The organism is Acinetobacter sp. YH12249 (assembly GCF_013417475.1).
GTDB lineage: Bacteria > Pseudomonadota > Gammaproteobacteria > Pseudomonadales > Moraxellaceae > Acinetobacter.
Genome location: NZ_VPDX01000022.1, coordinates 1 through 54869 on the forward strand (window position 1 = coordinate 1; position 54869 = coordinate 54869).

Consider the following 54869-nt stretch of genomic DNA (forward strand, 5'->3'; position numbering starts at 1 on the left):
CTGGCGACCATAGCAAGAGTGAACCACCTGATCCCTTCCCGAACTCAGAAGTGAAACCTCTTAGCGCTGATGGTAGTGTGGGGTCTCCCATGTGAGAGTAAGTCATCGCCAGCTCATTATTCCAAAAAGCCCTCTGCTCATGCAGGGGGCTTTTTTTATGCGTGAAATAAAGATGAAATAGAAAAAGGCTTAAATAAATTTAAGCCTTTTTTGAATCTATCTATTTATTGATCTGCAGCGATAATGGACTGTGTGGCATTCTTCAGCATATACAGGGCCTGACCCAATAAAATGTCTTTTTCAGCTAAAGTGACCAGAATAAGAGGGTGTTTCGGTGCTGCAACTGCTGTCAAAATGGCTTTTCCATTTTCTGCATCCAAAGTAATACTCTGACAGCCAGTAAGATGGATCTCTTTAGTAAATGCAGAAACTATCGCTAAAATCGAACTGTTCACAGCAGCAAGCTTGCTATTGTTATAGTTGTCTTTCTTATGAATTGTGGCCAATTCAGACCCATCTGTTGAGCAGACCATTACATAATATACGCCACGAATATTGCTAATGATCTCCTGAATTTGCTGTTTGGCATGCTGAACGAGGGCTTCGGGGGCTTGACGTCTTTCTTGTATAGTAAGCATGCTTTAATCCTTAGCTCATGAGGTTATGGTTGACTTCGATTGAAGTAATGAGGGCTTCTAAGAGAAGCAAGATGTCGTCTTTTTGACGAGCATCTACAAAAAAGAGGGGGGTATAGAGATCCTGCTGGATCAGCCAGTCCTTATAAATCTGGGTAAAATGAGGGCTTTCAAGATCACTGTGCGTAATCTCAATGGCAATATTATGGGTATATTCCTGGAATACTTCGATATAGCTTTCCAGTTCTTGGATCGGATCACTCACTGTATGATCAATAAGGATAATGGCACCTAGTGCGCCTTGACAGATGACAGGTCAGATAAAGTCAAAGCGACTTTGTCCAGGCGTCCCATACAGGCCAATTTTGGTTCCATCTTCTAATGTAATTTCACCATAATCAATTCCTACCGTGGTTTCCATTTTTGAATGACTGCGGTCGTCAGTATTCAGTGCCTCAGTGAGTAGCACTGATATATCAGATAAGGAACGTATTGCGGCTGTTTTACCTGCGCCCATGGAGCCCGCAAAAACGATTTTATATTGTTGTAAAATCATAAGTATTTACTTTATTAAAATCCAAATTTAAATCGAAGCTTTCCAAAAAAGCTTTTAATGAAATTTTGCTGTTCTGTTCTTTCAACTGGCTCAGTGGTGCGATAGCGACTTTCCCAAGCATTAATTTTTTCAATATTTCCCGAAGCCATACTGGCTGCGATAAATTGTCGAAGCGTAAGTAAGGAAATCGCATGTTGCTCAGCAATTTTTGAAATTTTAGCGCCTTGAATAAAGCAGGCAGATATCTGAAAAATACGTTTTTTATGCAGCGAATGAGCCGGCTTTGGCCAGTAGTGAATTTTATAGTGATCATCTTCAGGTGCGATCTGAGCAAAACTAGGCGAGTTCCAGAAAAAATTCCATAACCAGTCTTGGAGAATCTGCGTTTCTCTACGTGTAACTTTTAAGAGGTCGCTAGTAGATGCAAAGTCATATTGAAAAGAAAAGTCTGTGCTTGTTTCAGCCCGGTCTTTGTTTAACCAGGCCAGATTTTTCGCTGAGTCAATGATGGCAATGGTGCCATGCTGATCATAGAGATGTAATTTACCTTTTTCAGGATACAACATCTCTTTAAAAAAGTTAATCGTGTAAGGATGGTCAGAAGATTGCTGGATCTGAATGGGGGCTGAAAATATAGGCTCTTCTATTTCTGAGGTAGTTACTGAATTAAGGACGTTTTGCTCAAACCAGTGCTTGAGAATTTGTGTGTTTTGCAGGGGTAAAGCGAGCGTATTATTTATAATCTGGTTCGAATATTGAGCATTTTTAGAGATACATAAATAAGGGCATTTTTGGTTTTTGAGAACACGTTGGATACCCTCTGTTTCAAGAAAGTATTCATACACCAACAGGCAATCGAGATGAGGATCGGAAGCAGTGTTCCATTGCAGGATAAAATGATCAGGAGTGATGTGCTGTAAAGTCTTTTTTAGTTCATCTGCATCGTGAATACTTAAACCTGCTATTCCAATATGAATATAATGCCTATGCATTTTAAGTCTCGATTAAAGTTTATATTTTATTGGGTGAAGCGCATAAGGATCCCCTTTATTGCATGAAATAAAGGGGAAAACTGTGTATTAGCTAAAGTCTAAGCCTTGTTCAAAAGATTTAAGCTCATGACGAGCCATAGCCAGGTTTGCTTTAGAACGATCCAGTACAAGATACAGGAATACATTATTATTCTTTTCGAGTGGGCGAATGAGATGATATTGCTTACCCAGCGTAATCAGAATATCTTCAATCGAGTCATTCAGGTTTAATGAATTCGCTACACGGCGTTTTGCGCGAACCACTTCTGTATTGCCGGCTGCTGCAAGTTCAAGATCGATATTGCCACCACCTTGAGTTGCTAAAGCCAAGCCGCTTTCACCATCAGCTAATGCTGCAGCAACGAAACCATCAATGTCTGTAAGTGTATCTTAGGTTACCTTAGCCATAATTATTTCCCTGTTATAAAAATAGTTGATGCGATAGTTGTATTTGATGAAGTTCGAATATTATCTTTTTCATTCAAATTCATTATAAAAATGGGGGAGTAAATTACAATTGAAATAAAAACCATATAAAATTTAATGTTTTACTTTATATCTTAATTTTTAACTTGTACTTTTTAATTATGTGATGCGTTTATCTTTTTATTTAAGGATATGTGAAATGATTTTGTGATTATTTTTTAATCTATAATCTCACCTTAATCTAAAAGATGTAATAAAATATTTTGAATGGATTATGGAACTAATTAGGTAAAAATTTCAGTTGAAAAAATAGATTCACTTCATTCCCTGATAAATTTAAAGAATAAAAAAAGCCAATATCTCATTGGCTTTTAGTAAAACTAAATTTTTGAGGTTGAAGTAGTTATGCAAATACGCGTAATACTGCTTCAATCAATACCCAAAGAATCGCAAGCGCAACCACTGGCTCAACGATTTTTGCCCAGGTTGGTGTTTCTACAACAGCAACTTCTTCAACATCATGATGCTGGCTATTTTGATGAACCATTTGGCTAAACTCCTTCATTGATGCTTCTAATGATAGCTCTTCTTCATGAATTGGTTTAGAGCCTTTGAGTTCTGTTAGGTTATTTGTTGTCCAAACCCAATCATCTGCCTGCCCAGACAAATGTTCAATTTGTCCTTTCAACAGCTCTTGGATACTGGTCTGATTATGATTGCCAGTATCATGTAACTGCTTTAATTCAGTCAGCTGAAAATGGAAAATTTCAGACGTGAGCTGCTCCAGCTCGGGTTTCGGTAAAGTTGACTTGTTTTCCACTCGGGTAGTCAGGTGACGGGCGATTTCCAGAATATAAAGTTTATCTGGATGCTTGATTTCATTATATATTTTTTGCGGATTGTTACGCCATTCGCTAATCAGTTTGCCTAAAGTGAGAGCATTGATTTCTGAAATATATTTACGTCTTTCTTCTTTTGTATAGCCTTGTAGAAGCTCAGGCTTTTGAGTTTCTATCTGTTCAACAAAATATTGTACTAAATCAAAAGCCATTCACTTACTCCATTATTTTTAATCTAATAACCTTAGGGTTGGTTTTTTCTTTGCGGGTTCAGGCTGTTCTTCAGTGCTTGATTTTAAAGCATCTTCATCACTTTGTGTATGCTCATATTCATTTGGATCAAAGAATAATCCTTGACCATTTTCACGTGCATAGATCCCGAGGACTGCTGCCATCGGTACATAGATATCACGTGATACACCACCAAAACGTGCTGAGAAGGTGATGGCTTCATTATCCATATTCAGCGCATGAACTGCATGAGGCACAATATTCAGGACAATCTGGCCATCTTTAATAAACTGCTCGGGTACCATGGTGTTTGGACGTGTAGCATCGACCAGCAGATAAGGCGTCATATTGTTATCGCAAATCCACTCATAGATTGCACGTGCCATATAGGGACGAGTAGGACTTAAGTTGAATTCTTGTTCAGACATGATGTTTCTCTACAGATTTGATTTGTTCTTGGTAGCGGTTTTTTTCCTGCAAGGTCATGGATTTTGCAAATGCAGGACGGCTAAAAACTCGCTGGCAATATAAATAAAATGGACGACATTGTTGTCGAGGTAATTCTACTCCCATGCTTTTAAGTCGAATGAAAATGGGAGCCAGCATGCAATCCAAGATGCTGAAATGTTCCGACATAAAATAAGGGAAATGCTGGAACAGGGGCGTTAATGAAATCAGGATATCATGCAACTGTTTTTGAGCCTTCACTTTGGCTGCAGTATCCAGAGTATCCGGATGACATAGCATAATATCGGCCAGTTTGAGCCAGTCATTTTCAAAACGCCAGATATATTGTCGCTGTTCCGCACGAGGCATGGGAGCATCTGCATAGAGCTTGTTCTGGCGGTAACGATCGTCTATATATTCGGAAATGATGCTGGTATTGAATAATTTTAAATCATTTTCAATCAGCATGGGCAGCTGGTTATAAGGATTGAGGCTGGCCAGATCTTCATCATCACTATCGACCAGGATCAGGTTATATTTAATCTGCTTTTCGGCAAGTACGTAGCGAATCCAATGGGAACGAAAGTCATCGGCATGGCTATATAAGGTGAGTCCTTGAAGTGGCGCGCTTTCGACTGACATAAATCCTGATTAAGTTCTAATGAATAGACTAGGATACTAAAAATCAACCTAAAAAGCACGAAGCATAAAAAGCCAATTGGACTAAGGCAGGGTAGAGTAGAGAAAAAAATGAAAGGAGCAGAACAACATGATCATGAATTTTGGCTTAATCATTCTGTTTATTATCATCGGTGTTGCGAATTATTATCTGACCAAATCCTTCTGGTGTCATGAAGGGGTATGGGGTAAGGATGTGCATGAACAATGACAATAAAAATAATATTAAGTGGTCATTTTAAAACCATAAAAAAACCCTGGAATAAACCAGGGTTTTTTGTCCGATTCGGTAAACGAATTAACGTTTAGAGAATTGAGGACGTTTACGAGCTTTACGTAAACCAAGTTTCTTACGTTCAACTTCACGAGCATCACGAGTAACGAAACCAGCTTGACGAAGAGCAGGTTTAAGAGTTTCGTCAGAAGCGATCAGTGCACGAGTAATACCGTGACGGATAGCGCCTGCTTGACCACCGATACCACCACCAGCAACAGTGATGTAAAGGTCATATTTCTCAGTCGCTTCAAGAAGCTCTAGAGGTTGACGAACAACCATACGAGCAGTCTCACGACCGAAGTATTGTTCTAAAGAACGGTTGTTGATTACGAGTTTACCAGTACCAGCAGATAGGAAAACACGTGCAGTTGCGGTCTTACGGCGACCTGTACCATAGTTAGTAGCCATGTGCTGTATCCCTTAGATGTCCAAAACTTGTGGCTGTTGAGCAGTATGTGGATGCTCAGTACCAGCGTACACTTTCATTTTTTTGATCATTGCATAACCAAGAGGACCTTTTGGCAACATGCCTTTTACAGCGCGTTGGAAAATTTCTTCTGGTTTGTGAGCAACTAATTTTTCAAAATTAGTTTCACGAATACCACCAGGGAAACCAGTATGGCGATAGTATTTCTTGTCAAGTGATTTGTTACCAGTCACTTGAACTTGCTCAGCATTGATAACAACGATGTAATCACCAGTGTCAACGTGAGGAGTATAAGAAGTTTTATGCTTACCGCGTAAACGACGAGCGATTTCAGTCGCGAGACGACCTAAAGTTTTGCCAGAAGCATCAACAACGTACCAGTCGTGTTGAACTTCAGCTGGCTTAGCGCTGAGAGTTTTCATTAAACCACTACCTATTATAGTTGGTTTGGACTATGGAAGCTGTCCAAACAAAAGGAGACCGAATTCTACCCGAAAGCCGGGAGAACCACAATGAAAATATAAAATTTCAAGCGCTGTATTTTACAACGTCTTTCAATAAATGACCAGTAGGATTTTTAGCCTATAAACACATATGCTTAATCATTAAATAATAAAATGGACCTAAGACTAGGGGCGCATCTTTGTATGAATGAACACGGTTGTTTTTTAATATGTATTTCTTTAACAAATGGCCTGTCTTCGAGTCTACCTAGGTTTGCCTTCTAAACTGGAGGTAATCCTCCCTGAAAATGCCAAAAGCTAAACATGTCGAGTATTGAGATGATTGCCCGAAACTCTTTATAGGGTTCATTGATGTCAGTCCGGTTTTATCTCTCTTTAATATAATGAGAAAGGTACAGTATTATTTGAATAAACATCATCTAAACCTTTATCTAGAACTTTCCCTGTGAAATTTGTACTAAAATAAGGACAATTGATAATACAGAAGAAAGTCATGCTGCCTTTATATATTACCAGTGGTGAACCTGCCGGAATTGGTCCAGATATCTGCCTGAGTTTGGCGGATCGTATTGATGAACGTCCATTGGTGGTACTTGCCGATCTGGAAATGCTCCGTCAACGGGCGCAGCAGTTAAAACTTCTGGTTGAACTGATTGAATATACAGGGCAAACGACTTCTTCAGAAAAAGGTCAGCTTTATGTCGAGCACGTGCCTTTAAAAGAGCCGGTAGTACTAGGACAGCTGAATAGCCATAATGCCGCTTATGTACTGGAGCAGCTACGTCGTTCAGCTGAATATGCTATGACGAATAAAAGCGTGGGTGTAGCGACTGCACCAGTGCAAAAGTCGGTAATTAATGATGCAGGCATCCATTTTAGCGGTCATACCGAGTATTACCAGGAATTCGCAGGTGTACCGCGTGTGGTGATGATGTTAGCAACCAAAACCTTGCGCGTGGCTTTAGCAACCACACATCTTCCACTTCGTGCAGTTGCTGATGCGATTACTCCGGAACGCCTGCATCAGGTGATTAATATCCTGATTCACGACCTGAAATCCAAATTCAAAATTGAACATCCGCATATTCTGGTCTGTGGTTTAAACCCACATGCAGGTGAGGGCGGTTATCTGGGGATGGAAGAGATTGAAGTCATCAATCCAGTACTGGAGACTTACCGTACTCAAGGTATCAATATGAGCCTGAGCTTGCCTGCAGATACTTTATTTACTCCTGAAAACCTGACAGATGCCGATGCTGTTCTGGCGATGTATCACGATCAGGGTTTACCTGTGTTAAAATCTCAGGGCTTTGGTGAAGCCATCAATATTACTTTGGGCTTACCGTTTATCCGAACTTCTGTCGATCACGGCACAGCACTCTCCCTCGCAGGTACAGGCTTTGCGAAAAGCTCAAGCTTACATGTGGCTGTGGATTTGGCGCTGGATTTAGCGCGTCAATGATCTCGTCTTTATTACACGTTGGAAATGTCTATGTATCAGATTAATGCCTTAAACCCAAAAGATGAAGGGCATCACACGCGTAAGCGTTTTGGTCAAAACTTCTTACATGACCAACGTGTCATTGCTAAAATTGTGCGTTCGGTAAATCCGCGTGCAGGCGAAAATATTGTTGAAATTGGTCCGGGTCTGGCTGCTTTGACATCACCTTTAATTGGTGAATGTGATGCCTTAACCGTACTTGAGCTGGACCGTGACTTGGCCGCTGGTTTGCCGGGTCGTGTGCCGCATCCTGAACGTTTAACCATTATTGAAACAGATGCGCTGAAATACGATTTCACCAATTTGTTTGAAGAAGGTCGTCCGTTACGTGTAGTCGGAAACCTGCCTTATAACATTTCGACACCGCTGTTGTTCCATCTCCTGGAATTTGGTGACAAAGTCAAAGACATGCATTTCATGCTGCAAAAAGAAGTGGTGGATCGTATTACAGCTTCACCGAACACCAAAGAATATGGCCGTTTATCGGTCATGATTCAGTATTACTGTAAACCGACTTTTCTGTTTGAAGTGCCACCAGGCTCTTTCAATCCGCCACCAAAAGTGACTTCTGCCGTGTTCCGTTTGGAGCCGTACGATGTAAAACCGATCGTGGCAAAAAATGAAAAAGCTTTGGCTCGTCTGGTATCGCATGTATTTACCCAGCGCCGTAAGACTTTGCGTAATAGCTTGAAAGGGATGCTGGTTGAAGATGGTTTTGAAAAGGCAGGTGTAGATCCAATGGCACGTCCAGAGACACTGACACTTGCGCAATTTGTGGCTTTATCTGATCAAATGGTAGCTTAAAAATAATGACCCGCACTGTTCGATACAATTATGTGATTGGTGATGTACAAGGCTGTTTCGAAGCCTTGAAGGCACTACTGAAAGAAATCCGTTTTGATCCTGATCAGGACTTTATCTGGTTTGCTGGTGATCTGGTGGCTCGAGGGGAAAACTCGCTGGGTGCATTACGCTTCATTAAAAAGCTGGCGGATAATGGCGTGGCGGCAACAGTACTGGGTAATCATGACCTGACTTTGCTGGCTTATGCACGCGGCATCAAGCCGATTAAAGACAAGGACAATGTCCGTGATGTGATTGATGCGATCGACAGTGATGAGCTAATTGACTGGATCCGTAAACAGCCGATGTGTCTGTTTCCGAATGAACAGACGGTACTGACCCATGCCGGTATTCCCAATATCTGGGATGCAGAAAAGACTGCACAGCTGGCAAAAGAAGTAGAAGCGATCATTGCCCATGATGATTTTGAGGTGGTGGATGCTTTTTTAAAGGAAATGTTTGGGAAAGAGCCTACACTCTGGTCAGATGAATTAGAAGGTCATGAGCGTACACGCTGTATCGTGAATTACCTGACCCGGATGCGTTTAACTGATGCAGAAGGGCGTCTGGAATATAGTTTTAAAGATTCACTGGATGATCCGATGCCAGAAGGTTTTAAGCCCTGGTTTGAATTTGAATCGAAAACTGCAGCAACCCATCAAATTGTATTTGGACACTGGGCCGCTTTACAGGGTAAAACCATTTCTGGGCGAATTCAGAATGTCGATGGTGGCTGTGTCTGGGGTAATCAGTTGATGGCTTATCGACTGGAAGACCAGCAAATGTTTGCCGTCGATAATCCGGTATTTTAAAATATTTAAAGCTCAAAAAAGCCACGTTGAACGTGGCTTTTTTATTGTGCTGATGATTAGTCTGCGCGAATCCAGGTCTGGTTGCGGCCCAGAACTGAAACACCCACACTGGCACGTAGCGTTAAACGCTTGCCGGTATTGTTTAGACGAACCTTGGCATCATAAATTTTACCTGCCAATGGATCAATGACACGACCTTTTTCATAATTTTTGGTGCCTTCAACGTGTTTCAGGCCTTTTAGAATAGTCATGCCTAAAATCGGTTGATCGGTATAAGGGGCTGGGCATTTATTACATTTTTCGCGTGGTGTATAACCTGGACGTGGCGTGATTTTCACAATCTTGCCTGAGTAAGTATTATTCGCTTCTTTTTCGATGACAATGATGGCTTTTGCTGCTCCAGTTTTATCATCAATTTGTTGCCAGGTTCCGCTAATATCTTGAGCCCACAGGTTCATCATGAATCCTGTAGTCAATGTGGCAAGGAGTATCTTCTTTAACATATCCATCATTCCAAAGAACTTTTCATTATTGCCCGCACATGTTAGGAAGATTGCACAAATAGTCAATAAATAATTAAAAATCATGGAATTAAATTTATAAAAAAAGCTGCCTGTTTGGCAGCTTTGAGAAAAAGTGTGAACTTATTCCTGGCGAATCCAGGTCTGGCTACGGCCTAAAGCAGAAACACCCACATAACCACGTAGGGTTAAACGTTTGCCGTTGCTGCTTAGACGAACCTTGGCATCGTAAATTTTACCTGCCAATGGATCAATCACACGACCTTTTTCATAATTCACGCTATCACCGACCTGTTTTAAACCTGTCAGTACGTCCATCCCCAAGATCGGCTGATTGGTATAAGGAGCAGGACATTTATTACAGGTTTTTTGTGGGGTATAACCTGGACGAGGCGTTACTTTGACAATTTTGCCGGCATAAGTACCATTGCTGTCCTGACGGATTTCAATCAGTGCTTTGGGTGAACCAGTCTTATCATCGATTTGTTGCCATGTCCCGGTCAAGTCTTGTGCATAAATGGTCCCAGTCATGAATGTAGCAATGAGCATTAATCCTAATTTAGATTTATTCATTTATATTTATCCTTTTTTCATAGATGAAACAAACTATCCCAAACACAAGCGTGTGGTTTTTTAATTTTGGTTGATTTTAGAGTAATGAGCGTTGCAGATCGCTCGGTCAATCTGCTTTAAGCCTGTTGATTCCCCATGACAGAAACCTGTCGATGTTAATTGCTTTGTTACTGAATTTTCAGTAAAAGCAGAGAAATTCAGTAAGATCTTTAACATGGTAATGTCTTGCATTCTATCTCCTTATATTGCGCATCAAAATCCGTTTGATGCTAAGCCTGTTAAAGCAAATGAATCTAATATTTATATGCATGTTTTATATTGTATAAAAAAAGCATCTGTCTAATATTGATACAACTTAATGCATGAAAATGCAAGCTTCTGTGCACTAAGTCATGAATTAATCTTGTTTAATCCAAGTCTGGCTGCGTCCCAAGGCTGAAACACCTACATAACCACGTAGGATTAGACGTTTGCCATTGGCACTTAATTTAGCTTTGGTGTTGTAAATATTGCCGGATAAAGGGTCAATCAGTTTACCTTGAGAGAAATTATTGTTACCTGCATCCTTTAAGCCGGTGAGTACATCCAGACCAAGAATCGGTTTATTGGTATAAGGTGCAGGGCAGGAAACACAGGTTTCGCGCGGTGTGTAGCCAGGACGAGGCGTAATCTTGGTAATTTTGGCGGTATAAACACCATTTGAAGTTTCACGAATTTCCAGAATTGCTTTAGCTGATCCTGTTTTATCGTCAATACTTCTCCAGGTACCTGAAATATCGGAAGCGAAAGCCAGATGACTGAAAAAGGTCAGGGCTAAAACGGATAATAATTGAACCTTTTTCATAGGTCTGTTCCTGAGTGAAAAATTCTTTATTTCCCTATAGTAAGAATAGTTTCATTCAGAAACAAACGTTAAATATTGATTGATGAGTCACATTTTTTGCAGATAAAGTATAAAAGTTGGCAACCAGATCGCAGTAAAAACGGCATTCACTGCCATGCCAAACGTAGCATAACGTCCGGCAACATTGCCACGCTGCCAGGCTTGAGCTGTACCAATCGCATGTGCTGCTAGACCTAGAGCCAGACCTGAAGCACGCTCATCATTGATATGTCGTAAAATAAATGGTGAAAATGCTGCACCAATTACGCCAGACAAAATGACGATCAGAATGGCCAGACTAACAGGTGCCTCCAGTAAGGTCGCAATATTAATTGCAATTGGTGTCGTGACTGCACGGGTGGCAAAGGCCATGATGTCGCCAGAAGACATATGTAGTAAATAGGCGAGACCCATCGGTAAGGCGACCGCACTGATACTGGCAAAAACCAGAATTCCGACAATAGCTTTCAGTGGCAGGTCATCATAACGCATGGCGGCTAGCGGAATCGCCAGTGCAACTGTGACATAACCAAGCAAATGGTTAAACAGTGGATTGACCTCATCCATATAATGCTCATAAGGAATACCCAGCACCAATAAAATCACCAGCACCAGGAACATGCTAAACACAATCACAGGAATTTGCGGAATAACACGATTGCAGGGTTTGGCAAGCAGATAAGCAATTAAGGTAATCGCAAAGCCATAAAGAACAGAAAACATGTGCGACTCCTATAACCAGCGTTTTGCCATTTTGGCGTAGATCCAAAGAGGGAGCAGAGTACTCAGGCATAACACCAGCATAAAGGCCGGAATTTTTTGTCCCATATGCATCAACATAATTAGCGCGCCTGCACTAATCGGTAAAAAAGCGAAGGCACTTTCTTTCATCAGCTTGTTATTAGTATCCACCAGACGCGCTGGAATTTTGCCAAAATAGCGCCAGGCAAATAAGGTGACTAGCAGGCTGATGAGTCCGACCAGGTTGCCCAATTCAGGATGATCTAGCTGGGTCATTAGCCAGACTGAAGCTTCACGAAATACAATAATTAAGAGGAGAGTGCTGATCCATGCTGGCCAGTCAATATGTTTTATCCAGTTCATTGGTGATGTCATTTAAAAGTTTACTTATCAAGTTTTACTCGATCTTACGCTGGATTTCAAACTCTTCAAGTGGACGCTGGAATTGAAGTGCTTGAGATCGCAGAATTTCTTCTATCGGTAAATGAGCCTGTTTGATCAACTGTTCCAGCTTCGGAGGTGCAATCCGTACATCGATATGTAACTGACCTTCATCATCATAATGTTCAGACTGAATCACGTTCAGCGCATAAAGTTGATTGCGCAGTTTGCCATAGGCAGGTTTCAATACCAGTTCAAAGTGCTGAATCTGACCCATTAATGCTTCATGCACGGCTTTGCGTAACAGATCCAGACCTTCACCACTATGTGCTGAAACATAGACCCGTTCAGGCTGACCGGGCTGGCGATAAATGATTTTGGCATCTTCACCGCTACAGTCGATTTTATTATAAACCCGTAACACCGGGACGTCGGCACCAATTTCCTTGAGCACCTTTTCAACGGCTTCAATTTGTTCAAGCATTTCCGGACTGCTGGAATCAATCACATGCAAAAGCAGGGTGGCTTCAACGGTTTCTTCCAGAGTTGCTTTAAAAGATTCGACCAGTGAATGCGAAAGATTACGCACAAAGCCTACCGTATCTGCCAGTACCAGATTACCGACGCCGTCCCATTGCAGGCGTCTTAAAGTTGGATCCAGAGTCGCAAATAGTTGGTCTGCTGCATAAACATCGCTATCGGCCAGAATATTGAATAAGGTAGATTTTCCCGCATTGGTATAACCTACTAAAGACACGGTTGGAACAGCCGCTTTTTGCCGAGCAACACGGCCCTGAATACGGGTTTGACGGACTTTTTCTATTTTGGTTTTAAGCTGTCCCATGCGGATACGCAATAAACGGCGATCTGTTTCTAGCAGGGTTTCACCCGGACCACGCAGACCGATCCCGCCTTTCTGGCTATCCAGATTGGTACGGCTACGAACCAGTCGTGAAGACAGATGCTGTAATTGTGCCAGTTCAACTTGCAGTTTCCCTTCATAGGTACGGGCACGCTGTGCAAAAATATCGAGGATGAGTTCGGTACGATCAACCACCCGGCAATGCACCACATTTTCAAGGTTACGTGCTTGGGCAGGTGTCAGCGCATGATCGAAGATGACCAGATTGGCATCCAATTCTTTGACCCGTTCAGCAATTTCTTCTGCTTTTCCTGAACCCACAAAAAATTTGGCATCCGGTTTTAAGCGTTGAACAAAGAGATGTTCCAGAATTTCGGCATTTGCAGATTGAGCTAACAGATGAAACTCTTCAGCATCAAGGTCATCCAGCATTTGTACGCTCACACTGACCAGTATGACGCGTTCTTTTCCCTGATGTTGCTCAAAATATTCCACTCAGGCCAATCTCCAGTTGAAAACTTCATTTTAGTTGAAAATGAACTTTACAGATACTGAAATAGCGGGCTTTGTTTTAGAGTGCCGTGACAAACAGTTGTGCAAGTGTTACGAGCAGCGCCGTATATAACAGGGTACCACCCAAGATATAGCTCAATACTTTTAAGGGCCGAATCATCTCAGCTGATTTCACTGTTTCATCTTGCATGATGAGCATCCTTTTTAATCTAATATTTCGATTGATTTATTTTATTTAATTCATTTAATGAATTTAAATTGAAAATATAGATGTACTTGGTCGTTTTTTATTATCAATGCAAGTTGGACATGAACAGTATAAAATGGGTTTAATTCGTGGATATTCCCTGTATCTTGTTTAGGATTTAGTGATCTTTTTATGAACTCGACTGTACAAAATCAATCACCTGAGATACAAGGTTTTGCAAAATTCTTTCTTTATACAAGAAAAACGACTTCTGCATTAGCAGCCATCAGCCAGGGGTTTTATCTGGTTTACCGTCATGGTTTGTATAAAGATCCGAATAATCCGAACAATACCCGATATGTGCAGTATTTCTGTCGCCAGTTGTGCAAGGTATTTAATATTGAGGTTCAGGTCCATGGCGTGATTCCACGTGAGCCGGCATTATGGGTGAGCAATCATGTGTCCTGGCTGGATATCGCCGTTTTGGGTTCAGGCGCGCGAGTGTTTTTTCTGGCCAAAGCTGAAATTGAAAATTGGCCAATTCTAGGCAAGCTGGCTAAAGGTGGTGGCACCTTATTTATCAAGCGTGGTTCAGGAGATTCGGTCAGAATCCGTGAACAGATTACCGGCTTCCTGAAACAGAATATTCCAGTTCTATTTTTTCCTGAGGCGACCACATCTGATGGACGCTCAATTAAAAAAATTTATGGACGTATTCTGGGTGCAGCGATTGAAGCGCAACGTCCGGTACAAATCTGTCTGATCTGTTATGTGAATCAGCAGGGTGAACTGGATATGGTGGCGCCTTTTATTGGGAACATCAGTTTTGCCAAACATGTACAGAATGTTCTGGAAATGCCTAAAGTGACAGCTCATCTGATGGCCTTACCAGCAATTTCGACTGAAGGGCATACAGTAGAAAGCCTGACTGCATTAGTACATGAAAATATGCTGGAGGGTTTGCAAAGGTTGCAAGCCAAAGTATTAAAAAAGCCTCATTAAGAGGCTTTTTTATTAGAAATACTCAGAGATATTCATTACATAAAACCTTCGATCGGGAGGATTGACAGGAATTTTATTGAGGCTTTTTGATACCACTTCATTCCTGGCTCTTTTTTAAAGGTCTTTGTTTCACCTTTGGCATTGTGGATTTTCCAGTTAATGTTCTGGTTGGCATCTAGAACCAACTTATAGGCATACTTGCTTAAATTCTTGTCCATGGTTTCGTGTACTGCACGGGCCAGATTAGGACTATTTAGCAATACGCCAATTTCAGTATTCAAATAAGCTGAACGCGGATCGAAATTAAAAGAACCGATAAATACCTGTTTCTGGTCAATGGCCATCAGTTTGGCATGCAGGCTGGAACGGCTCAGGCCTTTTAAGCTGACCTTCGCTTTTTGTGCCAGCTCTTCAGTATTGGCATTCAGGTTGTCGGCATCTGGCGCGGCCAAAAACTCATAGAGCTTTACATCATTTTCCAGCAATTCCTGACGATATTTAGCATAAAAGGCATGGACCAGCGGCACGTCATTGGCCTTATAGGAATTGGTCAGTACTCGGACTTTGACATCTTCTGAAGCCAGTTTCTTGAGACGTTCTGCACCCTGTTTTTCCGGTACAAAATAGGCCGACACAATATCCACACTCTCTTCCGGTTTTTCCAGATGCTGTAGTAACTGGAAGTTCAAGTGATCTTCAGTTTTAGCCTTTGACTTGATTTTACTTGGTGGGTCTTTAACGACTTCAGCTTCTACCCAATCAAGCTGAATATTGTGTTCCAGCCATTTATCGAAAGCCTGAGAACGATTGGCCAGATTCAGGTAATTCTGGATTGCAGTATCATGGCTATATTCTTCCAGCTGCTGTTTCAGGCTCGGGTAGCGTAGCGTATGATGACGAGGATTAACGATCTGCCGCACCGGGTAGGCATAATCATCATTCCAGTATTCATCAAAAGAATGAATGATTTCATCAGAAGCGGCACCGACCAACATCACATCTACATCAGAGAACTGATAACTGTCACTGACGTTATAATACTGGTTACTCATATTACGGCCACCAATCAGGGCAATCTGGTTATCGGCAATAAAGCTTTTGTTGTGCATGCGGCGGTTGATCCGTTTTAGATCCAGCAGCATATCCATGGCACGGTATTTACGGAAACGGTAGGGGTTATACAGTTTGACCTCAATATTCTGGTGCTGGTCCAGCGCCAGATAAATACCTTCCATTTTCTTGGCATTGTTGTCGTCCATCAATAAACGGACTTTTACGCCACGGTCTGCTGCCTGAATGAGGGCATGCAGAGCCAGTGCACCAATACGGTCGTTATCCCAGATGTAATATTGCAGGTCCAGACTGCGTTCTGCTTTATTAATCAGCTGGATACGTGCAGCGAGTGCTTCGAGCGGATCTGGCAACACGTGATAACCGGTCAGGCCAATATTCTGCCGACGTAAGGGCTCAACAATCTGGGCCAGACTGGTTTGCGAGGTATCCGTTTCAAATGCCATCCGGCTAGGCTGTTCAGTTTGCGGAGGCAGCGTACTGCAAGCAGGAATGCCGAGTACCAGGCTGCAGCTCAGTAAAATGCCAGCTTTATAGCGGTAAGCTTTTGATAAGCCAGAGGGTTTTGAATGAGCGGAAGCGTGGGGAGCATTTACCATAAACATCAAAGACTGAAAAATTTGGATTGAGTATAATTGCCAGCTATGAAAAGATAAATATAAAGCCACTAATCAGCTCCTCGACTCGACAAGGCAAATCTATGTGGGATACCAGTTCCGTACTTTTTTATTTTTATCTAGGCATGGCCATTCTTGCCGTTTGGGCAGTGTATCAGGCCTGGTCGAGTCAGTCTCGTACAGAAACCATTCATCCCTTTAAAGCGTTTTGTCACCTGCTGGCTTTTTATCTGGCCTATTTACTGATTCCGTTGGTGTTCTTCAGTATTTATGCAGGATGGATGGGCTACTATTCGATTCATGAGTCTATTTTTATTTTCGTGATTAGTGCCGTACTCAGTTATGCACGTTTTATCGAGCCGCATTTGATTCGGGTCGAAACCACGCCTTATCAAATCAATCCTCAGCAGAAACTTAAAAAACCGGTACGGATTGCCCTGATTGCAGATTTACATATTGGTCTGTTTTCTGGACATGAACGCCAGTTAAGACAGATTGTACATAAGCTGAACCATCTGAAACCGGACTTGGTGGTGGTTGCAGGGGACTGGACCTATGAACCGGAAAATAAACTGGCACAGGAGCTGGCTGTCTTAAAGGAAATTCATGCGCCGGTATATTCGGTGACAGGGAATCATGATGAACAGTATCCTGGCCCTCCGATTCAGGAATTGCTTCGTTATGCGCTGGAAGTGAATCAGGTCATGGATATTGAAGGGCAGATTGTCGAGTTTGATGAATTTCGTCTGTTAGGGGTAGGGGATCTTTGGGCTGGAAAAACCGATATGCGCGCAATGCCGGATCTGCCTCAAGACAAGCCTTGGGTGATTCTGTCGCATAATCCAGATACCGTGGATATGGTGCCGAAATTGCCAACACGACCATTGATGCTTTCTGGACATACACATGGTGGGCAGGTCGAGTTACCCTGGCTGACGGATTATGTGATGAAAAAGGTTTCCATTCTGGGCCATAAAAAAGGCTTGTACCGGCATGAGCATGCAGATGTATTTGTGACCGTGGGAACGGGCATGGTAGGGGTACCATTTCGTTTTCGCGTACCACCAACCATTGATATTATCGAATTGGTCTAAAAAAAACTGATTCATTCGCTGCTGTTAAAGCAGTAGCCAGAGCACAATAATAATCAGTAAAATAACGGCTGCGGTGATCCAGATTTTCTTTTCAATCTCACGGCCGGGCACATGTTTGCCGACTTGCTGTGCAGCCACCTCAGTATCTTTAGCGATACTAAGGTTGGGATGATCTGGAACTTCCAAAGATGTAGTTACCACCGGAATATTTTCATCAGCATCATCAGTAAAGCGTGGGCCGATATTGCCTTTATTGTCTCGATTAAGCGCCAGATCATGCTCTCTGACAATTTCATCAATGACCTGTATCGCCTGTGATTCATCTAAAGCTGTATGCGTCCGGATATAGCGAATGGCGTCCAGTTTTTTATCATCCTCTAGCAGAATCACAATATCTACCAGCTGTTCTTGAGTAAGTTGCTCAATAAGATCCTGCATTACTCTGCCTCATTCTTTGGCTTTATTTATTTGATTGTTCCCGAAATATCCGCAAAGAAGTAGCAAGTTTTTGTTGTGAAATCATAAAAAAAGCCAGCATATAATGCTGGCTTTGATTGAGATGACTTAATCTGTCAAGATCTTTAGATCTGATTGTTTACATCATCATTTTTAGTTTCACGGATCAGCAAGAATGCAAGCAATGACAGGATAGAGGCTGCTGTGAGGTAATAACCTACTGCAGACAAGCCATAAGTTGTTGCCAGTTTTGTTGCAATCAATGGCGCGAAAGATGCACCAAAAATACCTGCCAGGTTAAAGGTCAGGGCAGAACCGGTATAACGTACTGAAGTCGGGAAGATTTCAGACAATACGGTACCAATCGGACCATAAGTCAGACCCATGATGGCCAAACCGATACATAAGAAGAAGAACACAACCAGTGTACTGCCTGATTCAAGCATATCGGCAAAGAAGATACCGAAAATAGCAGAGACTACACATACCGCGATTGAAGTTGTCTTACGACCAAATTTTTCCGCAAGTACCGCTGAAAGTGGAATGAACGCAGCAAAGCACAGAGTTGCAACTAATTGCAACTGAAGGAATTCTTCACGTGTATAGCCGAGCTGTTTGGTACCCCATTGCAATGCGAATACAGTCGTCAGGTAGAACACCACGAATGTACAAATCGCAGCGATGGTACCCAATACCAGCATTTTAGAATGCTTTTTGAATACTTCGAAGAAGGGTACATTCACTTCTTTCTGCTTTTTCAACACATTTTGGAATGCAGGAGTTTCATGCAGTTTCAAGCGAATCCATAAACCCATAATCACCAGTAGCGCACTAGAGATAAATGGAATACGCCAGCCCCATTGCATGAACTCTGCTTCAGACATGAATGCGCCAAGGGTCAAGAATGAGCCTGTTGCCAGAATGAAGCCAATTGGTGCACCAAGTTGCGGGAACATACCATACCAGGCACGTTTGCCTTCTGGCGCATTTTCAGTTGCTAAAAGAACCGCACCTGACCATTCACCACCCAAACCAAGGCCTTGGCCTAAACGGCAAAGAGCCAGCAATAGTGGCGCAGCAATACCGATTTGTGCATAAGTTGGCAATAAACCAATGGCAACGGTAGAAAGACCCATGGTCAACAAGGCCGCGACCAGTGTCGCTTTACGTCCGATCCGGTCTCCCAGATGACCAAAAAGTGCAGCGCCGATTGGACGGGCAATAAAGGCAATCGCAAAGGTTGCCAGCGACTGAATAGTCGCAGTCATAGGATCTGTACTTGTAGGGAAGAACAGATAAGGGAAAATAATAACGGCAGCTGTGGCATAAATATAGAAATCGAAGAACTCGATTGTAGTGCCCACTAAACTTGCTGTTAAAACACGAAATTTTGAATTGGTTGCTGTAGTTTCTGTTACAGCGATAGAATCTGAAGACGCCATGAATAACCTTACACTTACTAAAAATAAAAAACTTAGTTTTAAAAGCGTAATCTTTTTAAAAAAGGCGTAATTTTTTAAAAAAACAACTGCAATCTTCTCGTTTCAACTCGCTCAGGGTCACTGAAATGAAGAAATGAGATGATTAAATCACGTAAAGATAGATAGACAGAAAATGTGATCCTGCGCCTATCAATACAAAAATGTGCCAGATAGCGTGGGTATATCTTACTCTTTTCAAAGCGTAAAACAATGCACCTACAGTGTATGCTAAGCCACCAATGATCAGAAAGGTTAAAGATTGAGCACTTAAGTACTGCTGCATATCGTCCATAACCAGTAGTGCCAACCATCCCATGACCAGATAAGCGACCAAAGAAAGTTTCTGGAAACGGTTGATGAAAATGAACTTGAATAGTGTTCCCAGTACAGCAATCACCCATAAGGCAATCAGTAAATACTGGGCTTTGGCTGTTGGAATCGCAATCGATAGAAACGGGGTATAGGTACCTGCAATCAGGTAGTAAATTGCCGTATGATCAACTTTTTTGTAAAAATAGCGTCGGTCAGCAGCAGTAGACATATGGTAGAGCATCGAAGCGGAAAACAGCAGAATCATGCTGAAAGCATAGACCCAAAGGCCAATCCATTGTCCGGTACTCAAATAAGAGCCTTTAATAATCAATAAAATACCGGCAATTAAAGCCAGTGCAGCACCGAGGCCATGACTAATATAATTAATCCGTTCCTCATTGTGATCATAATCTGGAACTAGGGGAGCATTCTGCATGATTGTCATTCTTGTTTAAATATACACTTGTATAATAATTCAATTTTGCTTTTAAGTTAAGAACAATTAAACTTGAGCAGCAATTCATATCAGGTTTTTCTTATGTCGACATCGACTTCTCTCTCGGTTCAGGAACAACAGTTCTTGGAGGCTTTTCAGCAAGCCTTTGAAACTGATCATTTTGATCGTCTGATCTTAAGTCAGTATAAAGGTGAACTTGAACAATTGGAGAAAATGACCTTTAGAGTCATTTCGCTCAATGAACAGAAGGTTTTAAGCTGTGTCTATCGATACAAGACTCAGGATGTCACCAAAAACTATCCTTTGAATGAAGCCTTGACTCAAGTAACGGAATTATTGGCCTGTTGCAAGCAAGCTAACCTGTTTACCGATCAGGAAGAATTGCAGCTGAAGAAAAACAAGAAAAAGGCCATGCTGACACGAAGTAAAGCTAAACCTGCCTCTACAAAGTCAAAAGCCGAGCAGGGCCATGACCGGGTTAAACAGCGTTATGTCGATCAGGACAGTGTATTCCTACAGCATTTAGGAATCACCGATCAGCAAGGCCAGATCATTCCGAGCATGGCGCGTAAGTGGAAACAGATTAATAAATTTGTCGAGATTTTCTCAGGCGCACTGGCTCAAATCCAGCCGCAGGAACAAGGATTACGTATCGTCGATTTCGGTTCAGGTAAGGGATATTTAACCTGTGCGCTATATGATTATATGCAAAAACATGGTCAGACGCCGTATGTCACCGGCGTAGAGCTGAATCCGAAAATGGTCGAGTTCTGTCAGAATGTCGCGCAGCAATCTGGTTTTAGCCAGCTGGATTTCTTCCAGGGCGATGTGCGTACCTATGAACCGGAACGTCTCGATGTGATGATCGCTCTGCATGCCTGTGATGTGGCGACCGATTTTGCAATCCATAGCGGTATTCGCTTGAATGCACAGATCATCATGTGTGCTCCATGCTGTCATAAAGAGTTAAGACCGCAATTACAGAGTCCGAAAGTGCTGTCACCAATGTTGCAGTTTGGCATCCATGCTGGGCAGCAAGCCGAAATGCTGACGGATACCATTCGTGCCTTATTGCTTAAGGCGTATGGGTATGAAACCAAGGTCTTTGAATTTGTGGCCCTAGAACACACCAGTAAAAATAAAATGATTCTGGCGACCAAACGGAAGGATTATGGATAGCCCGATCAGGCTGTTCTCGCCCAGATTCAGGCATTAAAAGAGATGTATGGAATTCAAAAACATTCACTGGAATTGTTATTGAATAACCAGTGGGATCAGCAGGGAATTGGTTCTAAATGCTAAACAATAAAAATCTTAAAATCATGTCAGGTAGCTGGGATGAGTTAGCCCAAGATGCCAGAGTGATACGTGAAGCCGTTTTTATTCAGGAACAGCAAATTGCTCCCGAAGATGAATGGGATGCTGAGGATGCAATCTCTACGCATTTTGTGGCTTATTTACAGGATCAACCCGTTGCAACTGCACGCTTATTAAAAAATCACAGTATTGGTCGTGTAGCTGTGTTGCAGTCGGCACGTGGTACGGGTATCGGCCAAAATATCATGCAGGCTGTGATTGATCAGGCCAAGACAGAGCAACGTGAATTCCTAAAGCTTTCTTCACAGGTACATGCGATTGGCTTTTATCAGAACTTGGGTTTTGACGTGCAGGGTGAAGAATATCTGGATTGTGGCATTCCACATATAGATATGTATCTCAGCTTAAAAGACTAAAAAATAAAAAAGCGAGGAAAACCTCGCTTTTTTAAATTTGATCTTGGAACTGCTTAGTGGCCATGAGTGGTATTTTCGTCATGGCTAGCATTGTCCATCTGTGCATGTTCTTCAGCAGACATATTGTGCTCTTCCACGCTCGTCTCATGAGTCTGATGAGATGAAGAGGTCGCCTGACGAGCTTCACGGTCAGCCTGTGCTTTGGCTAAAGCTTCTGGAGACATCGCAGGTGCATTCTTAAAAGCATGCTGCTGGGTATTTTCTTTCTTTTGCTGGCTTGGCATGTAGTCTGGTTCATTGCTGACCGCAAGCCAGAAAAACAACATGAATAATCCACCTAAAATACAGAAGATAATCAGTGCTTTCCAACCCCAAGGTGATTTTTCAGGTGAACTGTGATCAGTCATATGCATGTACCCATCGTGGATGTCTAACTCATGTAACTTTATAACATAAATTGCCTGGAAAGCAGATCAAAATGTGTCATTTAGAGAGAATATCAGGCTTAGAAATTCTATGGTGTTGAAATAAAAAAGAGGAGCTAAGCTCCTCTTTTTTAGCCCCAGTTTTTAAAAGCGCTGACCTTCAGCAACTTTCTGTTTGAGTAACTGTGGTGCTTTGAAACGTTCGCCATATTTACGTTCCAGGATTTCAGCACGATTCAAGGCCTTGGTTAAACCATACTGGTTCAAGAACTGCACTGCACCTCCCGTCCAGACGGCAAAACCAATTCCAAAGATTGAACCAATATTGGCATCGACCACTGACTCCAGCACACCTTCTTCCAGACAGCGTACGGTATCCAGCGCTTGAACAAACAGGAAGCGGTCTATCATTTCTTGTTCAGAAATATCCACTTCTTTATACCAATGCTCCAAGCCAGACCACAGCTGCTTTTTGCCACCTTCAGGATAATCATAAAAACCTGCACCAGCAGCTTTGCCTTTACGGTTAAACTCATGAATCATGGTTTGAATCACGGCATCTGCATCGGTGCTTGGGCGTTCTTTGCCTTGTGCTGCCAGAGCCTTACGGGTTTCTGCAGCTACATGCTCAGAAAGTGTCAGAGAGACTTCATCTTGAATAGCAAGTGGTCCGACCGGCATACCTGCTTTCAGCGCAGCCATTTCAATACGGGCTGGATGCACCCCTTCGGCGAGCAAACGTAAACCTTCCTGTACAAAGGTTCCAAAGACACGGCTGGTAAAGAAGCCACGGCTGTCATTCACTACAATCGGTAGCTTGCCAATCTGCTGCACAAAGTCAAATGCCTTGGCCAGTGTTTCTGCTGAAGTATTTTTCCCCTTAATGATCTCGACCAGCTGCATTTTGTCGACTGGGCTAAAGAAATGCAGACCGATAAAATTTGCCTGATTTCGAGAGGCTTGAGCCAAGTTACTGATGGGTAGAGTCGAAGTATTGGAGGCCATTACACCGTTGGCTGATAAATATTGCTCTGCTTCCTGAGTAACTTTGGCTTTGAGTTCCTGATTTTCAAATACTGCTTCAATAATCAGGTCACAACCTGCTAAATCTGCCATGCTCGCAGTAGCATGGATCAGAGCTAAAATCTGGTCACGTTTTTCGGCTGTTAAGCGGCCTTGAGCCACTTTTTTATCCAGTAATTTCTGGCTATACGCTTTGCCTTTTTCCGCAGCTTCGACCGAAATATCTTTCAGTACCACCTGAATGCCTTTGCTGGCAGTGACATAGGCAATACCTGCACCCATCATGCCTGCGCCCAAAATACCTACTTTAGTAGCTTTCCATGGCGCAAAGTCTTTAGGACGGCTGGCACCCGACTTGATGGCATTCATGCCATGCCAGAATGTACCGATCATGTTCTTGGAAATCTGGCCAGTGGCGAGATAGGTGAAATAACGCGACTCAATTCTCAATGCAGTATCAACATCAACCTGAGCGCCTTCAACCGCAGCGGATAAAATGGCTTCAGGAGCTGGATAGCAGCCCTTGGTTTTATCACGCAGCATCGCAGGAGCAATGGCAAGCATCTGTGCGACGGCAGGCGAAGAAGGAGAGCCTCCCGGAATTTTGTAACCTTTTACATCAAAAGGCTGTTGGGAGTGCGGATGTTGTTTAATCCAGGCTACAGATTTTTCAAGTAATTCATCTAGCGATTCAGCGGTGTCATGTACCAGCCCCAAAGACTTGGCTTTTTCTACACCGAACTGTTTGCCTTCCGTCAGCAAAGGTAAGGCATTTTGCAGGCCTAGCAGACGAACCATACGGACAATACCACCACCGCCTGGCAGCAAGCCTAAAGTGACTTCAGGCAAACCAAACTTGGTTTTGGCATCATTCAGCGCAATACGATGATGGGCACATAAAGCGATTTCCCAGCCACCACCGAGTGCGGTGCCATTTAAAGCTGCCACTACTGGAATGCCACGCGTTTCTATATAACGCAGTTTGGCTTTCATGTCTTCAATCATATTGAAGAATTCCGTGGCATGTTCAGGCGTCGCCTGAATTAACTCATCCAGATCACCGCCAGCAAAGAACGTTTTTTTAGCTGATCGGAAAATAATTCCGGCAATCTGTTCATCAGCCTGTAACTGGGCAACGACTTCTTCCAGAGCCGTACGAAAGTCTGCATTCATGGTATTGGCGGACTGGTTCGGAGAATCAAAGGTCAGAATGACAATGTGATCTTCAGTTTTTTGATATTGAATTGCGCTCATGCTGATCTCCTTATACCAACTCAATAATGGTTGCGATGCCCATACCACCACCCACACACAGGGTAGCCAGTCCACGTTTCTTACCTTGACGTTCCAGTTCATCCAGTAAAGTGCCTAGAATCATGGCGCCGGTCGCACCGAGTGGATGTCCCATGGCAATGGCACCACCATTGACATTGACTTTGGCAGGATCAACTTTCATTTCATTAATAAAGCGCATTACCACAGCAGCGAAAGCTTCATTGACTTCAAACAGATCAATATCATCAATAGTGAGTCCGGCTTTGGCTAAAGCCTTACGTGCAGCCGGGGCAGGGCCGGTCAGCATAATGGTTGGATCGGCACCAACTAGCGCTGTTGCCAGTACTTTGGCGCGTGGCTTGAGATTTTGCTGTTGCACTGCCTGTTCGGAGGCAAGTAATACGACTGCTGCACCATCTACGATGCCTGAAGAATTACCTGCATGGTGGACATGGTTTACAGAGCCTACTTCCGGATATTTCTGTAGGGCGATAGCATCAAAGCCTATCTGGCCCATCGTTGCAAAACTTGGCTTTAATGCACTTAAGCCTTCTGCAGTTGTTGTCGGTTTAATGAATTCATCTTTGTCTAGAATCACGACGCCAGCTTTATCTTTCACTGGAATAATAGATTTATCAAAATAACCATTCGCTTGGGCTGCTGCCGCTTTCTTTTGTGATTGCTCGGCGAATTGATCTACATCTGCACGACTATAACCATCAATGGTCGCGATCAGGTCAGCCCCTATGCCTTGTGGAATAAAATCGCAAGCCATATTGGTTTCAGGATCTAATGCCCACGGGCCGCCATCAGAACCCATCGGAACGCGAGACATGGATTCAACACCACCCGCAACGACCAGATCTTCCCAGCCTGAACGAACTTTTTGTGCTGCCAGATTTACAGCTTCCAGACCCGAAGCACAGAAACGGTTGATCTGAACGCCAGCCACATCATTGTCCCAGCCTGCGGCAATTGCAGCAGTTTTGGCAATGTCTGCACCCTGATCACCGATTGGAGTCACACAGCCCAGCACAATATCATCCACCTGAGATGTATCCAGGTTATGGCGTTCTTTCAGTTCATTTAAGAGCGTAGTCAGTAAACTAATTGGTTTAACTTCATGTAATGATCCGTCTTTTTTTCCCTTTCCGCGTGGCGTGCGAATGGCATCAATAATATAGGCCTCGCTCATACAATATCCTTTTCTTGCTTTACTGAAATTGTTCTAATGCTTCGAGTGTAATGATTAAATCTTGAAGTGCAATGACGAGAACGGACCAGATCATTTGAGCAATTTGGTCAGTCTTGATGGATTAAAAAGCGGGCATAAAAAAGCCCAAGTCTGGAGCTTGGGCTAGGGGCTTGTAGCGCTTAATAAACGATACTTTTCAAGTATACATTTTTAGAGCAAGGTTTTTAATGGTAACCGTGTAACTGACGGTATAGGCCTGGTGTTACCCCTGTCCATTTTTTGAAAGCACGGTGGAAAGTGCTGGTTTCACTAAAGCCCACCTGTTGTGCCACGTCTTCCAACGTTAAATCCGGATTCAATAACAGGTGAATCGCAGCATCGCGACGTAGCGCATCTTTCACGCCCTGATAGCTCTTGCCTTCGGCAGCAAGACGGCGACGCAGGGTTTGTGGGGATAGATAGAGCATCGATGCAACATCGTTTAAGGTCGGCATTTCTTCACCGATCTGGCTCTTCAATACATCCCGGATCCGCGAAGTCAGCGAGTTGGTATTTTTAAATTTAACGAGAAGTTGAGCAGGTGCTGCTTTCAGGAATTCTTCCAGAGTTTCTTCATTCTGGCGAATTGGCAAATCCAGATAATCCGCTGCAAAGGTAATTTCAGTACGCGGCATATCGAACTGCATCACAGGTGCAAAGAACAGCGCATCGTATTCATCTGCATGCGCAGGGCGAGGGTAGCTGAAATGTACACGTTCCAGCGGCAGACGACGTTCAATTAACCACGATGCCAGACCATGCCAGATCATCAACATACTTTCAGTAATAAAGTGTTCCGGATCCATCGAATTTGGGATCAGGGGAACCAGGCGCGCTTCATGCTTGTCACGTTCCAGGGTTACAGACCAGTCATCACCAAAGAGTTTGTAGAATTGAGAAGAAAGCTCGAGTGCATCGCCCAGTGTTTTGGCATGAATAATCAGCTGACACATAATCGCGAAAGTGCCAAGACGACGCGGCTGCTTGTCAAAACCGACATGTTCGTCCTGAGTCACCATCCAGAGCATCTTGATAAAACGGGTATATTGTTCAGGCGAAATACGGGCCTTGGGCTGATGCAGAAGCTCGGCTTCAATCCCAACGTGAGACAATAAAGTATCGACATCCATGCCCAGGCGCTTAACGCCGTATAAGGCTGCATTGACGAAATGGATACTGATCGTATCACGACTCATGTTTAATCCTTCAGTCTCTTTAATGTTCACTAATATTTGACCTAAATGACAAAAAATAAAAAATCAATGGCAATTTACAAGAATCCAATTACCATTTTCTTACATGTTAAATTGCCGAAACTATCAAGGTAAATGGCTGAACATGACATTGTTTTTGGGCATTTATGTTCTTATGATGAGGCAAAAAGCGATATAAATAGAGTAATAACTCCAATGTCATATGCATTAAAAGGTTTGAAAATATTAGATTTTTCTACATTATTACCTGGTCCATTTGCCACATTATATCTTGCAGACATGGGTGCAGAAGTTGTGCATATTGAATCACCCACACGTCCTGATCTGGTACGTTTAATGCCACCTTTTGCACATGGACAGGCCACAACGCATAATTATCTGAACAGAAACAAACATTCTGTCGCACTGGATTTAAAGAATCCCGAACATATTGAACAAATCAAATCCCGAATTGCAGATTATGACATTGTCGTAGAGCAATTTCGCCCAGGTGTGATGCAACGGCTTGGCCTGGATTATTCAACACTCAGTGCGCTCAATCCACGCTTAATTTATTGCTCGATTACTGGTTATGGTCAGACTGGCCCTTATAAAGATCGGGCAGGGCATGATATTAACTATTTGGCTTTATCTGGGATTGCCGGACATAGTGGCCGGATCGAAAGCGGACCACCGGCAATGGGAATCCAGATTGCCGATGTCGCGGGTGGCTCTATGCATGCGCTGGTTGCCATTCTGGCAGCGGTGATTGAGCGGCAGAGCAGTGGTCAAGGACAATATATTGATATTTCCATGACCGATTGCGCGGCGACATTAAATAATATGGCAGCTTCTGCCAGTCTGGCGGGTAATCAGCACCAGCAGATTGAATCCGGTTACTTAAATGGCGGTACCTTTTATGACTATTATCAGACTCAGGATGATCGCTATCTATCAATAGGCAGTCTGGAGCCTCAATTCATGCAAGGTCTGGCACAATTGCTGGATTTGCCGATTATTCTGGAAAAAGGTGCTTCTTTCGCGCCTGAAGATCATGCCTTAGTAAAACAGGCAATTCGCGATAAAATCAGATCCCAACCTCTATCTCACTGGCAAGCCTTATTTTCTCAGGCGGATTTCTGTGTCGAGCCTGTATTAAAGCTTGATGAAGCCCTGCATTCTGAGTTGGCACAGCAACGCGAATGGGTGGTGCAGGTACCAGTTAAAGTAGATCAGCGGGAGCAAACCGAAGCTCAACTGGCTTGCCCGATCAAGTTTTCAAGATCAACTATGCGATATCAATTTATTGGTCAGGCTTTAGGCGAAACCAAAGAGTGGTAATTGAGCGACTTTCTCATTTTGGTTTATGAAAAAAACTGCTAAAGATTTAAAAAATAAATCATTCACGTTAAAAATCAGAAGAAGCTGATCTAAAGCTTTATATCATTGAAAGTTTGCTAGGCTTATCAATAAAATCGCTATGAAATATGTATAAAAAGCATTTTATTGATAGATTCAATGTCGTTATCCTTGCCGACGATATAATAGAAACTACTAGCTGTACGCCATGTATTTATATACTGATTTCGATCAGCAACTGATTAATGAACGTGTTGCACAGTTCCGTGACCAGACGGAACGTTATTTAGCGGGCAAATTGACGGAAGATGAATACCGTCCGCTCCGCCTTCAAAATGGTCTTTATGTACAACGTTATGCGCCTATGTTGCGTATTGCGGTACCTTATGGCCTGATGAATTCTAAACAACTTCGTAAAGTGGCTGATCTGGCGAAAGAGTATGATCGTGGCTATGCACACGTTTCAACCCGTCAGAATATCCAGTTTAACTGGCCTGCACTAGAAAACGTGCCTGATATGCTGGCTGAACTGGCAACCGTGCAAATGCATGCGATCCAGACTTCAGGGAACTGTATCCGTAATACTACCACTGACCAGTATGCAGGTGTGGTGGCAGGTGAAATTGCAGATCCACGTCCGACCTGTGAATTGATCCGTCAATGGTCAACTTTCCACCCGGAATTTGCTTTCCTGCCACGTAAGTTCAAGATTGCGGTATCTGCGCTGGAAGAGATTGACCGTGCAGCAACTTCATTCCACGATATCGGTGTCTATATCGTAAAAAATGAAGCTGGAGAAATCGGTTATAAAATTAAAGTCGGTGGTGGCTTGGGCCGTACGCCAGTAATTGGTAGTTTTATTCGTGACTTCCTACCACGTGAAGACCTGATTGCTTATCTTGAAGCAGTTTTACGTGTCTATAACCTGCACGGCCGTCGCGACAACAAATACAAAGCGCGTATCAAGATTCTGGTAAAAGCATTAACTCCAGAAGTTTTTGCTGAAAAAGTTGAAGCTGAATTTGCGCATACTGTTAAAACGTTAAAGATTGATGCTGAAACGCTGGCGAAAATGGATGAAAACTTTACTCCATTTGATTACCAGGATTATGCAGATGAAGATTTCACAGAGCTGTTTGCCCAGTATCCGAAGTTTAAGCAATGGTTCAACATCAATACCAATGCCCATAAAGTGAAAGGTTATCGTATTGTTACGATTTCACTGAAACGTGCGGGTATTGCACCAGGTGATATGACCACTGAAGAGATGAACCTGATTGCAGATCTTGCAGACAAGTACACCTTCGGTGAACTGCGTACGACTCACGAGCAAAATATTGCGCTGGTAGATGTACCACAAAAAGACCTGTTCGAATTGTGGCAGACGCTGGATCAGCATAACCTGGCACGTGCGCATATCGGTTTCTTGACTGACATTATCTGCTGCCCAGGTGGTGACTTCTGCTCACTAGCGAATGCGAAATCCATTCCAATTTCTGAAGCGATTTCACGCCGTTTTGATGATCTGGATACCATTTACAACTTGGGTAAACTGGACCTGAACATTTCAGGTTGTATGAATGCCTGTGGTCATCACCATGTAGGTAACATCGGAATACTGGGTGTAGATAAAAAAGGCGCTGAATTCTATCAGATCACTTTAGGTGGTAATGCGGATCATGATGCCTCTATTGGTGACATTCTTGGGCCATCATTTGCTGCAGAAGTGGTGCCGGATATCGTAGAAGAAATTCTGAATACTTATCTTGACTTGCGTCAGGACGGTGAAGAGTTTATCGATACTTATCGTCGTGTCGGCATTCAACCATTCAAGGAGCGCGCATATGCTTAATACCGCACTACAAGTGCTCTCTAAGGATGGCACAATTGCAGATAACACTTACCAGCTAATTGGTGAAGATGGTGTATTGCCACAGGGTGATGTAGTTCTGACTGTAGAGCAGTTAGACCAGATTGCCAATATTTCTGGTAAAAAAGCATTGTACTTAACGGTTGATGCTTCACCTGAAACCAATGAATTCCCACTAGACCAACTTGATGCGATTTTTATTGAGTTTGCAGGTTTTAATGATGGCCGTGGTTATTCATTTGCTGCATTGCTTCGCCGTCAAGGTTTCCAAGGTGAGTTGCGTGCTACAGGTGATGTGTTTAAAGACGTGTTGAACTATATGAAGCGTTCTGGTTTCGATACCTTTGTCATTAAAGAAGGTAAAGATATTCAGGAAGCCGCTGCAGGTTTGGGTGATTTCACTAATCCGTACCAAGCTTCAACAGCAGTACCAACACCGAATTATCAAACTGGGGCTTAATTCGCCTTCGACTAAAAAGCCTCCATCTGGAGGCTTTTTAGTATTTAAACCTTAGGGTGCACGTTCTTCAAGTAGGCAGTTAATCATCCATTGCACTCCGAATTGATCCGTAAAGGCACTATAAAGCGCACCCCAAAAGGTTCTTTCTAAAGGCATTTCGATTTGACCATTCACCGATAAAGCTTCATAGAGTCGTTTGGCTTCATCCTGTTCATTGGCACTTAAAATAATCGCAATATAGTGATTAGTACCCTTACTAAATGCTGGTGTGTTTTCAGTACAGAGTTTGTCATTGATATCAGAGCCCATGAGCTCTGTGTATTCATTGATTGGAAGTGAGATATGCAAAATCAGATTTTTTTCTTCATCTGATAAATCAATTCCTTGCTGTCCAGGCGTATCTCCATAACGGGTTAGACTGGAAAATTCGCCACCAAATACCGAACGATAAAAGGTAAAGGCAGCTTCGGTTTCACCCTGGAAATTGAGATAGTGATTAAGTCGCATGCAGGATTCCTTTTCTTATTCTGAATCCCTTTAATTTACGCCCTGAATTGAATCTGATTGATAAAGAAGCTTTATGAAAATGTAATTAAAAGAATTTACTTTATGGATAGATAATAAAAAAATGAAATATTTATAAAATAAAAAGAGGGCTATAAAAGCCCTCTCTACGAATTGATTATAAAAGAATTAGATCAGTTCGATTGCGACCGCAGTTGCTTCACCACCGCCAATACATAGCGCAGCGATACCACGTTTACCGCCTGTACGTTTCAATGCATGAATCAAGGTCAGGATAATACGTGAACCTGTAGAACCAACCGGGTGACCGAGCGCACATGCACCACCATTGATGTTGACTTTTTCAGGATCAAGCTTGAACTCATCCATTGGGCACATGGTGACCATAGCAAACGCTTCATTGATTTCCCAAAGGTCAACTTCCTCAGCTTTCCAGCCAGTTTTATCCAGAACTTTCTGAATCGCACCCACTGGCGCAATCGTGAATTCAGATGGATGCTGGGAGTTTGAAGCATAAGCAATGATTTTAGCCAAAGGCGCTAAACCTTTAGCTGCTGCATTGTCGCTTGAAGTCAGAACAAGGGCAGAGGCACCATCTGAAATTGAGCTGGCATTTGCTGCCGTAATTGTCCCGTCTTTTGCAAAAGCAGGACGAAGAGTTGGAATCTTATCAATATTGGCATTGAAAGGTTGTTCGTCCTTATCAACTACGACATCACCTTTACGGGTGGAAACAGTGACTGGCACGATTTCATCAGCGAAGTAACCTTCATTGACTGCAGTTTGAGCACGTTTCAGTGAACGGATCGCAAACTCATCCATCTGTTCACGGGTATAGCCTTTTGTATTCGCCATATCTTGAGCAAATGAGCCCATCAGGCGACCAGTTTCGGCATCTTCCAGGCCATCCAGGAACATATGGTCCTGGATTTCACCATGACCCATACGGAAACCGCCACGCGCTTTTGGCAATACATATGGCGCATTGGTCATGGATTCCATACCACCAGCAACTACATAAGTTGCAGAACCTGCCTTAATCATATCTGCCGCTTGCATGACTGCTTTCATGCCTGAACCACATAATTTGTTGATGGTTACTGCCCCAGTAGAATCAGGCAGACCTGCTTTGCGCATCGCTTGACGAGCAGGGCCTTGTTTTAAACCTGCTGGGAGTACACAACCCATAATGACTTCTTCAATATCGGTCGGCTGCAAGCCTGAACGTGCAATCGCTTCTTTGATGGTGGCAGCGCCCAGTTCAGGTGCAGTAACGCTAGCCAGGCTACCTTGAAAGCCGCCCATCGCTGTACGTGCGCCATTGACAATTACGATGTCAGTCATTGTTATATCTCCCTATAAGTTTTGATCATTTTTTCTCGAACCTAAGCAGTATATTGAAAAAAGTACAGGATTAAAGTCCTAATCTGGATAAATCATAGACTCTAGGGTTTTATTAACAGGATGCCAGATGTTCGATCCGGATATGTCCCATTTTATTCAAGACAATACGTTGCTGGGACGAAAGGTGAGTAGAACAATAATAAAAGCTGCCATTCGATCCAATTGGTAAAGCCGTCTGGGCTTGATAAGTTACGTTCGGCATACTTAAAGCACCTCGCCAACTCAAGTTACCGTATTTAAGATTAAGTTGTTCAATGTGTAAAACTTGTTCGTCATTGTCGACTTGACGATTACGGTTTTTATCAATAAATACCAGCAAATTTTTATTCCATTGGTTTGCTTGACAGGTTAATGAATCTTGACTGGGACAAATCACAATATTCTGGTGAAACACAGCTGCCTGGCTGCGTGCATAACGATTGGTTGCTGTAAGTTTCATCGGAATATTTTTAGCTTCCTGCTTGGATAGATAATCATGAAAGTAAGGCAAGGCAATTGTGACCACAATTGCGATAAGGGCAATACAGATAATTAACTCAACAATAGTGAACGCTCTTGTTATCTTTTTATACATAGAGTTACCTGATTTATATATTATTTTTATTTGAAACATGCTATTAATTGTGCGTTTTTTATGCTTAATTGAGCGAGTAAGAAATGCCTTACTCAAAATTCAAAAAGGCGCTTAAAAATAAATTGGCAATGACAATAGGCGATTCACAACAAAAAATTGAGTAAAAAATTACTGAATTACAACGGAAATTGTAAGTAATTTTGTCAATAATTTACTTGATTAGATTAATCAAGCACTTGGAAAAATAATAAAGTGTTTGTATGATGCGCAGTGAATAGCTTAAAAATAACACTGGGGTAAAAAAAGCCTATCTCAGAATGGCCTATTAGAAGGCTTGAGCTTGAACAACAATTGTTATCTCTGGAGGATAAATCCATGAAAATGAGTCGTATTGCTTTAGCAATGCTTGTAGCTGCTCCTTTTGCTGCTGCAAACGCAGGCGTAACTGTTACTCCATTAATGTTAGGTTATACTTGGCAAGACACCCAACACAACAATGGCGGTAATGACGGTGAGTTATTAATTCCATCTCAAGGTGAAATGCAAGACGATTTATTCGTTGGTGCTGCGATTGGTGTTGAATTAACTCCATGGTTAGGTTTTGAAGCTGAATATAGCCAGGTTAAAGGCGATGTAGATTATGCAGCTCCTGGTGCAGAATACAAAGGCCAGAACATTGCAGGTAACTTCTATGCAACTTCTGATGTGTTCACTGGCAACTATGACAGCAAAATCAAGCCATATGCATTGTTAGGTGCTGGTCACTACAAATATGAATTTGATGGTGTAGATCGCGGTACTCGTGGTGATGAAGAAGAAGGTACACTAGGTAATGCTGGTATCGGTGCATTCTGGCACATCAACGATGCTTTAGCGCTACGTACTGAAGCTCGTGGTACTTACCACTTCGACGAAAAATTCTGGAACTATACAGCACTTGCTGGTCTTAACGTAGTTCTAGGTGGCCGTTTGAAACCAGCTGCTGACGTTGTAGAAGTTGCTCCAGTTGAGCCAGTAGCTCCAGTAGCTCCAGCTCCACAAGAGTTGACTGAAGACCTGAACATGGAACTTCGCGTGTTCTTTGATACGAATAAATCAAACATCAAAGACCAATACAAACCAGAAATCGCGAAAGTTGCTGAGAAGCTAGTTGAATATCCAAACGCAACTGCTCGTATCGAAGGTCACACAGACAGCACTGGTCCACGTGCATTGAACGAACGTTTATCTCTAGCTCGTGCTAACTCTGTTAAATCTGCACTTGTTAACGAATACAACGTAGATGCATCTCGTTTGTCTACTCAAGGTTTCGCTTGGGATCAACCGATTGCTGACAACAACACTAAAGAAGGTCGTGCTATGAACCGTCGTGTATTCGCGACAATCACTGGTAGCCGTACTGTTCTAGCTGAACAACCAGCTGCTCAATAATTCGTTATTGAACAGTGATTAAAAAAAGCGACTCAAAGAGTCGCTTTTTTTATGGCTGTTTTTTGCATACACTTGCTGCTCGAAACTGATTTTGAGTTAAAGCATGAGCATAGAACTTCCTCAAGACTTACAAAGTCTGGAAGCTAATAGTGGTATTTATGCGATCTGGATGGTTTTTCATCATTATGGAATAGATCTGCATATTCCTGATTTAGTGCAATTGACACAGCATAATGATGAGATGGGAGCTTCAAGTATTGCGCTCGCTTTTGCCCTAAAAACATTGGGACTCAATGTTGAGTTTTTTACAGAAACTGATCCCGATAAACAGCCGCTTGAAATCCAGTTTTATCAAAAAGCACAAGAACTCAAAGTGCCTGTTCATGAATATCCACTTTCTTATGCAGATATTCAAAAATCAGTGGATAACGGCCATTTTGTAATTGTGTTCTACGACACGCTTGAAGGGGTGGGGAACCATTCATTAATTTATGAAATCAATGAAAAAGAAATCAGTTTCTTTGATAGTTTTAATGCTATGTCTAAAGAAGTTTTCGAACAGCAGCGTCGAGTAAAAGGTATTTGTCAGCAAGTCATCGTGATTGATGACCGTAATTTTGTCATGCGTCATAGCTGATTTCAGAATATAAAAAAGCAGCTACTTGAGCTGCTTTTTTAATAAAGGTGAGAACTTAGTGTTTTTCAATATTCATCGGTCGAACATCCATCTCCTGATAGGAAACCAGTTTGGTTTTATATTTCCACTTATAACCTAGCCAGATCACCAGGAATAATAAAATACCGATATAAGTAGAAAGGACAGCCAACCACTCACCATCTAGGACAGCTTGATAATTTTGACCTAGAACAACAATTGAACAAAGGACGAAGGCAAACCAAGGCGCGAACGGGAAGAATTTAGCTCTATAGGCTAGACCTTCAAGTTGATAGCCTTGAGCCAGATAACCTTTACGGAAGCGGTAATGTGAGATCGCAATTCCGAGCCAGACAATGAAGCCACACATACCTGACATATTCAGCAACCAGTTAAAGACTTCCTGCTCGCCAAAGAATGTGGTCAAGAAGCATAGTGCCGCAATCGCCGTGGTCGCATACAGGGCATTCATCGGTACACCGCGTGAATCCAGATGGGCAAACAGCTTAGGCGCACTGCCTTTACGTGCCATATCGAACAGCATACGGGTCGAAGAATACATGCCTGAGTTACCTGCAGACAGAATCGCAGTCAGAATTACCGCATTCATCATACTGGCTGCAAAAGCAAAACCTGCTTTCTCATACAATAAAGTGAATGGAGAAAGGGCAATATCTTCAGTTGCAGCTGCCTGTAAGAGACGCGGATCATTATAGGCAATCAATGTACCGATAATGAAAATACATACGATATAGAACAGCAGGATTCGCCAGAAGATTTGCTTGATCGCGACTGGAATGGTTTTTTGCGGATCTTTAGATTCACCAGCCGCTACACCAACCATCTCGGTACCCTGGAACGAGAATCCGGCAATCATGGCAACACCAATCAAGGCCTGGAAACCGCCTACAAAAGGCGCTTCACCTACGCTCCAGTTTGCAAATGCCGAAACACCCGGTGTGAGCATGATCTTGGCAATCATCCAGATCCCGATGATGATAAAGGCAATAATTGCCAGAACTTTCACCAATGAGAAGAAGAATTCTGACTCACCAAAACCTTTTACTGTGAGAGCGTTAATCCCGAAGATCACCGCGAGGAAGATCGCACTCCAGTAAAAGCCCGGAATATCAGGAAACCAGAATTTCATAATAAACTGTACGGCAACCAGTTCAAAGGCAACGGTAATCGCCCAGTTGTACCAGTAGTTCCAGCCTAAAGCGAAACCGAAACCACCTTCGACATATTTGGTGCCGTAGGTAAAGAATGCGCCCGAGGTCGGATTATGAGTCGCAAGTTCTCCAAGGCTGGTCATCAAGAAATAAATCATTACGCCAATCAGGGCATAGGCGAGAAGTGCGCCACCCGGGCCTGCGCTGGCAATAGTCGCACCTGAGGCCAGGAATAAACCTGTACCGATAGACCCGCCAATCGCGATCATATTGAGATGACGAGCACCAAGCTTACGCTGCAGCTGCACGCTGTTCTGAGTTTCGCTCATCATGATTCCTTAGCATTTTTTTGAGTGCTGGCGAAGAGCACTTTAAAACCTTGTTGATCAGTTTTGACTGTACATTGGCCAAAACTTTGTTCAATTAAAATTGGATAATTTAAGAAACGGTTTGCCACAATCCATAATTCACCGCCAGACTTGAGATGACGACGCGAAGTCTTGCATAAAGTTTCGCTGGCCGCATAATTGGTCTGGATTCCCTGATGGAAAGGGGGATTGCTGACAATGGCATGTAAAAAAAGCGGTGCATCTTCAATACCTGACACAGCTTTAATTTCCAGCTGCTGAGGGTTGAGCTGATTTTTCTCAAATGTCATTTGAGTAGAAGCCAAGGCAAAGGCATCCACGTCCAGAGCAAAAATACGGTTCTCAGGATTCAGTTTGGCTAAATAAGCACTGATCACGCCTGCACCACAGCCAAAGTCGGCAATCTTGCCTGAGGTCACCTGAGATAAATAGGGTAAGAACACCGCTGTTCCTACATCCAGATGATCCTGACTGAATACACCTGGAAGTGCACAAATCTGCAAATCACCTTTTGGTGTGGCCACTGTATAGGTCTGTGCCCAATCTGCCAACGCTTTTGCTTCGACCGTGCAGTCTAGAGTCAATTGCCACAATTGGCAATGTCGTGCGCTGTCGAGCTTGATGAGTTTACCATAAGCCTGTAGCTGCTTTGCCGCACGCTCTACGCCACCTTTCTTTTCACCGACCAGAAAGACACTGCTGCCTTGTTTTAATCGGGCTGCAATATTGTGAATCAGATAATTCAATAATTCTTTTGATTTAGGTACGAAAATAACTGCCTGATCAAATTCCTGATCAGGAAATTCTGCGCCGAAATGAACCTGAGCCTGCTGTGACTGGAAATATTGAAAATCATTATAATTCCATGTCCAAACAAAGGGCTGGATAGATTCACCACATTCAGCAAGAAGCTCATCGGTCGGGGCATTTACCAGCAATACGCGACCAGACAAATAATCATATTGTCTTAATAAAACTTCGCTTTTAGGATCCATAGATCTTTCTCCAATAGAAAAAACACTGTCCGAGTCCAACTCAGACAGTGTTCTTTGGACATGAAATTACTTCTTTACTTCAGGAAGAACAATATTCAATATGAGGGCTGCAATACCGCCTGTCGCAACACCTGAGCTAAAGATGTTACGGAATAATTCAGGAAGATGTTCCAGAATCTGAGGTACCTGTGCAACGCCTAAGCCAAGTGCAAGCGAAATTGCAATGATCAGCAGGGCACGACGGTCTAAGTGAATACCAGACAGGATATTAATCCCAGATGCAGCGACTGCACCGAACATCACCATCACTGCGCCACCAAGCACAGCTTGAGGAACGGCTTGGATCACACCTGCAACAGCAGGCAGTAGACCTAGAATCACGAGGAGTGCTGCGATCCATATCCCAACATAACGGCTAGCTACACCAGTCAATTGAATCACACCATTATTTTGTGCGAAAACTGAACTTGGGAAGGTATTAAATAAGCCTGCAAGCAGAGAGTTAGCACCATTCACTAACACACCACCTTTAATGCGATTCATCCAGGTTTGACCATCCACTGGCTGATTCGATAATTTTGATGTTGCGGTAATATCACCAATGGCTTCTAGTGAAGTCACCAGGTAAATGAATGCCATTGGAATGAATAAGCTCCATGAGAAGCTTAAACCAAAATGCATTGGGGTAGGAATCTGAACCAGAGGTGCATCTTTTAAGCCATCAAAGTTTAAATGACCCATAAAGCCTGCAAGGATGTAACCCACGACTAAGGCAATCAGGATGGCAGAACTTTTTACCCATGTAATACGTACACGGTTGAGTAAAATAATTAAAGCCAAAACCGTACATGACATGATGAGGTTATCTGCATTGGCGAAAGTTTTGTCACCCATGGCTTGATAACCACCACCCATGCTGATCAGACCTTCTTTAATCAAGGTTAAACCAATCAATAGAACTACAATACCCGTTACTAGTGGAGTAATGAGTTTCTTCACCCATGGCAAAATGCGTGACACGCCCATTTCAATAAATGAACCTGCAATCACTACACCAAAGATCGAAGCCATCACCGCTTCTACCGGTGTGCCTGCAGCGACCATCGCTGAACCGATCCCGATGATTGGGCCAATAAAGTTAAAACTTGTACCCTGAACAATCAGCAAGCCTGCGCCAAAGGGACCCACTTTCTTGGATTGTAAGAAAGTTGCGATACCAGAGATCACCAAAGACATGGACAAGATCATGTTGGTGTCTTCTTTAGACACACCCAATGCCAGACAGATCAGTAAACCTGGCGTTACAATTGGGACAATAATGGCCAATAAATGCTGGAATGCGGCTAAAAATGCGATAAACGGTTTAGGACGATCTTCAAGGCCGTAGACAAGGTCAAGTTGATCTTTAGAAGGAGGAGATTGATTAAAATCAGACATGTGTCAATGCAAATTAAGGCTGGGTGGCGCTATTCTAATCGAGTTACACGTCATTACAAAAGTAATTGGAAAAAAAATTGACGCTCTCTACAAACAGTCACTGTCAAAAGTTTGTATTTTTCTGTATAATTTGCCCTCAAATTTAAAACGTATCGAATTTACATGTCAGATATTAAAACTCTCCGTAACATTGCCATTATCGCGCACGTCGACCATGGTAAAACCACTCTTGTAGACAAACTTTTGCAACAATCAGGTGCTCTCGGTGATCGCGCGGGTGAGATCGAGCGTGTCATGGATTCGAACGCGTTAGAATCTGAACGTGGTATTACCATTCTTGCAAAAAACACTGCAATCAAGTGGTTAGATAAACGTACAGATACAGAATACCGTATTAACATCGTGGACACCCCGGGACACGCCGACTTCGGTGGTGAAGTTGAACGTGTAATGTCGATGGTTGACTGCGTACTGCTTCTTGTAGACTCACAAGAAGGTCCTATGCCACAAACTCGTTTCGTAACGCAAAAAGCGTTCGCGCGTGGTTTGAAACCAATCGTAATTATCAATAAAGTTGATAAACCAAGTGCGCGTCCAGACTGGGTAATCGATCAAGTGTTCGACTTGTTCGACAACCTTGGCGGTACTGACGAACAGTTAGACTTCCCAGTAGTTTATGCTTCTGGTCTTCGTGGTGTTGCTGGTCCTTCTCCAGAAGAACTTGCTGATGACATGACTCCATTGTTCCAAACAATCGTAGACATCGTTGAGCCACCAGCAGTTGACGTTGATGGTCCATTCCAGATGCAAATTTCATCTTTGGACTATAACAGCTTCGTAGGTGTAATCGGTGTTGGTCGTATCCAGCGTGGTTCAGTGAAATTAAACACTCCTGTGACTGTTATCGACAAAGAAGGCAAAACCCGTAACGGCCGTATCTTGAAAATCATGGGTTACCATGGTCTAGAACGTGTTGACATTGAAGAAGCTTCTGCAGGTGATATCGTTTGTGTAACTGGTATCGATGCACTGAACATTTCAGATACAATCTGTGATCCTAAAAATGTTGAAGCGCTTCCCGCACTTTCTGTAGATGAACCGACTGTGTCTATGACTTTCCAGGTGAACAACTCTCCGTTCGCTGGTAAAGAAGGTAAATTCGTAACTTCACGTAATATCCGTGAGCGTCTTGACCGCGAATTGATCCACAACGTAGCACTTCGTGTTGAAGATACTGACAGTCCTGACCGTTTCAAAGTATCTGGTCGTGGTGAGCTTCACCTTTCTGTACTGATTGAAAACATGCGTCGTGAAGGCTTCGAGCTTGGTGTATCACGTCCACAAGTGATCATGAAAGAAATCGACGGTCAAATGCAAGAACCGTACGAAAACGTAACGTTTGACGTTGAAGAACAGCACCAAGGTTCTGTAATGGAACAAATGGGTCACCGTAAAGGCGAAATGACTAATATGGAAGTGGACGGTAAAGGCCGTATCCGTATTGAAGCAACTGTTCCTTCACGTGGCTTGATCGGTTTCCGTTCTGAATTCATGACCATGACTTCTGGTACTGGTATCATGACTTCAAGCTTCTCGCACTACGGTCCTGCTAAACAAGGTACTGTTGCGAAACGTCAAAACGGTGTACTGATTTCTATGGTTCAAGGTACTTGCCTGGGCTATGCACTGTTCACACTTCAAGACCGTGGTCGTCTGTTTGCTAAACCACAGTTAGAAGTTTATGAAGGTATGATCGTAGGTATCAACTCACGTTCTGACGACATGGTGGTTAACCCAACTAAAGCGAAACAGTTAACTAACGTACGTGCGTCTGGTACTGATGAAGCATTGACTCTTGTTCCAAACCTTGAATACACGCTAGAACAAGCGCTTGAATTCATTGAAGATGACGAGCTAGTTGAAGTAACACCTAAGTCAATCCGTATCCGTAAACGTTACCTGACTGAAAACGAACGTAAACGTAACCGTTCTAAATAAGACCGGTCACTGATACGAAAAAAGCCGCTGAATCAGTTCAGCGGCTTTTTTATTGGGTAGAAATTACATACACTTAATAAATTAGTTTTAAATAGAAATCCCTAACTAATGTATAATCCATCACAAAATTGCATAAAAATACTGGTGACTTTATGAGCATTATTCAAGAATTTAAAGAATTTGCGGTAAAAGGCAATGTCATGGATCTCGCAGTGGGTGTGATCATTGGCGGTGCTTTTGGTAAAATTATCGATTCTATGGTGAAAGATATCATCATGCCTGTCGTGAGCTGGATCTTGGGTGGTGATGTTGATTACTCTAACTGGTTTGTCGTGTTAGGCGATAATCCAAATAATGTGACCAATCTGGCTGAAGCACAGGCAGCCGGTCTGAATGTCTTTGCTTATGGTAATTTCTTGACCATTCTCATTAACTTCCTGTTATTGGCATGGGTTGTATTCTGGTTGGTGAAACTGATGAACAAACTGCGCCGTGATAAAGCAGAAGAAGCAGCGCCTGAACCTGAAGCGACTCCGGAAGATATTGCATTGTTACGTGAAATTCGTGATGAGCTAAAAAAACGTCCGGAAGCTTAAGCTTTAGGGATAAATAAAAAACGGCGCTGAGTGTGCCGTTTTTTGCACCCTCTCCCTATGGGAGATGAGCGGCACTGCCGCGTAAGGGTGAAGGTGATTAGGAATTTACCTCTCCCTAACCCTCTCCTGAGAGGAGAGGGAACCCTAAAGGAATTAAAAATCCATCCGAAACTTAATTTCGACCAAATGAAAACCGAACTGACTTTTGATTGGGCCATGTAGAACATGTTCTGCAGCAGTAAAGACCAGTTTATCAATCACTGGAACAAGTTGGCCTTTTTTCACTTCACCGAGTTCACCACCACGTTTGGCAGAGTTACAGATTGAGTATTGTTTGGCAATCTTAGAAAAATCTGCACCTGCCAGAATCTTCTTCTTAAGCTGTTCCGCAGTATCTTTATCCTTCACCAGAATATGACGGACAATCGCAGTCTTCATGATTTCTTACCTCGTACAGCAGCCACACGCTTAGGTGAAAGCTTTACCTTTTTTAGCGGCTGGCATTCAGGACAATAGACGGATGCGCGCTGGCCGAGCTTGATATTTTCCAGTGTCGTTTCGCAGTTCACGCACATTTCTCCTGCACGGCCATAAGCCAACAGCGTCTGCTGGAAATAACCATTTTCTCCCATAGCATTGGTGTAGTCGCGTAAGGTAGAACCACCTAAGTCAATCGCCTGTTTTAAAATACGCTTGATCTCAACCACCAGTTTTTCAATCTGTTCGAAACTCAAACTTGAGGCTGGCTGGGCTGGATGAATACCCATATTGAACAGGCTTTCAGTTGCATAGATATTGCCTACGCCGACCACGACATGGTTATCCATAATTGCAACTTTGGTGCCAACGTTTTTATTTTTTAGTTTTTCAAATAGATATTCGGCATTAAAAGCATCGCTTAATGGCTCCGGCCCAAGCGTATCAATCAGTTTGCTTTGTGATTGAGCATCTAACCAGAGAATACAGCCGAAACGGCGCGGGTCATGGTAACGCAGCTGAATCTCTTCAAACTGAATAATCAGATGATCATGCTTGCGCAATTCTTCACTGGCTTCACACAAGCGAAAGCTGCCTGACATACCCAGATGCCAGAGCATCGTATCCTGTTCAAATTGCGCCAGAATATATTTAGAACGACGCGTAAGCTGTAGCAGGCGCTGTCCTTGCAGACGGGCGAGATCATCAGGAATCGGCCAACGTAAACTAGGCTGACGCACTTCAACTTTTAACACTTGCTGATTAAGAAGGGGAAGGAGGCTGGTTTTGGTGGTTTCAACTTCAGGTAATTCAGGCATAACACTTGGTAGCTATTATCATGTGGCTAATATTGGGTGTTTTAAGTCTGAATGCAAGTCCTGTTTGAATAGAAATTATGGGCAGGATATTCAAAAACATTTGAACAATTGGTTAAAAAATAAACTTTAATATTGAGCAGGTTTTAGATTTAAATAATAAAAATAGGAAATATATGGGTTGATTTTTAGTATTTAACTTACTGAAAAATATAAATTCTATAGAATTTATTGTTATATAAAATATCTTTTCTTATAACTCAAAGTTTTACTAATAATAAAAAAATTGCTGCGTTTTTAAGTGAAAAGTTATGTAACGTTCTGTATCAAGTCATACAGGGCATGCATCAGGCTGCCTTTACTCTCTCCATATGTTTAGGTTTTATATGAAAAAGTTAAGTCTAGCTTTATTGCCATTGATGGCAGCCATGACCTCTGCGCAGGCTGAGTCTGCATTTGATTCTCAAGGACAGTACCTATTAGGTGACTGGAATGGAAAACGTACTGAACTTGCTCAACAAGGTGTCAAATTTGAAGCAAACTTGCTGACAGATACAGCATATCTGGCTGATGGCGGACGTAATGAAGGGGCTGATCCTCTAACTTCTGCACAGTTATGGTTAGGTACACAGTTAGACATGGAAAAACTGGCAGGTTGGGATGGCGTAACGGTTCGTGCAGTTGCGACTGCACGTCAGGGACAAAGTACATCGGTACGTGATTTACAAGTATCTCAAACAGTACCGCATATGGCTAATGTGCAAGGAACATTTGGCCGTGGTAACCAGGACAGCCGTTTAACCGAACTTTCAATTGAAAAGAACTATAAGGATCAAGGTCTGAGTATTAAAGCTGGTCGTCTGGGTCTGGGTATGGACTTTAACGTGATGGCTTGTGATTTTGCCAGTACAGCATTCTGTGCTGCGCAGATGGGTAAATGGCAGGGCAATATCTGGATGAATACCCCAGTCGCACAATGGGGTGCACGTGTAAAACAGCAGTTAAATCCTGAAGTTGCTGTACAAGTCGGTGTTTATGAATTTAATCCAGATAATGGTAATGCCAAAGCCGAAGGTCAGGGCTGGAGTCTGGATACCGACAATGCTGATGGTGTGACCATTCCTGCAGAAGTAATCTGGACACCAAAATCATTGGTAAATGGTTTGCCTGGCAGCTATCGTGTAGGCGGTATGTATAACACTGCTGATGATGTTGCCAACCAGAAAGATGTTGCGACAGGTGAAGGAAAAAACCGCACCTTTGCGGGCTGGTTAGCTGTAGAGCAGCAATTGACTTCAACGGGTAATGACCGTCAGGGTTTACACTCATTCGCTAACTTTACCTGGCATGATCGTGATACCAATAAAGTAGATAATTCACAACAGTTGGGTCTGAAATATATTGGTCTGGTGGATAGCCAGCCGAATGATATATTGGGTTTAGCGGTTAACCGTGTACATGTAAATGACCGCTTTGCAGATTCACGTCCAATTTATGATGCGAGTGCCGAATACAATATCGAACTCAACTACAGCTATAACGCAACAAAATGGCTGATGCTACGTCCAAACCTGCAATACGTTATAAATCCGGGATCTAGCAATCAAGTGGATAATGCATTGGTGTTAGGTTTGACTACACGAGTGATCTTCTAAAAAGAATTTAATCACGTTATAAATAAACAGGCTCATCAGAGCCTGTTTTTTATTTTTTGGTAAAAAGTTCTGAAAAGCCACTTCACAAAAAGAGGGAATACCGCGTGTCACTACTATTTCAGCCGGTTCAGTTTGGATCATTGCAACTTAAAAATAAAATTGTGATTGCCCCGATGTGTCAGTACTCTGCAACCGAGCAAGGTGAAATCACTTACTGGCATGAACAACAATGGGCCAATTATGCCTTATCCAGTGCAGGTCTTTGCATTGTGGAAGCCACCGCTGTACAGCCTGAAGGGCGCATCAGTTATGCCGATTTAGGGCTTTGGAATGACCAGCAGGCCAGCCAGATCAAAACCTTATTGCAAAAGGTCAAGTCAATTTCTCCTATGCCTTTTGCAATTCAACTCGCACATGCAGGCCGTAAAGCTTCTACAGATAAACCTTGGGGTGGCAAAGGGCAGTTCGCCCCAGATCATTCACTCGGTTGGCAAACTGTCTCTGCCAGTGATATTCCTTTCCAGACTCATGAACATCCACCTAAGTCTTTAAGTGTTGATGAAATCCAGCAAGTAATTCAGGATTTTGCAGCCAGTGCAAAGCGGGCGGTTGAAGCTGGCTTTGAACTGATTGAACTACATGCAGCACATGGTTATTTACTGCATCAGTTCATGTCACCGTTATCGAATCATCGTCAGGATCAATATGGCGGTTCATTTGAAAACCGTATTCGTCTGACGCTTGAAGTATTTGAAGCAATAAAAGCCGCCGTACCAGAAGGTTTTCCAATTGGTGTTCGTATCTCAGCAACGGACTGGATGGATGGCGTAGAAAGTTGGGATGTAGAATCTTCAGTCGAACTATCCAAAGAACTGGAGAAACTGGGTGCAGTCTATATTCACGTTTCGAGTGCAGGTTTACATGTAGATCAGAAAATTGATGTGCATCCGAATTATCAGGTCCCTTTTGCTGAAGCGATTAAAAAGGACGTGAATATTCCAGTCATTGCTGTGGGTTTGATTACCGATGCACAGCAGGCAGAAGGCATACTGGAGTATAAACAGGCTGATGCGATCGCGATTGCACGTGCCTTGCTTTATGATCCACGCTGGCCTTGGCATGCCGCAGTAACGCTGGATGAAAAAATAGCAATTTCTCCACAATATTTACGTTCTGCACCGCATGGCTTAAATCAGTTGTTTGAATCGTTTTAAGGCTATTTTTTCTTAGAAAGGCTTATAATAACGCATCTCAAACAACAGGACATTTCATATGATTATTGCGGTAATTGTGCCCATATTTTTATTATTGGCACTAGGTTACCTGAGTGTGAAATGTCAAATTCTAAAAAAAGAACAGGTCGAAATGGTAGGGGCCTTTGTCATCAAAGTGGCCTTACCGTTACTGTTCTTCCAGTTTTTAGCCTCTAAAGATCTGCATGAAATCTGGTATTTTGAATACTTTGCGGTCTATACCTCTGTCACTTTATTACTTTATGGTTTCAGCTTCTGGCTGATGCACCGTCAGTTCCGGAATACCTCCTCGCATAGTGCTGTTCTGTCCTTAGGGGCAGCAATGTCCAATACCGGATTGATCGGTACAGCAGTACTCACTTTATTGGTGGGACAGCATGCAATGACCTATACCTCTCTGGTGGTCATCATTGAAAGCATGATCCTGATTCCGATGGTGTTGATCCTGGCTGCACTCGGTACCCAACATCAAGCCAATCTGGGTAGTCTTGTGAAAAGTACCATTCTCATGCTGTTCAAGAACCCTTTATTTATGGGGGTGATGCTGGGTATGGCCTGTGCGATTTTTGAAATTCGCTTGCCAATTTATCTGGACCAGGTCTTTGCCATGATTGGACAGACTGCCTCACCTTTGGCGCTGTTTGCGATTGGTGGCGGAATCGTGGGCATGAGCCTGAAATATGTGAATCTGCAAAGTTTCTATTTGGTATTTTCCAGCAATATCCTGATGCCGATCCTGATGTATCTAGGTCTTAGTCGACTGACTCACCTGAGTCAGGAAATGATCTATGCTGGGACTTTGATTGCAGCACTGCCTATGCCAACGATTTTCGGTATGTTAGGACAAGCATACGGCCTCAATGAGCGAACCTTAACCCCTTTATTGATGAGTACTATCGCAGGTTTTGTGGTTGCCAGTGGACTTATTACTTTGTGGTGGAGTTAAACAAGCTGACTTACAAATCTATATCCCATAAAAAAGCTCCAATAGGAGCTTTTTTATTTTGATTAAGTCTGATCAACTTTTTTTGGCAGGTGCTTTTTTCTGTTCAGCAATCATTTTATCCACTGCTGCTAGAGATTCTCTGGCCTTAGGAATATTTTCCTGTGCCAGGGCCGCAAAGATCTTTTTCGCTTCAGGCAGGTTTTGCGGAACAATACTACCGTTGGCAAACATATTGCCAATCGCCATGAGGGCGGGGATATAGCCTTTTTTCGCCAGATCCTGAATACTGCTCAAGCCTTGCTGGATCGGCTTTTCATTCTTGGTTTTAAAGCCGTTGCTGATGTCATATAAGGCTTTGGCATGAATGGCCGGCATATTACCCTTGCTAATCAGAGGCTGTAATTTTTTCAAAGCCTGCTGGTCAGAAGCTGTTGTACCTTCAGCAAATAAAAGTATAGCTAGATCTACGGTTGCTTCATCGAAATTGGCTGCCGATGCACGTTCCAGGTATTGTTTGGCTTTGCCCAAATCCTGCTTAAGGCCTAAAGTACCACCGGTATAATTCTTGCCCAGTACATAGTTGGCCACCGGATAACCTTTGCTGGCAGCCTGTTCATATAGCTGAATAGCCTTTTTTTCGTCCTTGGCAGTGCCTTGGCCAGTTTGCGTTAAATAGCCTAGGTTATAGATAGCCTGTGCATTTCCCTGGCTGGCCAGTTTGCTTAAAGCATCGTAGGCACCCTTGAAATTCATGGCATTCACCATCTCTTCAATTTTGGCAAATTGAGGGTCAACTGGGGCATTTGAAGTGTTTGCTAGGGCAAATTGGCTGGACACTGCAAGAATTGCAGCAAGTACTAATTTTTTCATTGTTCCGATAACCTTAATTTTTCTAACACCTAATTCCATGGTGCGATTTTTGTCGTTTTCATCTACATCATAAGACGATTTCAGGCTTTGTAAATACTGAATATGTGACTAATTACAAATTATTTGAGAATCATATAGGAGATGAATCAATAAAAGCGTGCTCGGTTTAAGGTGTGTTTTATTCAGTCAATCTTTGTCTATTTAATTGTTTAGCCTAATAAAAATAAAAAAGCCAGAATTGAATTCTGGCTTTTGCATCAAGATAACAGGTTATTATTGTGGACGTGCCACATCACCACTTAAAGCTTCAGGCAATTCCAGAACTTGTACATCCAGCTCAGCCAATGCTTCAGGTTTGGCAACTACCAAAGCCTGATAACCCTCATCTGTACCAATGCTATTGACCACTTCGACGTCATTGTGCAGCTTGGTCGCAACAGCAGGTGCTTCACCTGTACCTTGAATCAAATGCAACCAGTGTTTTGGCTTGGCTTTGAACCATAAGCGAGCAATCACTTCCTGACCCAGATAACAGCCTTTGTCATAGTGAATGCCTTCACGTTGATGAAGACGCAATTCCTGTGGCTGGAACAGGGTCGCAGTAGTTGCTTGAATCCAAGCCTGACCTGAAGCAATAGCTTGCTGTTGCCAAAGGGTAATATCCGTTTCAGTTTCAACAAAATCAGTCTGGATATCATTAATAACTGGATAAACCGGGCCAACCTGTTCCAGTTTCATTTTTGAAAATGCACCAAACTTTTTAATATGGCTGGCCAGTTCTGCTGCCTGATCTTCAGGGCTGACAATTTCAAAGCTTTCCGGATTAATTTTTTTCAACCAGATACCAAACTGGATACGTCCTTTCAAGCTACAGATCGCTGTATAGCGAGTCAGGTTTTCAGCCAGAGTTTCGACATTTAAAGTAACTTGACCCTGAAGGAATTTTTGCGCATCTACTCCATTCAGCGTAAATAAGGTAAAAGCAGGAGATGTTGCCATGATCAGCCTCAGTTTGAATACTAAAAATCAATCAAGCTATTGTGCAGCAAGCATTTAATAGAGGCAAACAAAAAAGCCAACAATCGGGATCGTTGGCCTTTTCAGGAGTGTCTAATTAGTGATGATGCGACGAGGTTGGCAGAGGTGAATCACAAGGGAATTTGCCCCCACAGACCCTTACTGTTTCCATCATGCCCTGATCTTCATGATCGAGGATATGACAGTGCTGTACAAAATCGCCTTCAAATTTCTTGTAGTGGCTTCGAAGAATAAATTTATAGTTCGCTTTGATAAACAGGGTATCCTTGAATTGTCCTTTCATACCACGATATTGCACATCATCTGTATCATTATCGTAAGGCGCTAATTCACTCACATCAACTTCTTTGGATTCGCCATTAGGGCCAGTGACAGTTTTTAAGATTTTAACAATCTGGAATGGATTAACATGAATATGGAAAGGATGGCCACCAAAAGCTTCGGTCGTCAGTTCCCATTCATCCGTCTGCCCAATTTGTAACTGACGTACATATTCACGATCCGGATCTTTGGCATGTGTCCGACCGACTGATCCTTCGCCATCAAATGCATCTCCAAAACTGAGTAAGTCACCATTTTCTTTATGGCGGAAGCCAAATTTAAGACCATTTGCGAAAGCCAGTTCAAATTTACTGTACTGTTTTGGTCTGGAAGCGACCAGCTTGTCAATTGCAGGAGTCATTAGGGATGGATGATCGGTAAAGGCAGTAAGATCAAGTTTGGATAACTGAGTCTGAATCTCTTTGCTTAAACCAATTTTTTTCGCGCGCTCTTGCAGGAACTGGGCAGGAGTCTGCGCTTTTGTTTTGCTTGCCTGTACATTGACCCATCCCAGTAGTTGGGCATTGAAAGGGTGGTTTGGAGCTAGTTGAGGAGTAATTTGACCCGTTGGGATCGGTGCATTCACTTCATCCTCAATATTTAATTTGGAGTCATAAATACAGTATTTATTGGTGGTTGGGAAGGTAACCATTGCATCATGACGATAACCAGGCTGGAACACAGACAGTGTTCTGCGCTGTACCTGAGTCATGGTCAAACCATCTTGAGCAATCGTATAAACAGGTAAGCTTTTTAAACTCTCATTAAACTCTTTTGGATCTGCTTCCTGATATGCCAGACAGGCTTTAAGGGTGTCTGCGGCGCTAAATTTACTGGAGTTTGGCAGTTCTTTAATAATCAAACCAATGGTGTCGCGTACACCACCATGAATCATGCGCCAGCGATTAAAAGCATTCTGTTCAACTTTGATCTCCCCTAAAACTTTACCATTGATAGACGTATAAAAGTTCTGGCCGGCCCAAGAGCCAGGATTAGCGATATCTGTATAATCTTCAAGTAATCCTAAGCCTTTACCTTGGCAATTGTTGGGAATATCGAATTTTACATCCGGGTCAGGGTTAGAGCATCGATATTGAATTTGCTGGAACAATAGGATGTTTTCATTTGGATAGCTATTTTTTTCTTTCCATAAAATGTCTATATCGCCTGTTTCAGTGACTTTGCCATTTTTCACTTTTGGTGTTCTTGAGCCTTCTACAATTAATGGGCCTGCCATACCGCTCGATACCTGAATAGCTGTTGAGCCATGCAGATGGGCATGATACCAGTAGGTTCCTGCCGGATGATTCGGCTCCATTTTGTACTGATAGTCAAATTTTTCCTGAGGTTTAAATTTCAGGAAAACATTATCACTATTGCCTTGAGGGCTTACCCAGAAGCCATGAGTATGCAGGTTGGTGGTATTAAAGCAATGTGGATCATTCACATTATCCACTTTGTCTGGGCAGGTGGCTTTCTGTTCAGGTGGAAGCTGGTTATTGAGGTTAATTTTCAGGGTTTCACCTTGTTTGACCCGGATCTGCGGACCAATTAAAAGGTCTTCAACAGACTCTCCAGTTTTTTTCTTGTTAAACAAGCTGGCATTAGTGAGATAACCTCTGACGAACAGTTGATCCCAGGTACTATTTCTCGGATTGTAAATCTTGCCGGTTTTATAAGCGACGATCAGTTCATGGGTGCCCTTGGAATTTTTTTGCAATAGGGGCGGATTGCTAATCAAAGTATCGGGTGCTGTTGGAGAAGGTTGTGGATTGTTGGGATTATTGGGAGTGGTAGGTGGGTTAGGGTTGTGGGGAGTTGGCGGTTTAGGATTGGAGGGATTTTTACCTCCATTCCAGCTTGCTGCCAGTACAGCGATCACTGCAGCAACGATACCAAGAATCGCGAGTTGTATCATTGTAATCACCCTTATGTGCTTTTGTGATGAGTGTTGTTGTTGTGAAGTAATTCGAGGGTAGATTTACAAAGTTGAGATACAGACTGTTATCACCAAATTAGGGGGAGGGCGACAGACGGTAAGCTAAAATGACGTGTGTAAAGTATTTTAGATAGGGATGCGTTTTATAAGCTCATGTTTATGAATCATTGTCCTATAAATATTTAACGTATTTCTAAAATTGTAAGAAAGTCTTAAAAAATATATGGAATTGAGAATGTAACTTATTTCGGGGTATCTCTAACCTGAAAAATGATTTTTTCGCCTACACTCATCGAGCCATATCTGCAATGAAATTTACCATTTTCGGTTAAGAGTTATGCTTAACACTGAAATAAAAAAATATAGATTCAGTTTTTTATTAAATGAGCTATTTCTAAAATTAAAAAATTCTAAGCTTTGATTTCATATGAAATTTATCCTTAAACTCATTCCAAGAAATTGATTATTTTTTATGCTGTTATCAACATCTCATACTAAAGAATGAGACAGATTTAGGCCTATTTTTCAGAAAAAATGCAATTTAGAGTCAAAATTCTAAAGTATGGGTCAGTAATTTTGGTAAAAATACCATTTTTAGTATTTAAGCTTTTGAAAATTATAAGATTTGGGAAATGGACTTTCGACAGCGTACAATGCCTTTATTAAAAAACAAGTCATCAAGATATTTTGATGAATAAAAAGAGTAATGAAAGAGGGCAGGCAAGCTATGAACAATAACTACCGGAAACCGTTGCAAGGTACCCAGCTGGAATATTATGACGTGCGTCAAGCCGTAGAAGATATTCAGCCAGGCGCATATGCCAAACTTCCTTATACATCTAAAGTGCTGGCCGAGCAGCTGGTACGCCGTTGCGACCCTGCGATTTTAGAACAGTCTTTACGCCAGTTGATTGAGCGTAAACAGGAACATGATTTTCCTTGGTATCCGGCGCGTGTAGTGTGTCATGACATCTTAGGGCAAACAGCACTGGTCGATCTTGCCGGTCTGCGTGATGCGATTGCCGATCAAGGCGGTGATCCGTCTAAAGTCAATCCAGTGGTGCCGACCCAGCTGATTGTCGATCACTCGCTGGCAGTAGAATATGGCGGCTTTGACCCAGATGCATTTGAGAAAAACCGTGCGGTAGAAGACCGCCGCAATGAAGACCGTTTCCATTTTATTGAATGGACTAAAACTGCGTTTGAAAATGTCGATGTAATTCCTGCGGGTAACGGCATCATGCACCAGATCAATCTGGAAAAAATGTCACCAGTCATTCAGAACCGTGATGGCGTGGCATTCCCGGATACCTGTGTGGGGACTGACTCGCATACTCCACATACGGATGCGCTAGGCGTGATTTCAGTCGGTGTTGGTGGATTAGAAGCTGAGAACGTGATGCTGGGCCGTGCATCATGGATGCGTTTGCCAGACATTATCGGTGTCGAACTGGTAGGACAGCGTCAGCCGGGCATTACCGCAACGGATATTGTTTTAGCTCTAACCGAATTCCTGCGTAAAGAACGTGTGGTTGGTGCTTATCTGGAATTCTTCGGTGAAGGCGCAGACAGCATGTCAGTCGGTGATCGTGCCACGATTTCCAATATGACCCCGGAATATGGTGCAACTGCAGCCATGTTCTATATTGATCAGAACACCATTGATTATCTGACGCTGACTGGTCGTGAATCTGAACAGGTCAAACTGGTTGAAACCTATGCGAAAGAGATTGGCCTGTGGTCATCAGAAATGACTCAGGCAGAATATCCACGTGTATTGCGTTTTGACCTATCGACTGTCACCCGTAACATCGCTGGTCCATCCAATCCACATGCGCGTGTATCAACGTCTGACCTGAAAGAAAAAGGCATTGCGGGTGTGGTAGAAAACCGTACTGATGGTTTAATGCCAGATGGTGCGATCATTATTGCGGCGATTACTTCGTGTACCAATACGTCTAACCCGCGTAATACCGTGGCAGCAGGCTTGTTGGCACGCAAGGCTAATGAACTTGGTCTAGTACGTAAACCTTGGGTTAAATCATCATTTGCTCCGGGTTCTAAAGCAGCAGCGTTGTATCTGGAAGAAGCCGGTGTACTGAAAGATCTGGAAAAACTGGGCTTTGGTATTGTGGCGTATGCTTGTACCACCTGTAACGGGATGTCGGGTGCGCTTGATCCGAAGATTCAGCAGGAAATTATTGACCGTGACCTGTATGCCACTGCGGTATTGTCGGGCAACCGTAACTTCGATGGTCGTATCCATCCTTATGCGAAGCAGGCATTTTTAGCATCTCCACCGTTAGTGGTCGCATATGCAATTGCCGGTACGATCCGCTTTGACATCGAGAAAGATGCCTTAGGCACAGACAAAGACGGCAATCCGATTTACCTGAAAGACATCTGGCCATCGGATGAAGAAATTGATGCTTTGGTGAAAGAATCGGTAAAACCAGAGCAGTTCAAGAAAGTTTATATTCCGATGTTTGATCTGGGCGAGCGTGAGCAGGCAGCAAGTCCACTGTATGACTGGCGTCCGCAAAGTACTTATATCCGCCGTCCACCATACTGGGAAGGGGCTTTGGCTGCACCGCGTACCCTTGCAAATATGCGTCCTTTAGCCATTCTGGGCGATAACATCACCACTGATCATTTATCTCCATCGAATGCGATTGTGTTGGATTCGGCAGCGGGTCAATATCTGGCAAAAATGGGCTTGCCTGAGGAAGACTTTAACTCGTATGCAACGCACCGTGGTGATCACCTGACTGCACAGCGTGCAACCTTGGCGAATCCGAAGCTGTATAACGAAATGGTGGTGCGTTCCGACGGTACCATTAAGCAAGGTTCTAAAGCACGTGTCGAGCCGGAAGGTGAAGTGATGCGTATGTGGGAAGCGATTGAAACCTACATGAACCGTAAGCAGCCGCTCATCATTGTTGCAGGTAAAGATTATGGTCAAGGTTCAAGCCGTGACTGGGCTGCGAAAGGTGTGCGTCTGGCAGGTGTAGAAGCGATTGTGGTTGAAGGCTTTGAACGTATTCACCGTACGAATCTGGTCGGTATGGGTGTACTTCCACTTGAGTTTAAGCCGGGTACAGATCGTAAAACTTTGAAGCTGGATGGTACTGAGCTATATAGCGTGATCGGTAATATTGCGCCACGTTCGACTTTGACTCTGGTGATTGAGCGTGCGACTGAAGAGGGTAAGAAACAGACCATTGAAGTGCCGGTAACTTGCCGTCTGGATACTGAAGAAGAGGTTTCTGTGTATGAAGCGGGTGGGGTATTACAGCGCTTTGCGCAGGATTTCTTGGAAGGGAATGTGGCTTAATTTTTATTAAATCTTCCCCCAACCCTCCTTTGAAAAAGGAGGAAGTTCCCCATTGCTGTCCCACAATTTTTCACAAGAGGAAGCTCAAATGAGCTTCCTCTTGTTTTATGGGTATTTTATCGGGTGAAAATAAAGCTTTTAAAGTTTTTCTTTCAAACAAATTCACTTGAATTATT

52 protein-coding genes, 1 rRNA gene and 2 pseudogenes are annotated in these 54869 nt (G+C 42.9%); 19 read left to right on the forward strand and 36 right to left on the reverse strand.

What is annotated here, in order from left to right:
• Window positions 1–114, forward strand: a 5S ribosomal RNA gene (rrf, locus tag FTV25_RS11795); the annotation flags it as partial.
• Window positions 115–224: 110 nt separating this feature from the next.
• Here rrf and FTV25_RS11800 read toward each other — a convergent pair.
• The 9 genes and pseudogenes from FTV25_RS11800 to rplM all read right to left on the reverse strand — a co-directional run bounded on the left by FTV25_RS11800 (window position 225) and on the right by rplM (window position 5969).
• Window positions 225–638 carry a roadblock/LC7 domain-containing protein gene (locus FTV25_RS11800; RefSeq protein ID WP_180003900.1) on the reverse strand — a complete coding sequence of 138 codons (414 nt, stop codon included), beginning with the start codon at window positions 636–638 and terminating at the stop codon, window positions 225–227.
• Window positions 639–648: 10 nt separating this feature from the next.
• Window positions 649–1191: pseudogene (locus tag FTV25_RS11805) on the reverse strand (ATP/GTP-binding protein).
• Between the two features lie 14 nt (window positions 1192–1205).
• On the reverse strand, window positions 1206–2036 hold the full coding sequence (locus FTV25_RS11810) for a hypothetical protein (RefSeq protein WP_373683631.1): 831 nt from the start codon (window positions 2034–2036) through the stop codon (window positions 1206–1208).
• A 234-nt stretch (window positions 2037–2270) separates the two neighbouring features.
• Window positions 2271–2597: a roadblock/LC7 domain-containing protein gene (locus tag FTV25_RS11815; protein WP_249365120.1), complete on the reverse strand. Its 327-nt coding sequence runs from the start codon at window positions 2595–2597 to the stop codon at window positions 2271–2273.
• A gap of 454 nt (window positions 2598–3051) precedes the next feature.
• Window positions 3052–3699, reverse strand: coding sequence for a hypothetical protein (locus FTV25_RS11820; RefSeq protein WP_180003890.1), 648 nt, complete (start codon window positions 3697–3699; stop codon window positions 3052–3054).
• A gap of 18 nt (window positions 3700–3717) precedes the next feature.
• Window positions 3718–4146 (reverse strand): ClpXP protease specificity-enhancing factor, encoded by a 429-nt coding sequence (locus FTV25_RS11825; protein WP_034704105.1) that lies wholly within the window; start codon window positions 4144–4146, stop codon window positions 3718–3720.
• Entirely contained in the window at window positions 4139–4807 is a 669-nt protein-coding gene (locus FTV25_RS11830) for a glutathione S-transferase N-terminal domain-containing protein (RefSeq protein WP_180003888.1), read from the reverse strand. The genes FTV25_RS11825 and FTV25_RS11830 overlap by 8 nt, the downstream gene beginning before the upstream one ends.
• Before the next feature lie 334 nt (window positions 4808–5141).
• Window positions 5142–5528: a 30S ribosomal protein S9 gene (gene rpsI, locus FTV25_RS11835; protein WP_004785251.1), complete on the reverse strand. Its 387-nt coding sequence runs from the start codon at window positions 5526–5528 to the stop codon at window positions 5142–5144.
• Between the two features lie 12 nt (window positions 5529–5540).
• Window positions 5541–5969 carry a 50S ribosomal protein L13 gene (gene rplM / locus FTV25_RS11840; protein ID WP_004785249.1) on the reverse strand — a complete coding sequence of 143 codons (429 nt, stop codon included), beginning with the start codon at window positions 5967–5969 and terminating at the stop codon, window positions 5541–5543.
• Window positions 5970–6504: 535 nt separating this feature from the next.
• On the opposite strand from rplM, the gene pdxA reads away from it, so the two are divergent.
• The 3 genes from pdxA to FTV25_RS11855 are packed head-to-tail and all read left to right on the forward strand — an operon-like array spanning window position 6505 to window position 9167.
• Window positions 6505–7473, forward strand: a complete 969-nt coding sequence (gene pdxA, locus FTV25_RS11845; RefSeq protein WP_218947833.1) for a 4-hydroxythreonine-4-phosphate dehydrogenase PdxA — start codon at window positions 6505–6507, stop codon at window positions 7471–7473.
• A 30-nt stretch (window positions 7474–7503) separates the two neighbouring features.
• Window positions 7504–8316, forward strand: a complete 813-nt coding sequence (rsmA, locus tag FTV25_RS11850) for a 16S rRNA (adenine(1518)-N(6)/adenine(1519)-N(6))-dimethyltransferase RsmA (protein WP_159123656.1) — start codon at window positions 7504–7506, stop codon at window positions 8314–8316.
• A 5-nt stretch (window positions 8317–8321) separates the two neighbouring features.
• Complete coding sequence (locus FTV25_RS11855) at window positions 8322–9167, forward strand: symmetrical bis(5'-nucleosyl)-tetraphosphatase (RefSeq protein ID WP_180003886.1); 846 nt, start codon at window positions 8322–8324, stop codon at window positions 9165–9167.
• A gap of 56 nt (window positions 9168–9223) precedes the next feature.
• On the opposite strand, the gene FTV25_RS11860 is transcribed toward FTV25_RS11855, so the two are convergent.
• From FTV25_RS11860 to FTV25_RS16115, 8 genes are all read right to left on the reverse strand, one after another.
• Window positions 9224–9670: a DUF2147 domain-containing protein gene (locus FTV25_RS11860; protein ID WP_179993345.1), complete on the reverse strand. Its 447-nt coding sequence runs from the start codon at window positions 9668–9670 to the stop codon at window positions 9224–9226.
• Window positions 9671–9811: 141 nt separating this feature from the next.
• On the reverse strand, window positions 9812–10261 hold the full coding sequence (locus FTV25_RS11865) for a DUF2147 domain-containing protein (RefSeq protein ID WP_004785238.1): 450 nt from the start codon (window positions 10259–10261) through the stop codon (window positions 9812–9814).
• A 60-nt stretch (window positions 10262–10321) separates the two neighbouring features.
• Window positions 10322–10492 carry a hypothetical protein gene (locus tag FTV25_RS11870; protein ID WP_159123658.1) on the reverse strand — a complete coding sequence of 57 codons (171 nt, stop codon included), beginning with the start codon at window positions 10490–10492 and terminating at the stop codon, window positions 10322–10324.
• A 166-nt stretch (window positions 10493–10658) separates the two neighbouring features.
• Window positions 10659–11105 (reverse strand): DUF2147 domain-containing protein, encoded by a 447-nt coding sequence (locus FTV25_RS11875; RefSeq protein ID WP_159123659.1) that lies wholly within the window; start codon window positions 11103–11105, stop codon window positions 10659–10661.
• An 87-nt stretch (window positions 11106–11192) separates the two neighbouring features.
• Window positions 11193–11867, reverse strand: coding sequence for an LrgB family protein (locus FTV25_RS11880; protein ID WP_166139224.1), 675 nt, complete (start codon window positions 11865–11867; stop codon window positions 11193–11195).
• A 9-nt stretch (window positions 11868–11876) separates the two neighbouring features.
• The gene (locus FTV25_RS11885) at window positions 11877–12248 is read right to left on the reverse strand and encodes a hypothetical protein (protein ID WP_034704120.1); all 372 of its coding nucleotides are present in this window, start codon (window positions 12246–12248) and stop codon (window positions 11877–11879) included.
• A 34-nt stretch (window positions 12249–12282) separates the two neighbouring features.
• Window positions 12283–13623 (reverse strand): ribosome rescue GTPase HflX, encoded by a 1341-nt coding sequence (gene hflX / locus FTV25_RS11890; protein WP_180003884.1) that lies wholly within the window; start codon window positions 13621–13623, stop codon window positions 12283–12285.
• A gap of 76 nt (window positions 13624–13699) precedes the next feature.
• Window positions 13700–13831, reverse strand: a complete 132-nt coding sequence (locus FTV25_RS16115) for a hypothetical protein (protein WP_004785224.1) — start codon at window positions 13829–13831, stop codon at window positions 13700–13702.
• Between the two features lie 189 nt (window positions 13832–14020).
• On the opposite strand from FTV25_RS16115, the gene FTV25_RS11895 reads away from it, so the two are divergent.
• Entirely contained in the window at window positions 14021–14830 is an 810-nt protein-coding gene (locus tag FTV25_RS11895) for a 1-acyl-sn-glycerol-3-phosphate acyltransferase (RefSeq protein ID WP_159123662.1), read from the forward strand.
• Window positions 14831–14865: 35 nt separating this feature from the next.
• On the opposite strand, the gene FTV25_RS11900 is transcribed toward FTV25_RS11895, so the two are convergent.
• Window positions 14866–16500 (reverse strand): phospholipase D family protein, encoded by a 1635-nt coding sequence (locus FTV25_RS11900; RefSeq protein ID WP_179993348.1) that lies wholly within the window; start codon window positions 16498–16500, stop codon window positions 14866–14868.
• Window positions 16501–16601: 101 nt separating this feature from the next.
• Between FTV25_RS11900 and FTV25_RS11905 the strand changes: the two genes are divergently transcribed.
• On the forward strand, window positions 16602–17612 hold the full coding sequence (locus FTV25_RS11905) for a metallophosphoesterase (protein ID WP_034704127.1): 1011 nt from the start codon (window positions 16602–16604) through the stop codon (window positions 17610–17612).
• Window positions 17613–17636: 24 nt separating this feature from the next.
• Here FTV25_RS11905 and FTV25_RS11910 read toward each other — a convergent pair whose 3' ends face one another.
• The 3 genes from FTV25_RS11910 to FTV25_RS11920 all read right to left on the reverse strand — a co-directional run bounded on the left by FTV25_RS11910 (window position 17637) and on the right by FTV25_RS11920 (window position 20297).
• On the reverse strand, window positions 17637–18050 hold the full coding sequence (locus FTV25_RS11910) for a hypothetical protein (RefSeq protein WP_180003875.1): 414 nt from the start codon (window positions 18048–18050) through the stop codon (window positions 17637–17639).
• A gap of 143 nt (window positions 18051–18193) precedes the next feature.
• On the reverse strand, window positions 18194–19510 hold the full coding sequence (locus FTV25_RS11915) for an MFS transporter (RefSeq protein WP_180003873.1): 1317 nt from the start codon (window positions 19508–19510) through the stop codon (window positions 18194–18196).
• Between the two features lie 142 nt (window positions 19511–19652).
• Window positions 19653–20297, reverse strand: coding sequence for a hemolysin III family protein (locus FTV25_RS11920; protein WP_034704133.1), 645 nt, complete (start codon window positions 20295–20297; stop codon window positions 19653–19655).
• 102 nt (window positions 20298–20399) lie between these two features.
• On the opposite strand from FTV25_RS11920, the pseudogene FTV25_RS11925 reads away from it, so the two are divergent.
• Window positions 20400–21620, forward strand: a pseudogene (locus FTV25_RS11925) (SAM-dependent methyltransferase).
• Window positions 21614–22051: a GNAT family N-acetyltransferase gene (locus tag FTV25_RS11930; protein WP_034704137.1), complete on the forward strand. Its 438-nt coding sequence runs from the start codon at window positions 21614–21616 to the stop codon at window positions 22049–22051. The pseudogene FTV25_RS11925 and the gene FTV25_RS11930 overlap by 7 nt, the downstream one beginning before the upstream one ends.
• Window positions 22052–22104: 53 nt before the next feature.
• On the opposite strand, the gene FTV25_RS11935 is transcribed toward FTV25_RS11930, so the two are convergent.
• The 4 genes from FTV25_RS11935 to FTV25_RS11950 form a co-directional block, all read right to left on the reverse strand.
• On the reverse strand, window positions 22105–22458 hold the full coding sequence (locus FTV25_RS11935; RefSeq protein WP_034705429.1) for a hypothetical protein: 354 nt from the start codon (window positions 22456–22458) through the stop codon (window positions 22105–22107).
• A gap of 162 nt (window positions 22459–22620) precedes the next feature.
• Window positions 22621–24753: a 3-hydroxyacyl-CoA dehydrogenase NAD-binding domain-containing protein gene (locus FTV25_RS11940; protein ID WP_180003871.1), complete on the reverse strand. Its 2133-nt coding sequence runs from the start codon at window positions 24751–24753 to the stop codon at window positions 22621–22623.
• Between the two features lie 10 nt (window positions 24754–24763).
• On the reverse strand, window positions 24764–25969 hold the full coding sequence (locus FTV25_RS11945; protein ID WP_159123672.1) for an acetyl-CoA C-acetyltransferase: 1206 nt from the start codon (window positions 25967–25969) through the stop codon (window positions 24764–24766).
• A 224-nt stretch (window positions 25970–26193) separates the two neighbouring features.
• The gene (locus tag FTV25_RS11950; protein WP_004785199.1) at window positions 26194–27204 is read right to left on the reverse strand and encodes an AraC family transcriptional regulator; all 1011 of its coding nucleotides are present in this window, start codon (window positions 27202–27204) and stop codon (window positions 26194–26196) included.
• A 213-nt stretch (window positions 27205–27417) separates the two neighbouring features.
• On the opposite strand from FTV25_RS11950, the gene FTV25_RS11955 reads away from it, so the two are divergent.
• From FTV25_RS11955 to FTV25_RS11965, 3 genes are all read left to right on the forward strand, one after another.
• Window positions 27418–28542 carry a CaiB/BaiF CoA-transferase family protein gene (locus FTV25_RS11955; protein WP_180003870.1) on the forward strand — a complete coding sequence of 375 codons (1125 nt, stop codon included), beginning with the start codon at window positions 27418–27420 and terminating at the stop codon, window positions 28540–28542.
• A 226-nt stretch (window positions 28543–28768) separates the two neighbouring features.
• Window positions 28769–30412, forward strand: coding sequence for a nitrite/sulfite reductase (locus tag FTV25_RS11960; protein ID WP_180003868.1), 1644 nt, complete (start codon window positions 28769–28771; stop codon window positions 30410–30412).
• On the forward strand, window positions 30405–30890 hold the full coding sequence (locus FTV25_RS11965; RefSeq protein ID WP_159123675.1) for a DUF934 domain-containing protein: 486 nt from the start codon (window positions 30405–30407) through the stop codon (window positions 30888–30890). Before FTV25_RS11960 ends, FTV25_RS11965 begins: the two co-directional genes overlap by 8 nt.
• 51 nt (window positions 30891–30941) lie before the next feature.
• Here FTV25_RS11965 and FTV25_RS11970 read toward each other — a convergent pair whose 3' ends face one another.
• From FTV25_RS11970 to FTV25_RS11980, 3 genes are all read right to left on the reverse strand, one after another.
• The gene (locus tag FTV25_RS11970) at window positions 30942–31397 is read right to left on the reverse strand and encodes a VOC family protein (protein ID WP_180003866.1); all 456 of its coding nucleotides are present in this window, start codon (window positions 31395–31397) and stop codon (window positions 30942–30944) included.
• A 186-nt stretch (window positions 31398–31583) separates the two neighbouring features.
• Window positions 31584–32759, reverse strand: coding sequence for an acetyl-CoA C-acyltransferase (locus FTV25_RS11975; RefSeq protein ID WP_180003864.1), 1176 nt, complete (start codon window positions 32757–32759; stop codon window positions 31584–31586).
• 112 nt (window positions 32760–32871) lie between these two features.
• Window positions 32872–33393, reverse strand: coding sequence for a GspH/FimT family pseudopilin (locus FTV25_RS11980; protein WP_180003862.1), 522 nt, complete (start codon window positions 33391–33393; stop codon window positions 32872–32874).
• A gap of 375 nt (window positions 33394–33768) precedes the next feature.
• Here FTV25_RS11980 and omp38 point away from each other — a divergent pair, with 375 nt between their 5' ends.
• Complete coding sequence (gene omp38, locus FTV25_RS11985) at window positions 33769–34824, forward strand: outer membrane protein Omp38 (RefSeq protein ID WP_180003860.1); 1056 nt, start codon at window positions 33769–33771, stop codon at window positions 34822–34824.
• A gap of 103 nt (window positions 34825–34927) precedes the next feature.
• On the forward strand, window positions 34928–35461 hold the full coding sequence (locus tag FTV25_RS11990; protein ID WP_180003857.1) for a peptidase C39: 534 nt from the start codon (window positions 34928–34930) through the stop codon (window positions 35459–35461).
• A 55-nt stretch (window positions 35462–35516) separates the two neighbouring features.
• Here FTV25_RS11990 and FTV25_RS11995 read toward each other — a convergent pair whose 3' ends face one another.
• From FTV25_RS11995 to FTV25_RS12005, 3 genes are all read right to left on the reverse strand, one after another.
• Window positions 35517–36980: an amino acid permease gene (locus FTV25_RS11995; RefSeq protein WP_180003854.1), complete on the reverse strand. Its 1464-nt coding sequence runs from the start codon at window positions 36978–36980 to the stop codon at window positions 35517–35519.
• Entirely contained in the window at window positions 36980–38014 is a 1035-nt protein-coding gene (locus tag FTV25_RS12000) for a methyltransferase (protein ID WP_180003852.1), read from the reverse strand. The genes FTV25_RS11995 and FTV25_RS12000 overlap by 1 nt, the downstream gene beginning before the upstream one ends.
• A 66-nt stretch (window positions 38015–38080) precedes the next feature.
• Entirely contained in the window at window positions 38081–39451 is a 1371-nt protein-coding gene (locus FTV25_RS12005) for a uracil-xanthine permease family protein (protein ID WP_159123683.1), read from the reverse strand.
• Window positions 39452–39613: 162 nt separating this feature from the next.
• Here FTV25_RS12005 and typA point away from each other — a divergent pair, with 162 nt between their 5' ends.
• Both typA and mscL read left to right on the forward strand, forming a co-directional pair.
• The gene (gene typA, locus FTV25_RS12010; RefSeq protein ID WP_004785176.1) at window positions 39614–41449 is read left to right on the forward strand and encodes a translational GTPase TypA; all 1836 of its coding nucleotides are present in this window, start codon (window positions 39614–39616) and stop codon (window positions 41447–41449) included.
• A 152-nt stretch (window positions 41450–41601) separates the two neighbouring features.
• On the forward strand, window positions 41602–42045 hold the full coding sequence (mscL, locus tag FTV25_RS12015; RefSeq protein ID WP_159123684.1) for a large conductance mechanosensitive channel protein MscL: 444 nt from the start codon (window positions 41602–41604) through the stop codon (window positions 42043–42045).
• A 153-nt stretch (window positions 42046–42198) separates the two neighbouring features.
• Here the strand turns inward: mscL and FTV25_RS12020 are convergent, their stop codons facing one another.
• Together FTV25_RS12020 and mutM are read right to left on the reverse strand one after the other, a co-directional pair.
• Window positions 42199–42483 (reverse strand): peptidylprolyl isomerase, encoded by a 285-nt coding sequence (locus FTV25_RS12020; protein WP_180003850.1) that lies wholly within the window; start codon window positions 42481–42483, stop codon window positions 42199–42201.
• Window positions 42480–43340, reverse strand: coding sequence for a bifunctional DNA-formamidopyrimidine glycosylase/DNA-(apurinic or apyrimidinic site) lyase (gene mutM, locus FTV25_RS12025; RefSeq protein ID WP_180003847.1), 861 nt, complete (start codon window positions 43338–43340; stop codon window positions 42480–42482). Before mutM ends, FTV25_RS12020 begins: the two co-directional genes overlap by 4 nt.
• A gap of 383 nt (window positions 43341–43723) precedes the next feature.
• On the opposite strand from mutM, the gene FTV25_RS12030 reads away from it, so the two are divergent.
• The 3 genes from FTV25_RS12030 (at window position 43724) to FTV25_RS12040 (ending at window position 47191) form a co-directional block, all read left to right on the forward strand.
• Window positions 43724–44992, forward strand: a complete 1269-nt coding sequence (locus FTV25_RS12030; protein WP_159123686.1) for a carbohydrate porin — start codon at window positions 43724–43726, stop codon at window positions 44990–44992.
• Between the two features lie 104 nt (window positions 44993–45096).
• Window positions 45097–46206, forward strand: a complete 1110-nt coding sequence (locus FTV25_RS12035; RefSeq protein ID WP_180003845.1) for an NADH:flavin oxidoreductase/NADH oxidase — start codon at window positions 45097–45099, stop codon at window positions 46204–46206.
• A 58-nt stretch (window positions 46207–46264) separates the two neighbouring features.
• Window positions 46265–47191: an AEC family transporter gene (locus FTV25_RS12040; protein ID WP_180003843.1), complete on the forward strand. Its 927-nt coding sequence runs from the start codon at window positions 46265–46267 to the stop codon at window positions 47189–47191.
• Window positions 47192–47263: 72 nt separating this feature from the next.
• On the opposite strand, the gene FTV25_RS12045 is transcribed toward FTV25_RS12040, so the two are convergent.
• The 3 genes from FTV25_RS12045 to FTV25_RS12055 all read right to left on the reverse strand — a co-directional run bounded on the left by FTV25_RS12045 (window position 47264) and on the right by FTV25_RS12055 (window position 51338).
• Window positions 47264–48061 carry a tetratricopeptide repeat protein gene (locus FTV25_RS12045; RefSeq protein ID WP_180003841.1) on the reverse strand — a complete coding sequence of 266 codons (798 nt, stop codon included), beginning with the start codon at window positions 48059–48061 and terminating at the stop codon, window positions 47264–47266.
• 273 nt (window positions 48062–48334) lie between these two features.
• The gene (locus FTV25_RS12050) at window positions 48335–49060 is read right to left on the reverse strand and encodes a folate-binding protein YgfZ (protein ID WP_159123690.1); all 726 of its coding nucleotides are present in this window, start codon (window positions 49058–49060) and stop codon (window positions 48335–48337) included.
• 115 nt (window positions 49061–49175) lie between these two features.
• On the reverse strand, window positions 49176–51338 hold the full coding sequence (locus FTV25_RS12055) for a multicopper oxidase family protein (RefSeq protein ID WP_180003839.1): 2163 nt from the start codon (window positions 51336–51338) through the stop codon (window positions 49176–49178).
• Between the two features lie 748 nt (window positions 51339–52086).
• On the opposite strand from FTV25_RS12055, the gene acnD reads away from it, so the two are divergent.
• Complete coding sequence (gene acnD / locus FTV25_RS12060) at window positions 52087–54693, forward strand: Fe/S-dependent 2-methylisocitrate dehydratase AcnD (RefSeq protein ID WP_180003829.1); 2607 nt, start codon at window positions 52087–52089, stop codon at window positions 54691–54693.
• The last annotated feature ends 176 nt before the right edge of the window (window positions 54694–54869 follow it).

Excerpts from the sequence above, each read along its gene's own strand:
- FTV25_RS11965 (WP_159123675.1), top strand. The coding sequence starts at position 30,405 with ATGCTTAATACCGCACTACAAGTGCTCTCTAAGGATGGCACAATTGCA.
- FTV25_RS11875 (WP_159123659.1), bottom strand. The coding sequence starts at position 11,105 with ATGAAAAAGGTTCAATTATTATCCGTTTTAGCCCTGACCTTTTTCAGT.
- FTV25_RS11930 (WP_034704137.1), top strand. The coding sequence starts at position 21,614 with ATGCTAAACAATAAAAATCTTAAAATCATGTCAGGTAGCTGGGATGAG.
- FTV25_RS11970 (WP_180003866.1), bottom strand. The coding sequence starts at position 31,397 with ATGCGACTTAATCACTATCTCAATTTCCAGGGTGAAACCGAAGCTGCC.
- FTV25_RS11980 (WP_180003862.1), bottom strand. The coding sequence starts at position 33,393 with ATGTATAAAAAGATAACAAGAGCGTTCACTATTGTTGAGTTAATTATC.
- FTV25_RS11885 (WP_034704120.1), bottom strand. The coding sequence starts at position 12,248 with ATGAACTGGATAAAACATATTGACTGGCCAGCATGGATCAGCACTCTC.
- FTV25_RS12020 (WP_180003850.1), bottom strand. The coding sequence starts at position 42,483 with ATGAAGACTGCGATTGTCCGTCATATTCTGGTGAAGGATAAAGATACT.
- FTV25_RS11825 (WP_034704105.1), bottom strand. The coding sequence starts at position 4,146 with ATGTCTGAACAAGAATTCAACTTAAGTCCTACTCGTCCCTATATGGCA.
- FTV25_RS11905 (WP_034704127.1), top strand. The coding sequence starts at position 16,602 with ATGTGGGATACCAGTTCCGTACTTTTTTATTTTTATCTAGGCATGGCC.
- pdxA (WP_218947833.1), top strand. The coding sequence starts at position 6,505 with ATGCTGCCTTTATATATTACCAGTGGTGAACCTGCCGGAATTGGTCCA.
- FTV25_RS11870 (WP_159123658.1), bottom strand. The coding sequence starts at position 10,492 with ATGCAAGACATTACCATGTTAAAGATCTTACTGAATTTCTCTGCTTTT.
- FTV25_RS12000 (WP_180003852.1), bottom strand. The coding sequence starts at position 38,014 with ATGGATCCTAAAAGCGAAGTTTTATTAAGACAATATGATTATTTGTCT.
- FTV25_RS11940 (WP_180003871.1), bottom strand. The coding sequence starts at position 24,753 with ATGAGCGCAATTCAATATCAAAAAACTGAAGATCACATTGTCATTCTG.
- rsmA (WP_159123656.1), top strand. The coding sequence starts at position 7,504 with ATGTATCAGATTAATGCCTTAAACCCAAAAGATGAAGGGCATCACACG.
- FTV25_RS11960 (WP_180003868.1), top strand. The coding sequence starts at position 28,769 with ATGTATTTATATACTGATTTCGATCAGCAACTGATTAATGAACGTGTT.
- FTV25_RS11820 (WP_180003890.1), bottom strand. The coding sequence starts at position 3,699 with ATGGCTTTTGATTTAGTACAATATTTTGTTGAACAGATAGAAACTCAA.
- omp38 (WP_180003860.1), top strand. The coding sequence starts at position 33,769 with ATGAAAATGAGTCGTATTGCTTTAGCAATGCTTGTAGCTGCTCCTTTT.
- FTV25_RS11920 (WP_034704133.1), bottom strand. The coding sequence starts at position 20,297 with ATGCAGAATGCTCCCCTAGTTCCAGATTATGATCACAATGAGGAACGG.
- FTV25_RS12005 (WP_159123683.1), bottom strand. The coding sequence starts at position 39,451 with ATGTCTGATTTTAATCAATCTCCTCCTTCTAAAGATCAACTTGACCTT.
- FTV25_RS11955 (WP_180003870.1), top strand. The coding sequence starts at position 27,418 with ATGTCATATGCATTAAAAGGTTTGAAAATATTAGATTTTTCTACATTA.
- FTV25_RS12045 (WP_180003841.1), bottom strand. The coding sequence starts at position 48,061 with ATGAAAAAATTAGTACTTGCTGCAATTCTTGCAGTGTCCAGCCAATTT.
- FTV25_RS11975 (WP_180003864.1), bottom strand. The coding sequence starts at position 32,759 with ATGACTGACATCGTAATTGTCAATGGCGCACGTACAGCGATGGGCGGC.
- typA (WP_004785176.1), top strand. The coding sequence starts at position 39,614 with ATGTCAGATATTAAAACTCTCCGTAACATTGCCATTATCGCGCACGTC.
- FTV25_RS11945 (WP_159123672.1), bottom strand. The coding sequence starts at position 25,969 with ATGAGCGAGGCCTATATTATTGATGCCATTCGCACGCCACGCGGAAAG.
- mscL (WP_159123684.1), top strand. The coding sequence starts at position 41,602 with ATGAGCATTATTCAAGAATTTAAAGAATTTGCGGTAAAAGGCAATGTC.
- FTV25_RS16115 (WP_004785224.1), bottom strand. The coding sequence starts at position 13,831 with ATGCAAGATGAAACAGTGAAATCAGCTGAGATGATTCGGCCCTTAAAA.
- FTV25_RS12050 (WP_159123690.1), bottom strand. The coding sequence starts at position 49,060 with ATGGCAACATCTCCTGCTTTTACCTTATTTACGCTGAATGGAGTAGAT.
- FTV25_RS11900 (WP_179993348.1), bottom strand. The coding sequence starts at position 16,500 with ATGGTAAATGCTCCCCACGCTTCCGCTCATTCAAAACCCTCTGGCTTA.
- FTV25_RS12030 (WP_159123686.1), top strand. The coding sequence starts at position 43,724 with ATGAAAAAGTTAAGTCTAGCTTTATTGCCATTGATGGCAGCCATGACC.
- mutM (WP_180003847.1), bottom strand. The coding sequence starts at position 43,340 with ATGCCTGAATTACCTGAAGTTGAAACCACCAAAACCAGCCTCCTTCCC.
- FTV25_RS11880 (WP_166139224.1), bottom strand. The coding sequence starts at position 11,867 with ATGTTTTCTGTTCTTTATGGCTTTGCGATTACCTTAATTGCTTATCTG.
- FTV25_RS11800 (WP_180003900.1), bottom strand. The coding sequence starts at position 638 with ATGCTTACTATACAAGAAAGACGTCAAGCCCCCGAAGCCCTCGTTCAG.
- FTV25_RS11995 (WP_180003854.1), bottom strand. The coding sequence starts at position 36,980 with ATGAGCGAAACTCAGAACAGCGTGCAGCTGCAGCGTAAGCTTGGTGCT.
- FTV25_RS12040 (WP_180003843.1), top strand. The coding sequence starts at position 46,265 with ATGATTATTGCGGTAATTGTGCCCATATTTTTATTATTGGCACTAGGT.
- FTV25_RS11935 (WP_034705429.1), bottom strand. The coding sequence starts at position 22,458 with ATGACTGATCACAGTTCACCTGAAAAATCACCTTGGGGTTGGAAAGCA.
- FTV25_RS11865 (WP_004785238.1), bottom strand. The coding sequence starts at position 10,261 with ATGAATAAATCTAAATTAGGATTAATGCTCATTGCTACATTCATGACT.
- FTV25_RS11950 (WP_004785199.1), bottom strand. The coding sequence starts at position 27,204 with ATGAGTCGTGATACGATCAGTATCCATTTCGTCAATGCAGCCTTATAC.
- acnD (WP_180003829.1), top strand. The coding sequence starts at position 52,087 with ATGAACAATAACTACCGGAAACCGTTGCAAGGTACCCAGCTGGAATAT.
- rplM (WP_004785249.1), bottom strand. The coding sequence starts at position 5,969 with ATGAAAACTCTCAGCGCTAAGCCAGCTGAAGTTCAACACGACTGGTAC.
- FTV25_RS11895 (WP_159123662.1), top strand. The coding sequence starts at position 14,021 with ATGAACTCGACTGTACAAAATCAATCACCTGAGATACAAGGTTTTGCA.
- rpsI (WP_004785251.1), bottom strand. The coding sequence starts at position 5,528 with ATGGCTACTAACTATGGTACAGGTCGCCGTAAGACCGCAACTGCACGT.
- FTV25_RS11915 (WP_180003873.1), bottom strand. The coding sequence starts at position 19,510 with ATGGCGTCTTCAGATTCTATCGCTGTAACAGAAACTACAGCAACCAAT.
- FTV25_RS11910 (WP_180003875.1), bottom strand. The coding sequence starts at position 18,050 with ATGCAGGATCTTATTGAGCAACTTACTCAAGAACAGCTGGTAGATATT.
- FTV25_RS11990 (WP_180003857.1), top strand. The coding sequence starts at position 34,928 with ATGAGCATAGAACTTCCTCAAGACTTACAAAGTCTGGAAGCTAATAGT.
- FTV25_RS11855 (WP_180003886.1), top strand. The coding sequence starts at position 8,322 with ATGACCCGCACTGTTCGATACAATTATGTGATTGGTGATGTACAAGGC.
- FTV25_RS12055 (WP_180003839.1), bottom strand. The coding sequence starts at position 51,338 with ATGATACAACTCGCGATTCTTGGTATCGTTGCTGCAGTGATCGCTGTA.
- FTV25_RS11860 (WP_179993345.1), bottom strand. The coding sequence starts at position 9,670 with ATGTTAAAGAAGATACTCCTTGCCACATTGACTACAGGATTCATGATG.
- FTV25_RS11830 (WP_180003888.1), bottom strand. The coding sequence starts at position 4,807 with ATGTCAGTCGAAAGCGCGCCACTTCAAGGACTCACCTTATATAGCCAT.